General features: G+C 45.7%; 53 protein-coding genes. 30 read left to right on the top strand and 23 right to left on the bottom strand.

The window, feature by feature from the left end; translation table 11 throughout:
- The 8 genes from Q7V21_RS03670 to Q7V21_RS03635 all read left to right on the top strand — a co-directional run.
- Positions 1–564: septal ring lytic transglycosylase RlpA family protein (locus Q7V21_RS03670; RefSeq protein ID WP_304915978.1), on the top strand; the 564-nt coding region annotated here is incomplete at its 5' end.
- 26 nt (positions 565–590) lie between these two features.
- The gene (locus Q7V21_RS03665; RefSeq protein WP_304915977.1) at positions 591–1,739 is read left to right on the top strand and encodes a D-alanyl-D-alanine carboxypeptidase family protein; all 1,149 of its coding nucleotides are present in this window, start codon (positions 591–593) and stop codon (positions 1,737–1,739) included.
- Between the two features lie 7 nt (positions 1,740–1,746).
- On the top strand, positions 1,747–2,592 hold the full coding sequence (gene dat / locus Q7V21_RS03660; RefSeq protein WP_304915976.1) for a D-amino-acid transaminase: 846 nt from the start codon (positions 1,747–1,749) through the stop codon (positions 2,590–2,592).
- Positions 2,592–2,867 (top strand): YbeD family protein, encoded by a 276-nt coding sequence (locus Q7V21_RS03655; protein ID WP_304915975.1) that lies wholly within the window; start codon positions 2,592–2,594, stop codon positions 2,865–2,867. Before dat ends, Q7V21_RS03655 begins: the two co-directional genes overlap by 1 nt.
- Positions 2,868–2,878: 11 nt before the next feature.
- The gene (lipB, locus tag Q7V21_RS03650) at positions 2,879–3,493 is read left to right on the top strand and encodes a lipoyl(octanoyl) transferase LipB (RefSeq protein ID WP_304915974.1); all 615 of its coding nucleotides are present in this window, start codon (positions 2,879–2,881) and stop codon (positions 3,491–3,493) included.
- Positions 3,490–4,449 carry a lipoyl synthase gene (gene lipA, locus Q7V21_RS03645; RefSeq protein WP_304915973.1) on the top strand — a complete coding sequence of 320 codons (960 nt, stop codon included), beginning with the start codon at positions 3,490–3,492 and terminating at the stop codon, positions 4,447–4,449. Before lipB ends, lipA begins: the two co-directional genes overlap by 4 nt.
- A gap of 29 nt (positions 4,450–4,478) precedes the next feature.
- Positions 4,479–5,750, top strand: coding sequence for an NAD(P)/FAD-dependent oxidoreductase (locus tag Q7V21_RS03640; RefSeq protein ID WP_304915972.1), 1,272 nt, complete (start codon positions 4,479–4,481; stop codon positions 5,748–5,750).
- Between the two features lie 113 nt (positions 5,751–5,863).
- Positions 5,864–7,039: a citrate synthase gene (locus tag Q7V21_RS03635; RefSeq protein WP_069295554.1), complete on the top strand. Its 1,176-nt coding sequence runs from the start codon at positions 5,864–5,866 to the stop codon at positions 7,037–7,039.
- Here the strand turns inward: Q7V21_RS03635 and epmB are convergent.
- Positions 7,029–8,036 carry an EF-P beta-lysylation protein EpmB gene (gene epmB, locus Q7V21_RS03630; protein WP_304915971.1) on the bottom strand — a complete coding sequence of 336 codons (1,008 nt, stop codon included), beginning with the start codon at positions 8,034–8,036 and terminating at the stop codon, positions 7,029–7,031. The two genes, Q7V21_RS03635 and epmB, sit on opposite strands and share 11 nt — an antisense overlap.
- 53 nt (positions 8,037–8,089) lie before the next feature.
- On the opposite strand from epmB, the gene efp reads away from it, so the two are divergent.
- Both efp and epmA read left to right on the top strand, forming a co-directional pair.
- On the top strand, positions 8,090–8,662 hold the full coding sequence (gene efp / locus Q7V21_RS03625) for an elongation factor P (RefSeq protein ID WP_304915970.1): 573 nt from the start codon (positions 8,090–8,092) through the stop codon (positions 8,660–8,662).
- A gap of 70 nt (positions 8,663–8,732) precedes the next feature.
- Positions 8,733–9,701, top strand: a complete 969-nt coding sequence (gene epmA / locus Q7V21_RS03620) for an EF-P lysine aminoacylase EpmA (RefSeq protein WP_304915969.1) — start codon at positions 8,733–8,735, stop codon at positions 9,699–9,701.
- Between the two features lie 73 nt (positions 9,702–9,774).
- Here epmA and Q7V21_RS03615 read toward each other — a convergent pair whose 3' ends face one another.
- The 3 genes from Q7V21_RS03615 to Q7V21_RS03605 all read right to left on the bottom strand — a co-directional run bounded on the left by Q7V21_RS03615 (position 9,775) and on the right by Q7V21_RS03605 (position 12,832).
- Entirely contained in the window at positions 9,775–10,878 is a 1,104-nt protein-coding gene (locus tag Q7V21_RS03615) for a choice-of-anchor A family protein (protein WP_304915968.1), read from the bottom strand.
- A 122-nt stretch (positions 10,879–11,000) separates the two neighbouring features.
- A complete protein-coding gene (locus tag Q7V21_RS03610; RefSeq protein ID WP_304915967.1) occupies positions 11,001–12,305 on the bottom strand; it encodes a TRAP transporter large permease subunit in 1,305 nt (434 codons plus the stop codon).
- The gene (locus Q7V21_RS03605; protein ID WP_304915966.1) at positions 12,305–12,832 is read right to left on the bottom strand and encodes a TRAP transporter small permease subunit; all 528 of its coding nucleotides are present in this window, start codon (positions 12,830–12,832) and stop codon (positions 12,305–12,307) included. Before Q7V21_RS03605 ends, Q7V21_RS03610 begins: the two co-directional genes overlap by 1 nt.
- A gap of 159 nt (positions 12,833–12,991) precedes the next feature.
- On the opposite strand from Q7V21_RS03605, the gene Q7V21_RS03600 reads away from it, so the two are divergent.
- From Q7V21_RS03600 to ccoG, 7 genes are all read left to right on the top strand, one after another.
- Positions 12,992–13,357: a DUF4389 domain-containing protein gene (locus tag Q7V21_RS03600; RefSeq protein WP_304915965.1), complete on the top strand. Its 366-nt coding sequence runs from the start codon at positions 12,992–12,994 to the stop codon at positions 13,355–13,357.
- Between the two features lie 28 nt (positions 13,358–13,385).
- Complete coding sequence (gene yaaA / locus Q7V21_RS03595; RefSeq protein ID WP_304915964.1) at positions 13,386–14,156, top strand: peroxide stress protein YaaA; 771 nt, start codon at positions 13,386–13,388, stop codon at positions 14,154–14,156.
- 22 nt (positions 14,157–14,178) lie between these two features.
- Positions 14,179–15,600: a diguanylate cyclase gene (locus Q7V21_RS03590; protein ID WP_304915963.1), complete on the top strand. Its 1,422-nt coding sequence runs from the start codon at positions 14,179–14,181 to the stop codon at positions 15,598–15,600.
- A gap of 1 nt (position 15,601) precedes the next feature.
- Complete coding sequence (gene thpR, locus Q7V21_RS03585) at positions 15,602–16,150, top strand: RNA 2',3'-cyclic phosphodiesterase (RefSeq protein WP_304915962.1); 549 nt, start codon at positions 15,602–15,604, stop codon at positions 16,148–16,150.
- Between the two features lie 74 nt (positions 16,151–16,224).
- Positions 16,225–18,819: an EAL domain-containing protein gene (locus Q7V21_RS03580; RefSeq protein WP_304915961.1), complete on the top strand. Its 2,595-nt coding sequence runs from the start codon at positions 16,225–16,227 to the stop codon at positions 18,817–18,819.
- A gap of 247 nt (positions 18,820–19,066) precedes the next feature.
- Complete coding sequence (locus Q7V21_RS03575; RefSeq protein WP_304915960.1) at positions 19,067–20,458, top strand: PLP-dependent aminotransferase family protein; 1,392 nt, start codon at positions 19,067–19,069, stop codon at positions 20,456–20,458.
- A gap of 19 nt (positions 20,459–20,477) precedes the next feature.
- Positions 20,478–21,902 carry a cytochrome c oxidase accessory protein CcoG gene (ccoG, locus tag Q7V21_RS03570; protein WP_304915959.1) on the top strand — a complete coding sequence of 475 codons (1,425 nt, stop codon included), beginning with the start codon at positions 20,478–20,480 and terminating at the stop codon, positions 21,900–21,902.
- Between the two features lie 23 nt (positions 21,903–21,925).
- Here the strand turns inward: ccoG and Q7V21_RS03565 are convergent, their stop codons facing one another.
- Positions 21,926–23,455 carry a bifunctional GNAT family N-acetyltransferase/carbon-nitrogen hydrolase family protein gene (locus Q7V21_RS03565; protein WP_304915958.1) on the bottom strand — a complete coding sequence of 510 codons (1,530 nt, stop codon included), beginning with the start codon at positions 23,453–23,455 and terminating at the stop codon, positions 21,926–21,928.
- A gap of 153 nt (positions 23,456–23,608) precedes the next feature.
- On the opposite strand from Q7V21_RS03565, the gene Q7V21_RS03560 reads away from it, so the two are divergent.
- The 5 genes from Q7V21_RS03560 to Q7V21_RS03540 all read left to right on the top strand — a co-directional run bounded on the left by Q7V21_RS03560 (position 23,609) and on the right by Q7V21_RS03540 (position 30,493).
- The gene (locus tag Q7V21_RS03560; RefSeq protein ID WP_304915957.1) at positions 23,609–25,414 is read left to right on the top strand and encodes an SLC13 family permease; all 1,806 of its coding nucleotides are present in this window, start codon (positions 23,609–23,611) and stop codon (positions 25,412–25,414) included.
- A 72-nt stretch (positions 25,415–25,486) separates the two neighbouring features.
- The gene (locus tag Q7V21_RS03555) at positions 25,487–27,703 is read left to right on the top strand and encodes a cation-translocating P-type ATPase (protein WP_304915956.1); all 2,217 of its coding nucleotides are present in this window, start codon (positions 25,487–25,489) and stop codon (positions 27,701–27,703) included.
- A 209-nt stretch (positions 27,704–27,912) separates the two neighbouring features.
- The gene (locus tag Q7V21_RS03550; RefSeq protein ID WP_304915955.1) at positions 27,913–29,472 is read left to right on the top strand and encodes a GGDEF domain-containing protein; all 1,560 of its coding nucleotides are present in this window, start codon (positions 27,913–27,915) and stop codon (positions 29,470–29,472) included.
- Between the two features lie 85 nt (positions 29,473–29,557).
- Positions 29,558–29,965 (top strand): lysozyme inhibitor LprI family protein, encoded by a 408-nt coding sequence (locus Q7V21_RS03545; protein ID WP_304915954.1) that lies wholly within the window; start codon positions 29,558–29,560, stop codon positions 29,963–29,965.
- A gap of 24 nt (positions 29,966–29,989) precedes the next feature.
- The gene (locus Q7V21_RS03540; protein WP_304915953.1) at positions 29,990–30,493 is read left to right on the top strand and encodes a hypothetical protein; all 504 of its coding nucleotides are present in this window, start codon (positions 29,990–29,992) and stop codon (positions 30,491–30,493) included.
- 8 nt (positions 30,494–30,501) lie between these two features.
- On the opposite strand, the gene mnhG is transcribed toward Q7V21_RS03540, so the two are convergent.
- From mnhG to gluQRS, 8 genes are all read right to left on the bottom strand, one after another.
- The gene (gene mnhG / locus Q7V21_RS03535) at positions 30,502–30,918 is read right to left on the bottom strand and encodes a monovalent cation/H(+) antiporter subunit G (protein ID WP_304915952.1); all 417 of its coding nucleotides are present in this window, start codon (positions 30,916–30,918) and stop codon (positions 30,502–30,504) included.
- Positions 30,911–31,183 carry a monovalent cation/H+ antiporter complex subunit F gene (locus Q7V21_RS03530; RefSeq protein ID WP_304915951.1) on the bottom strand — a complete coding sequence of 91 codons (273 nt, stop codon included), beginning with the start codon at positions 31,181–31,183 and terminating at the stop codon, positions 30,911–30,913. The genes mnhG and Q7V21_RS03530 overlap by 8 nt, the downstream gene beginning before the upstream one ends.
- A 10-nt stretch (positions 31,184–31,193) precedes the next feature.
- A complete protein-coding gene (locus Q7V21_RS03525) occupies positions 31,194–31,667 on the bottom strand; it encodes a Na+/H+ antiporter subunit E (protein WP_304915950.1) in 474 nt (157 codons plus the stop codon).
- Positions 31,664–33,172, bottom strand: a complete 1,509-nt coding sequence (locus Q7V21_RS03520; protein WP_304915949.1) for a Na+/H+ antiporter subunit D — start codon at positions 33,170–33,172, stop codon at positions 31,664–31,666. Before Q7V21_RS03520 ends, Q7V21_RS03525 begins: the two co-directional genes overlap by 4 nt.
- Positions 33,169–33,516: a Na+/H+ antiporter subunit C gene (locus Q7V21_RS03515; RefSeq protein WP_304915948.1), complete on the bottom strand. Its 348-nt coding sequence runs from the start codon at positions 33,514–33,516 to the stop codon at positions 33,169–33,171. Before Q7V21_RS03515 ends, Q7V21_RS03520 begins: the two co-directional genes overlap by 4 nt.
- A gap of 34 nt (positions 33,517–33,550) precedes the next feature.
- Positions 33,551–33,997, bottom strand: a complete 447-nt coding sequence (locus Q7V21_RS03510; protein WP_304915947.1) for a Na+/H+ antiporter subunit B — start codon at positions 33,995–33,997, stop codon at positions 33,551–33,553.
- On the bottom strand, positions 33,997–36,294 hold the full coding sequence (locus Q7V21_RS03505) for a putative monovalent cation/H+ antiporter subunit A (protein ID WP_304915980.1): 2,298 nt from the start codon (positions 36,292–36,294) through the stop codon (positions 33,997–33,999). The genes Q7V21_RS03510 and Q7V21_RS03505 overlap by 1 nt, the downstream gene beginning before the upstream one ends.
- A 340-nt stretch (positions 36,295–36,634) precedes the next feature.
- On the bottom strand, positions 36,635–37,615 hold the full coding sequence (gene gluQRS / locus Q7V21_RS03500) for a tRNA glutamyl-Q(34) synthetase GluQRS (protein ID WP_304915946.1): 981 nt from the start codon (positions 37,613–37,615) through the stop codon (positions 36,635–36,637).
- Positions 37,616–37,627: 12 nt separating this feature from the next.
- Between gluQRS and Q7V21_RS03495 the strand changes: the two genes are divergently transcribed.
- The 4 genes from Q7V21_RS03495 to Q7V21_RS17890 all read left to right on the top strand — a co-directional run bounded on the left by Q7V21_RS03495 (position 37,628) and on the right by Q7V21_RS17890 (position 39,271).
- Positions 37,628–38,020, top strand: coding sequence for a gamma-glutamylcyclotransferase (locus tag Q7V21_RS03495; protein ID WP_304915945.1), 393 nt, complete (start codon positions 37,628–37,630; stop codon positions 38,018–38,020).
- A 94-nt stretch (positions 38,021–38,114) separates the two neighbouring features.
- Positions 38,115–38,438, top strand: a complete 324-nt coding sequence (locus Q7V21_RS03490) for a hypothetical protein (protein ID WP_304915944.1) — start codon at positions 38,115–38,117, stop codon at positions 38,436–38,438.
- Between the two features lie 65 nt (positions 38,439–38,503).
- On the top strand, positions 38,504–39,034 hold the full coding sequence (locus tag Q7V21_RS03485; protein ID WP_304915943.1) for a hypothetical protein: 531 nt from the start codon (positions 38,504–38,506) through the stop codon (positions 39,032–39,034).
- Positions 39,035–39,139: 105 nt separating this feature from the next.
- Positions 39,140–39,271, top strand: coding sequence for a YHYH domain-containing protein (locus Q7V21_RS17890; RefSeq protein ID WP_370654041.1), 132 nt, complete (start codon positions 39,140–39,142; stop codon positions 39,269–39,271).
- Positions 39,272–39,375: 104 nt separating this feature from the next.
- Here the strand turns inward: Q7V21_RS17890 and Q7V21_RS03480 are convergent, their stop codons facing one another.
- Positions 39,376–39,525, bottom strand: coding sequence for a DUF3096 domain-containing protein (locus tag Q7V21_RS03480; RefSeq protein ID WP_084002930.1), 150 nt, complete (start codon positions 39,523–39,525; stop codon positions 39,376–39,378).
- Positions 39,526–39,625: 100 nt separating this feature from the next.
- Positions 39,626–40,162, bottom strand: a complete 537-nt coding sequence (locus Q7V21_RS03475) for an SgcJ/EcaC family oxidoreductase (protein WP_304915942.1) — start codon at positions 40,160–40,162, stop codon at positions 39,626–39,628.
- Between the two features lie 226 nt (positions 40,163–40,388).
- On the opposite strand from Q7V21_RS03475, the gene Q7V21_RS03470 reads away from it, so the two are divergent.
- From Q7V21_RS03470 to fucP, 3 genes are all read left to right on the top strand, one after another.
- Positions 40,389–41,102, top strand: a complete 714-nt coding sequence (locus Q7V21_RS03470; protein WP_304915941.1) for a gamma-glutamyl-gamma-aminobutyrate hydrolase family protein — start codon at positions 40,389–40,391, stop codon at positions 41,100–41,102.
- A complete protein-coding gene (locus tag Q7V21_RS03465; RefSeq protein WP_304915940.1) occupies positions 41,071–41,565 on the top strand; it encodes a thioesterase domain-containing protein in 495 nt (164 codons plus the stop codon). Before Q7V21_RS03470 ends, Q7V21_RS03465 begins: the two co-directional genes overlap by 32 nt.
- Before the next feature lie 82 nt (positions 41,566–41,647).
- Positions 41,648–42,925: an L-fucose:H+ symporter permease gene (gene fucP, locus Q7V21_RS03460; RefSeq protein ID WP_304915939.1), complete on the top strand. Its 1,278-nt coding sequence runs from the start codon at positions 41,648–41,650 to the stop codon at positions 42,923–42,925.
- Here the strand turns inward: fucP and Q7V21_RS03455 are convergent.
- The 8 genes from Q7V21_RS03455 to Q7V21_RS03420 form a co-directional block, all read right to left on the bottom strand.
- Positions 42,922–43,257 (bottom strand): cold shock domain-containing protein, encoded by a 336-nt coding sequence (locus Q7V21_RS03455; protein ID WP_304915938.1) that lies wholly within the window; start codon positions 43,255–43,257, stop codon positions 42,922–42,924. The genes fucP and Q7V21_RS03455 overlap by 4 nt on opposite strands.
- A 90-nt stretch (positions 43,258–43,347) precedes the next feature.
- The gene (locus Q7V21_RS03450) at positions 43,348–44,262 is read right to left on the bottom strand and encodes a cation diffusion facilitator family transporter (protein WP_304915937.1); all 915 of its coding nucleotides are present in this window, start codon (positions 44,260–44,262) and stop codon (positions 43,348–43,350) included.
- 128 nt (positions 44,263–44,390) lie between these two features.
- Positions 44,391–45,701: an MFS transporter gene (locus Q7V21_RS03445; RefSeq protein WP_304915936.1), complete on the bottom strand. Its 1,311-nt coding sequence runs from the start codon at positions 45,699–45,701 to the stop codon at positions 44,391–44,393.
- A 258-nt stretch (positions 45,702–45,959) separates the two neighbouring features.
- On the bottom strand, positions 45,960–47,300 hold the full coding sequence (locus Q7V21_RS03440; RefSeq protein ID WP_304915935.1) for an amidohydrolase family protein: 1,341 nt from the start codon (positions 47,298–47,300) through the stop codon (positions 45,960–45,962).
- Positions 47,301–47,452: 152 nt separating this feature from the next.
- Entirely contained in the window at positions 47,453–48,388 is a 936-nt protein-coding gene (locus tag Q7V21_RS03435) for a sodium-dependent bicarbonate transport family permease (protein ID WP_304915934.1), read from the bottom strand.
- A gap of 55 nt (positions 48,389–48,443) precedes the next feature.
- Entirely contained in the window at positions 48,444–48,923 is a 480-nt protein-coding gene (locus tag Q7V21_RS03430; protein ID WP_304915933.1) for a lipocalin-like domain-containing protein, read from the bottom strand.
- 69 nt (positions 48,924–48,992) lie between these two features.
- Entirely contained in the window at positions 48,993–49,742 is a 750-nt protein-coding gene (locus tag Q7V21_RS03425) for an endonuclease/exonuclease/phosphatase family protein (protein ID WP_304915932.1), read from the bottom strand.
- Positions 49,743–49,899: 157 nt separating this feature from the next.
- Positions 49,900–50,442 (bottom strand): RimK/LysX family protein, encoded by a 543-nt coding sequence (locus Q7V21_RS03420; protein WP_304915931.1) that lies wholly within the window; start codon positions 50,440–50,442, stop codon positions 49,900–49,902.
- A 210-nt stretch (positions 50,443–50,652) separates the two neighbouring features.
- On the opposite strand from Q7V21_RS03420, the gene Q7V21_RS03415 reads away from it, so the two are divergent.
- Positions 50,653–51,279 (top strand): ATP-binding protein (locus Q7V21_RS03415; RefSeq protein WP_304915979.1); only part of this gene is annotated, 627 nt, incomplete at its 3' end.

Genomic DNA, 51,279 nt, shown 5'->3' with positions numbered 1-51,279 from the left:
GGCGAGCCTTATGATATGTATGCGATGACTGCTGCGCACAAAACGCTGCCGTTACCCAGTTATGCTGAAGTCACCAATTTGGATAACGGACGTAAGGTGGTGGTTAAGATTAATGACCGTGGTCCCTTTCATGATGACCGCCTGATCGATTTGTCATATAGTGCGGCCACCAAACTAGGGATTGTTGCGAAGGGAACCGGCAATGTCGAAGTTCGTGCCATTACCCAACGGAATGTAACAGCGTCTGCCAATACCACATCGACGCAATCCGTGGCCAAACCAACACCAGTTGCCAATACTGTTGCAGCACCTACCAGCACGCTGGGGAAAGTTGCATTGTTTCTTCAGGTTGGTGCATTCAGCACTATGAGCCGGGCGGAGCAAATCAAGCAACAAGTCCAGCAACAGGTCGAAGAACGTGTACATATTTCCACGCTGGAACGTTCACAGTCGCCACTGTATAGAGTTCGGGTGGGACCACTGGAAAGCGCTGAGTATGGTGAACGTATTGCCAGCCGATTAATGGATTTAGGGTTTTCCGAAACCCGAATTGTCACTGAATAAAACGCTTTTACACTTGAGAGTAACTAATGATTAAATTGCTAAAAATGAGTCTGGCTGGTCTGTTGTTTAGTGTTTCCACTTTGACAGTAGCCGGCATGATCACGCCAAATCCAACTGCACCATCAATTGCTGGTACGGCCTATATCCTGCAGGATTATGACAGTGGACAGATCTTAATGTCGCAAAATGCTGACGAGCGTCTGCCACCTGCCAGTATTACAAAATTGATGACTTCTTATGTTGTTTCCCAAGAAGTTTATGACGGTAATATCCGTCTGGATGATGAAGTGTTAATCAGCGAAAAAGCCTGGCGCATGATTGGCTCACGTAGCTTTATCGAAGTGAATACCAAAGTGACGGTCGAGGCTTTATTTCGCGGCATGATTGTACAGTCTGGCAATGATGCTGCGGTCGCTCTGGCAGAACATGTGGCCGGGAGTGAAGAAGTGTTTGCGCAGATGATGAATCAGTACGCGCAGAAACTTGGCATGTATAACACCAATTATCAAAATGCTACCGGGTTACCTGGAGCGGAGCATTACACCACGGCGCATGATATTGCGATTCTCTCTGCGGCGATGATTCGTGATTTTCCAGAGCATTACAAATGGTATTCCGAGAAGGAATATACCTATAACGGTATTACCCAGCATAACCGCAACAAACTGTTATGGCGTGATAATACGGTTGATGGTCTGAAAACCGGTCATACCGAAGAAGCAGGGTATTGTTTATCGGCGTCTGCCAAACGTGATGGTATGCGTTTGATCGCTGTGGTTATGGGTACTGCCAGTGAAAACGCCCGTGCCCAGGAAATCCAGAAGATGTTTAACTTCGGTTTCCGTTTCTTTGAAACGCACCAACTGTATGCAGCAGATGAAGCCATTACCCAGACTAAAGTCTGGAAGGGGCAAACTAATCAATTGAATCTGGGCTTGGCTAAACCATTATCTATTACCGTACCACGTGGACGTTACAAGGATTTACAGGCTTCTACCAACATTCAGCAACCTGTAGTTGCCCCCATTGCTAAAGGAACAGAGTTGGGCGAAGTTGAAATTCGTTTAGGCGATGAAGTAGTTGCTCAACAAAAGCTGGTCGCAGTAAATGATGTCGAAAAAGGCAGCTGGTGGAGACGGATCATCGACAGCTTATTAATGCTTATCTGGGGTTAAAACAACCGTGCCAACAGTCTATCTCAATGGTGAATTCCTGCCTGCCGATAAAGCACAGGTATCTGTTTATGATCGCGGATATTTATTAGGCGATGGTGTTTACGAGGTGATTCCGGTGTACGCTGGAAAAGCCTTTTTACTGGAGCGTCATTTACAGCGTTTGCAAAACAGTCTTGATGGCGTTCGTATTGAAAATCCTCATTCAGAGGAACAGTGGACTCAAACCATCAATGATTTAATCGCCAAAAATAATGGCGGCGATCAATCCTTGTATTTACAGGTCACACGAGGCGTGGCACCACGTGACCATATATTCCCTGTTGGTGTTGCTCCCAGCGTATTTATGATGAGTAATCCTTTGCACCCGGTTGCCGAGAGTTGGAAAATCGAAGGTATTAAAGCGATCACTACAGCAGATATTCGCTGGATGCGTTGTGATATTAAAGCAATAACTCTGTTGGCAAACAGTTTGATGAAACAACAGGCCCAGGATGCAGGTGCTCAGGAAGCGTTGTTGATTCGTGATAATTATTTGACCGAAGGTTCAGCCAGCAATGCCTATGCGGTGATCGACGGTGTTATTTTCACAGCACCGAAAGATGAAAAAGTATTGCCTGGCATTACCCGTGATCTGATTATCGAACTGGCGGCTCAAGCCGATATGCCTATGCATGAAAGAGCGGTCAGTGAATCTGCTTTACGTAATGCTGATGAAATATGGATCAGCAGTTCGACCAAAGAAGTGGTGCCAGTCACCTTATTGGATGGTGAAATTGTTGGCAGTGGCAAGCCAGGTCCGATTTGGCAGCAAATGCATGCTTTGTTTCAGCAATATAAACAAGAGGTAGCTTGATGAGTGAAGCAAGCGGAGAAGAAACCCTACTGGAATTCCCCTGCGAATATCCTGTGATTGCCATGGGCGAGAGCCATCCTGAGCTTGATAATATCGTAGTGGAAATTATCCGCCGTCATGCTGGCGATATTGCTGAAGGGGCGGTCACCAGCAAACAAAGTTCAGGCGGCAAGTTCACTTCCATCACTGTCGTTATTGAAGCAACCAGTAAAAAACAACTGGATGCTATCTATCAAGATCTCAGTAGTCATCAAGCCGTTAAATACGTGCTCTAACGCATTTTTCTATGAAGATTCAGGATCTCGGTTTGCGGGATTACCTACCAACTTTACAAGCCATGCAGCAGTTCACCCTGCAACGCGATGAGCTTACGGAAGACGAACTTTGGTTGCTGGAACATTATCCGGTCTACACACAGGGATTTAATGGTCAGGACGCACATCTGCTGAATAAAAATACTATTCCCGTGGTGCAAACTGACCGCGGCGGGCAGATTACCTACCATGGCCCCGGACAATTGATTGTCTATCCATTAATTGATTTACGTCGCCGAAATATGGGAGTGCGTCATATGATCACTCACCTGGAAAATTCCGCTATCACCTTATTGGCACAGCATGATATTGACGCATATTCACGTAAAGATGCGCCGGGCGTATATTGCAATGACGCTAAAATTGCCTCGCTGGGATTACGGGTCAAACGTGGCGCCTGTTATCATGGCCTGAGTTTGAACATTGATATGGATCTGCAACCATTTGCCGATATCAATCCCTGCGGTTATCCGGGGATGCAAATGACCGATATGAACACATTAGGTGCCAAAGTAGATATGGCGTTAATTAAACAACAATTTGTGTCTGTTTTTCTGTCACACATAGAACAAGGCAATACGCCATGAGCGACACCGTTGAAACAGTAAAACGTGATGTTAAAGCCCTGAAAGGTGCTTCTAAAGTTTCGCGTATTCCGATAAAAATCGTGCCCAGTGATCCGAAGCGCAAACCGGAATGGATCCGTGCTAAATCGCAAGGTGCGCCTGAAGTGCAGCGTATCAAACAAATGCTGCGTGATCATGATTTGCATACTGTATGTGAAGAAGCTTCCTGCCCGAATCTGGGGGAATGTTTTGCCCACGGCACGGCGACGTTTCTTATCATGGGCAATATCTGTACCCGGCGTTGTCCTTTTTGTGATGTAGCCCATGGCCGGCCTGATGCGCTGGATGAAAATGAACCGAATCATCTGGCAAAAACCATTGCTGCCATGCAACTCAAACATGTAGTAGTGACTTCAGTGGATCGTGATGATTTACGTGATGGTGGTGCTGCACATTTCAGCCGCTGTATCAGTGAAATTCGCCAGCAATCGCCGCAAACCCGTATTGAAGTGCTGGTCCCCGATTTTCGTGGACGTATGGATATAGCGTTAGAAATTTTGGCGGACAATCCACCGGATATTTTTAATCACAATCTGGAAAGCATTCCGCGACTTTATAAGGCCGTTCGTCCAGGTTCTGATTACCAATGGTCATTAGATTTGATTCGGCGCTTTCAGCAAATGCATCCTCAAGTACCGACCAAATCCGGCTTAATGCTGGGCTTGGGGGAAACCATTGATGAAGTTAAACAGGTGATGCAGGATTTGCGTGATCATGGTTGCCGTATGCTGACACTGGGTCAATATCTGCAACCGAGCCGCCATCATTTGGCCGTTGAACGTTTTGTCAGTCCGGCAGAGTTTGATGAACTGGCGGTGGCAGGTAAGGCAATGGGCTTTGATCATGTCGCCAGCGGACCAATGGTACGTTCGTCGTATCATGCGGATCTGCAGGCTCAGGGTGAAAAAGTTTCTTGAGTCGATGAATTAACAGCTGAGAGCTTTATATGGCTATCAAGCGACGCCAATTGTTAAAAAATGCGGTCTATGCCTCCGCTCTGGCAAGCTTGCCATTGGGTTTATCTACTGCGTGTTATCGCAGTCAACGACAACGAGTAGTGGTCGTCGGTGGCGGTTTTGCTGGTGCCACTGCAGCGCGATACCTGGCCATGTGGGCGCCGGACTTTGATATCACGTTGATTGAAAAAAATGCTCAGTTTATTTCCTGTCCGCAAAGCAATCTGATCCTCAGCGGTAATCGCAGTCTGCAACAATTGACTCATGAATATGATCATTTGCAAGCTGACAGATCCATTCGTTTTATTCAGGCGGAAGTTACTGCAGTTGATCCCGATAAGCGTCAATTGTGGCTGGAGGATGACAACCGTGTGGATTATGACCGGTTGATCATTGCGCCTGGTGTGGAGTTTATATACGACCAGTTGCCTATTCTGGCCTCACCGCAGGCTCAGCTGCATGTTCCCCATGCCTGGAAGGCGGGCGCGCAGACAGTAATATTAGCCAATCAACTTAAAGCCATGCGTGCAGGGGGAGTCGTCATTATGACGGTGCCTGCAGCGCCATTTCGTTGTCCTCCGGGACCTTATGAACGGGCCTGCCAGATAGCGTTATATCTTAAACAGCATAATCCAACCGGCAAGCTGCTGATTCTAGATGCCAATCCGGATATTGTTTCCAAAAAAGCTTTATTTATCGATGCATGGCAACAGCAATATAACGGGCTGATTGAGTATCAACCAATGAATCCGCTTGAATCTGTAAATGTGGCAAGCCTGGCAGTTGAAAGCTTTTTTGATAGTTATAAAGCCGATGTGTTAAATGTGATCCCGCCGCAGAAAGCCGGTAGAGTGGCTGCGATGGCCGGTGTTATCAATGTCGATAACCACTGGTGTGACGTTGATTATTTAACCTATGAATCTTCCGCGGTTGAACGTATACATGTGATAGGGGATGCGGTTTCCGCTAAAGTACCTAAATCAGCCCATATTGCCAATCAGCAAGCCAAGGTTTGCGCCGCAGCAGTGATTGCCCTGTTGCGTGATGAATTGCCCGAGCAACAACCGGTTTTCAGTAATACCTGTTACAGTTTTGTTGATGGTGAGCAAGCCGGACATGTTGCGGCTGTTTATCGATATGATAAAGACAGTCGGGATATGCTTCCACATCCCAGCGGCGGGGTTTCTGAATCTGCCAGTGAACTGGAAGGCCGTTACGCCCAAGGCTGGGCGGAAAATATCTGGGCTGATACATTAGGCTGAAATTCACCTGTTCACCTGCTGATTTGAGGCAGGGTTTCGGTCTTTGCCCATTGCAGTATAATGACTCGCAATTTCAATAACTCCACCAGCTGGATTTAAACACGAGGTAGTAGATGAGCGATTTTTTACCCGGCCTGGAAGGTGTGCCTGCCACAAAGTCAGCCATTTCATTTATTGATGGCGAAAAAGGCATCCTTAGTTACCGTGGTTATCCACTGGAAACACTGGCAACCAACAGTACTTTTGAAGAAACTACGCTATTGTTACTCGATGGCGAATTACCTACCAAAGCTGCCCTGAATCGCTTTTCCAAACAGCTACGCAGCAGCTATCGAATCAAATATCACATCCGCGAAATGATGCGGCATTTCCCGCATACCGGTCATCCGATGGATATGTTGCAAACCGCAGTTTGCAGTTTGGGTATGTTCTATCCGGGTACTGAATGTCTGACCGATGCGGATAGCTGTAAAGATATCGACTATGTCCGCAATATGACGGTTAATATCATCGCGCAGATGGCGCCGTTAGTCGCCATGTGGGAGCACATGCGTCAGGGCTATGACCCAATCAATCCACGTGATGATTTATCGGTCGCCGAAAACCTGCTGTATATGTTTACCGGTAAAGAGCCGGATAGTCTGATGGCCCGTATTATGGACGTCTGTTTAATCTTGCATGCTGAACACACTTTGAACGCTTCAACGTTTGCAGCACTGGTTGCCGGCTCGACCCTGGCATCACCTTACAGTGTTATTTCTGCGGCCATTGGCACGCTTTCCGGTCCGTTACACGGTGGAGCGAATCAGCGTGTTGTAGGCATGCTGCAGGAAATTGGTTCCCCAGATAATGTTGAAGCTTGGGTTGATAAAAAACTGGCCAACAAAGAAGTTATCTGGGGCATGGGGCATCGGGAATATAAAGTTAAGGATCCTCGTGCCACAATCCTGCATAAACTGGTGACCAAGCTGGTGGAAGAACGCGGTGGTTCACTGGATAAGATGTTCGCCACGGCAATGAAATTGGAAGAAGTCTGTGTGGATCGACTTGGACACAAAGGTGTTTACCCAAATGTAGATTTCTATTCCGGTATTCTCTACTCAGAAATGGGCATTCCAGAAGATCAGTTTACTGCTTTGTTTGCGGTAGCACGTTCAGCCGGTTGGCTGGCACATTGGCGCGAGCAGATTTCCAATAACCGTATTTATCGGCCAACACAGATTTATGTTGGTCATGAACAACGTGAATATATTCCAATGTCTGAGCGTAAAAAAGCGCCTAAGCAATAATGGTTTTACTGGCTTCACCTTGTTGCTCGCGCACCAGGCGCGGCACAAGGTAGCCTGGTAATTCGCGGCGCATTGCCGCTATTAAGGCAATGCCTTTTTGTTCGACAACATCAAAATGACTGGCTCCTTGTACTTTATCCAGTAAATGCAAATAGTAGGGCAGTACCTGAACTTCACTTAATCTTTCGCTAAGCGCGATTAAACTCTCTGCATCATCATTAATTCCACGCAATAAAACAGCCTGATTCAGCAACTCACAACCGGCATTGCGTAACTGTAATAAGGCTTCAGCGGTTTCAGCATCAATTTCATTAGCATGATTGGCATGGATCACCATGACTACTCGTAAATGACTGTTGCTGATCCAGTTCAGTAAACTTTGGGTTACCCGTTTGGGCAGTACCAATGGCAGTCTGGTATGAATTCGCAGACGTTTGATATGGGGAATTTTTTGTAAGTCTTGCACCATTGTCGCTAATTTTGTGTCAGTTAAAGCCAGCGGATCGCCACCACTGAAAATTACTTCACGAATACTGCTATCACTTTGTAATGCGGCTATTGATTGTTGCCACTGACTGGCTAACGGATTACTTTCACTGTAGGGAAAATGCCGGCGGAAACAGTAACGGCAATGAATCGCACAGGCACCCGTTGTGAGTAATAATGCCCGGCCCTGATATTTATGCAGAATTCCGGGTGAGCTGATTGCCAGATGATCACCGACTGGATCGGTTGAGAAACCTTCAACTTCACTATTTTCATCAATCAGCGGGAAAACCTGGCGCAACAGCGGGTCATTGGCATCGCCGTAATGCATTTTATTGATATAACTTTGCGTCACTCTTAGCGGAAAGTTTTTTAAGCTCTCAGCATCAATCGCCTGCAGACGATTCTCCAGCCCCAGCATTTGCAGCAAGATGGCAGGATTTTTAACGGCATGACTTAATTCATCCTGCCAATCAGCAAAGATTACGTCAGCTTGCGATTGCGGTATCATAGTGGGCTTTGATTTTGTGAACAGGCGACGATCGTCCCCCAAAAGAGGTAAGCATGGCAAGTTATAGTACAAATGAGTTTAAAGCCGGACTGAAATTCATGATGGATGGCGATCCCTGCAGCATCATCGAAAATGAATTTGTGAAACCGGGTAAAGGCCAGGCATTTAACCGCGTTAAATTCCGTAACCTGAAAACTGGTCGCGTTAACGAGCGTACTTTCAAAACCAACGAGTCCGTTGAAAGCGCTGACGTAGTCGAAATGGATCTGGAATTTTCTTATACCGACGGTGAGTTCTGGCACTTTATGGATCCGAGCAGCTTTGAACAATATGCTGCTGATGCCAATGCCATTAGCGAAAGTAAAGACTGGCTCAAAGAGCAATACACTTACACAGTAACATTATGGAATGGCACACCACTTCTGGTGACACCACCAAACTTTGTTAATCTGACAGTTGTAGAAACCGATCCAGGTGTGCGCGGCGATACGTCAGGTGGTGGCGGTAAACCGGCAACCTTGGAAACTGGCGCTGTGGTTCGCGTACCATTATTTATCGAAATCGGTGAAGTATTGCGGGTTGATACACGTTCTGCATCTTACGTTGAACGTGCCAAGAAAGATTAAAGTTATCTTTTTATTTTTTGCCTTCTTATCTGGCATGTTGAACGATGACATGCATAAAGTTAAAGCATAAATGATGCTTCAAGGCGAACCATTGCAAAGCATGTTAAAACGGCGGGCAAAGCTTTTAGCCAATGTCCGCCGTTTTTTTTCAACTCGGAATGTGCTGGAAGTCAGTACCCCTATTTTGTCTTCGGCCGCGCCAACTGCGCCGTATCTTGACAGTTTTTCCACCCGGTTTTCAGTCGGAAATGACTCGAAAACCCTGTATCTGCATACCTCACCTGAATTTGCGATGAAACGCTTGCTGGCAGCGGGCAGTGGACCGATTTATCAGATTGCTACGGTATTTCGTAATGGTGAATTGGGACGGCAACATACCCCCGAGTTTTCGATGCTGGAGTGGTATCGCCCTGGTTTTTCACTGACGGATTTAATGACGGAAGTGGATGCGTTGATGCAACAGGTGATTGGTTTACCTGCAGCGGCCATCTTTCGCTATCGTGATTTATTCTTGAAATATATGCAGGTGGATATTTATCAGGCCGATGATGAAACACTTAAACAATTCGCTTTAGATCGAATTGCCGGGCTAACTAAAGACTGGCAAACCGATCGTGATGGTTGGCTGGAAATGCTGATGAGCGAAGTGATTGAACCTCAGCTTAACATGTTAGACATGCCAGTGATGGTGACCGAATTTCCTGCTTCCCAGGCGCAGTTAGCAAAAACAGAAATCAATACCGAAGGTCATTCGGTTGCCAGGCGTTTTGAGCTTTACGCTGGAGGCATGGAGCTGGCCAATGGCTATGACGAATTATGTGATGCTGCAGAGTTACGGCAACGCTTTGAGCGGGATAACCAACTACGTCAGCAACACGGCAAGCCACCGATGCCGATAGATGAAAATCTGCTGATTGCCATGCAAACCGGTTTGCCGCAATGCAGTGGTGTGGCCTTGGGGCTGGATCGATTAATGATGCTGCATATGAACGTAGAGCATATCAGCCAAGTGCAAAGTATTGCTTTTACTGAGAGCTGAGACGGTGTTTTGACCTAGGCAAATAAAAAGCCACCAACGATGTCGTTGGTGGCTTTTTGGTTTTATGACTAAATTAAAGTGTTTTTTTGCGGTTGCGGCGCATCGCGAAAAAGCCGATCAAACCACTCAAAAACAAAGGCAGAGCTCCAGGAACAGGAACTTGTGTCGGTGGCACAAAGTTAAGTGGTTGAGAGTGGATTTCACCGTATTGTGTCAGGTTCTTAGCGACCAGCGTACCTTCGATATTATTGTAATTTGTTACATCTGCATTCAAAGCCAGAATAGTACCGCCAAATTGGCTGACTAGATTCAGCACGGTGGCATCGACAAAATTCCATAAAAAGATTGAGCCGTAGATGGTCGCAGCACTGGCCAGAAAGTTAGCCTTGATATCCAATACCGTATTGTCGCCACCAAACACATTAAACAGGATGCTTTGCGTATTGGTCATGCTGAAATCAAACTCAAAGGCACCGTCAAAAAAGCTTTTTGCATCGGTGATATTGAAGATGGCAAGACCAGAGTCGTTACCAACTGCATTAAATGTGACCTTACCGCCGTTAATGCTATAGCCACTGTTTGCGTCGAGACCGGATAATTGGTTAGAAAAATCACTTAATACAGTCATGGCATTTGACGCTTCAGTACTTGGATTGAAGGGTGCCGTAACAGGTTGGTTGGATAGGGTTCCACCACCGTTTGCATTTGCTGTGCCGGTCAGGTTGCCGCCATATGTAGTATTGCCACCATTGGTGTTTACAGAACCCGAGATATCACCGATAACTGAAGATGAGCCGTTACCGTTGGCATTGTTTTGTAATGAACCTGATACCGAGCCTACAAAAGCATCACCACCATCGTTCATGGTGACATTACCGGCAATGTTGCCACCAACATTCAGACCTTTGCCTTTGGTTATAACGTTGCCATTTATATTACCGGCCACCGTCAGAGCCGGAACCTCAGCATTCGAAGTTTGATGCATGTTGTACATGCCACCATCTACATTGCCACCAATAAGTGCATTGCCTTCAACTTCTGAGGTGCTTTTTACATTGCCAGAGGTGATGAGATTATATTGGTTGAGTAATGAGGTAGCGTCGACTGGGCCAGCATGAGCAAACTGATTGATGCCGATAAAAAAGAGACCGACTAGCGTTAATCTAGATACATGCACTTGACTCATTCCTTTATTTAATACATGAATTTTGGCTGAATAGTATTTATATGCAAAATAAATAACAACTGTACGTTGGTACAGTATCAGCAATTAATTTCCATACAGGCGGAAATGCTCAATTAAGCCATCAGGTTAGGCAGCCACATTGTCAATATCGGGAAGCTTATGATCAATGCCAGTACCACCAGCTGAATCGCGACAAATGGTGTGATGCCTTTATAGATATCCATAAGCTTTAATGTTGGTGGTGCACTGGCTTTCAGATAAAACAACGAAAAGCCAAATGGTGGTGTGAGAAATGACGTTTGCAGGTTAATCGCAATCAATAAGGCAAACCATAACGGGTCAATGCCTAAATGAATTGCCACTGGCGCAATGATTGGCACGACGATAAAACAAATCTCGATAAAGTCGAGGAAAAAACCCAATACAAAAATCAGTAGCATGCTGATAATCAGAAACGTCCATTTGCCGCCAGGTAAGCCGGAAAAAATATCCAGAATAAGCCCATCACCGCCCATGCCGACAAATACCAGACCAAACGCTGTGGCACCGATAAAGATCAAAAACACCATACTGGTCAGTCGTGCAGTTTTTTGCATGGCATCACGCAGATTTGGCATGGTCAAACGTCGATGCAAAGCAGCCAGAATCAATGCGCCCAATGCACCTACAGCAGCCGACTCAGTGGGAGAGGCGATACCATGAAAAATTGAGCCCAATACCGCGATAATGAGCAGCAATGGTGGCAGCAGACTTTTTAAAACGCTAAGCCATAATGCGGAAAGTTCAGTGTTATCATCCTGCACTGCGGGTGCTAGATGTGGGTGACGCCAAGCCACATAACCTATATATAGGGTGTAAGCCACAATCAGCATGATGCCCGGCACCACAGCACCAATAAATAATTCACCCACCGGTACACCGATAACATCACCTAATAAAATCAGAATAATGCTTGGAGGAATGATTTGTCCTAGGGTGCCGGATGCGGCAATAGTGCCACTGGCTAATGATGGTGCATAGCCGCGCTTTAACATGGAAGGTAAAGCAATAACAGTCATGGTCACCACTGAGGCACCAACCACACCGGTGGTTGCGGCTAATAAAGCACCCACCATGACCACAGATATTGCCAGCCCACCACGAATGCGGCCAAATACTCGTCCCATGGTATCGAGTAGCTCTTCTGCTACTCCGGACTTTTCCAGCACCACGCCCATAAATACAAACAGGGGAACAGCCAACAAGGTGAAGTTGGTCATGATGCCCCAGATGCGAAACGGTAATAACTGGAAGAAATCAAAACCCAGATAAATACTGCCAAATAGCAGTGAGATGGCACCTAATACAAAGGCCACCGGGTAACCTGAGAGCAACAACAGGATCAACAAGCCAAACATCAGCAGAGCCATGTATTCCATTATTGTTGTTCCTGCTGTTGGCGAATGAGTCGGATATTGCGAATTAACTCAGCGATTGCCTGGATTATCAACAACAGGAATCCCAGCAATAAAGCAGACTTGAGAATAAATCGATAGGGCAGGCCACCGGGGTCGGGGGAGCCTTCCTGATATAAATACGCGTTATAGGCAAATGGCCAACTGCTGATTAGAATCAGCACACAAAAAGGCATGAGAAATAACACAATGCCGATGACATCAATCCAGGCGCGATGTTTATCACTGAGCCGCTGACTGCGATAAAGGATATCCACCCGCACGTGACCATCGTGTTTCAGGGTATAAGCGCTGCCGAGTAAAAAGATTAATGCAAACAGGTGCCATTCCAACTCCTGCAAGCCAACAGAGCCTTGTTGGAACAAATAACGCATCATCACGTCATAACAAGTCAGTAGCACTAACAGTAAGACCAACCAGCTACTGAGCTTTCCAGTGAATTCGGTAAAACGGTTTATCGAAAATTCCAACGAGGTAAAAAATCGGCCCATGGTTGATTGTCACCAGCAAAATAAACGTTGAAGTTTCCCACAAAGCGGTCAATTGCTCCAGCAATTCACCATTAAATGAAATTTACTGTTCAGTTATCCGCAACCTTTAATGGAAGTGGTAAAGTGATACGACTGACCCAATAAACGAGGAGAGATGACATGGATAATACAAGTCTGAAATACAGCAGTGAAAAAGCGCAACTAATCCGGCTTCTGTATATGCTGCTTTACGGTTTTGTGCTGTATCTGACCATGTCGGTACTGGCGATAGTGGTTATTGTGCAATTTGTCTTTGCGTTATTCAGTGGTAGTCCCAACCCCTCTATTCTTAATTTTTCCAAAGATCTTTCCCGCTTTATCCAGCAAATGGTGTTATTTCTGACCTATAACGACGAGAGAAAGCCTTTTCCGTTCAATCCTTTGTATGATGAGGTAGAGGTTGAAGCGGTATACGATAACGACGATTATATTGCGGATTATGAAGACATCACTGATAAAGATGATCCGACAAAACCTAAACAATAATTCGAACTAAAGGAAATTTAACTTTCTTATGCTCACTGTAATCTCTCCCGCGAAGACACTCGATTTTGATACCCCTTCGCATACCGATAAACACACCGAACCTCGGTTCCTTTCTCAATCCCAGCAATTGATCGATCAATTGAAAAAGTTATCTTCTCAGGAAATTGCCAATCTGATGAAGGTTAGTGACAAACTTGCTGGATTGAATATGGCGCGGTTCCAACAATGGCAAACACCATTTACTGCGGAAAATGCCAAGCAAGCCATTCTGGCATTTAAAGGCGATGTTTATACTGGACTGGAAGCAGAAACCCTTGATGAGAAAGGCTTGGAATTTGCTCAGCAACATTTACGCATCTTGTCTGGTTTATATGGTGTTTTACGCCCATTGGATTTGATGCAACCTTATCGTTTAGAAATGGGTACACCCTTTCAGAATAAAGCTGGGAGAGATCTCTATACTTTCTGGGGGGAGCAATTACAGAAGTCATTGGAAGCCGAACCGGCTTTACAAGATGGAGTGTTGATCAATCTGGCATCCAATGAATACTTTAAAGCGGTGAACGCCAAAAAACTCAAAGCAACTATCATCACGCCAGTCTTTAAAGACTGGAAAAATGGTCAATATAAAATGATCAGTTTTTACGCCAAAAAAGCACGGGGACTGATGAGCCGTTACATTATTGATCAGCAAATTAATTCACCGGAAAAACTCAAGCAATTTGATTCAGAAGGCTATCGTTACAGCGAAGAAATGAGTCAAAAAAATGATTGGGTGTTTATCCGGGATCATGATTAATTAAAGTGAGATAGGTGCGGCAATGCAGCCAGGGACGGTAACGAAACTTATCACCTCTACGTTAATGTTTATGAGCTTTCTGGCAAGCCAGTCTGTGAGTGCTACGGTGCTATTGAGCGCGGTAGAGCAAGATTATCTCAGTCAAAAACAATCGATAAAGCTGTGTACTGATCCTGATTGGCTGCCCTATGAGGGTATTGATGAAAAGAGTGAATTTACCGGCATCATGTCGGATTTTTATGCTTTATGGTCTGACAAAATCAATACGCCAATCGAACTGGTCCAAAGCTCTAGCTGGGAACAGTCATTGCAGTTAATACAAAATGGCAAATGCGATATTCTTTCCAGTGCCATGGATGTACCCAGTCGCCGTGACTGGTTAAATGTCACCACGCCTTATATTTTTTATCCATTGGCAGTCGCTACCCAGCCAAGTCATGAATTTGTGGTGAAATTTGAACAAGTTCTGGATCGTGATTTTGTGATGGTGGAAGGTTATGCCGGCATTGAAATGCTGCGTAATCGTTACCCCGATATCAATATAGACGTCGTTAAGTCATCCCGAGAAGGCCTGAAGATGGTCGAAACTGGCCTTGTATACGGATACATAGATACCGTACCGACTATTAATTTTCAGATGTTACGTTGGGGAGTATCACATCTGAAAATCAGTGGGGTATTGGATCTACAATATGCAATGTCTGTGGGGGTGAGTACCCGGGAACCGCAATTGCTTGATATATTTAACAAGGTTATAGCCGATACCACTGAACTGGAACGTCAGCGAGTATTGAATAACTGGTTATCTTTAGATTACCTTCAACCTGAAGATAAGACTTTATTCTGGATATTATTTAGCGGCGTAATACTGGTGCTGATAATCCTGATGTTTCGCTACAGACAGGTGCATCACCATAATCGAAATTTACGCCATCTCAATAATAAACTTGAGCAAATTTCCCAATATGACCATCTCACAGGGCTGGCAAACCGGTATGCCCTGCATCAGCGTTTTAATGTCGAAATCGAAACTGCCAAACAAACACAACAGCTGTTTTCGCTGATCATGCTGGATTTAGATTTTTTTAAAACCATTAATGACGAGCATGGTCATGAAGTGGGGGATAACGTTATCAAAGAGTTTGCTTCACTGTTGAAGTCAATGGTGCGTGAAAACGATCTGGTCGGCCGCTGGGGAGGTGAGGAGTTTTTAATCCTCTGTTCACAGACCTCACAAAATGGTGCTTTTCACTTGGCCGAGCAGATTCGACTGCAAGTGCAAACCATGGATTTCTCAGTGGATCGCCAAATTACAGCCAGTTTTGGACTCAGCGAGTATAGGCTTGGAGAAACCATCAGTGATACGATTAAGCGTGCTGACGACGCATTGTATCTTGCAAAGAACAATGGTCGTAATCAGGTTGTAATGTCGGACTCTGATTAAGATGAATTTACCACCAAACACTGAGTTAACCCCGGGGCGGTATTTTTTTGCCTTGTCGCCAGATCTGAATTCGCGCATGCAAATTCAGCACATCATGAAACGTCTGCCTGAAGATAAAGCTTTAAAGTTACAAACCACTGCCAACTTACATCAAACGCTATTGTTTCTTGGTCAACTGGATCAGCAGCAAATCAACGCTTTATTAGCAGGCACCGAATCATTGCGTTTTCCTGAGATACATATGCAGTTTGATCATCTTTCTTATTGGGATACTCCCAAGATCTTTTGTCTGACCAGTCGTGCACCAAGTGCCGAATTATTTGATCTGGTAAACAAGCTGCAACAGATTGCCAGCGATGCTGATATAGCCATAGATATAAAACCGTATCAGCCTCACATCACCCTTGCTCGCAAGGCTAAGCAAGCGGTCCCGGTAGCTATTGCTCCGGTCCGTTTCAGAGCTCAAGAGCTGGTATTAATGAAATCGGTTTCAACCGATCATGGCCCCCAATATTATCCGGTGATGCATTGGCCAATCACCGATAACTGATGCTAGATATATGCAAATAACAACGAGATAAATCTGTTATAACTGTATTTCTCTGATGACCACTGTCGCAATCAATGATTCCCAAAGCCAATTTTTTCAGTTTAAGCTCGTTAATGGTGTTGCTATTGACATCATTAACCAGCGGAAAACTACTGGCTGAGCAAACCACTCTGCGAGTGGGGATCTATGAAAATCCACCTAAGTTGTTGATGAACTCTGACGGGCAAGTGAGTGGGATTTTAGGCGATATTTTGCGGATAGTTGCCGAGCGGGAAAACTGGCAGTTAATTGCCGTACCTTGTTATTGGAATGACTGTCTGCAAATGCTAGCTAAGGGCGAAATTGATTTGTTACCAGATGTCGCGATGGCGGTAACTCGTACAGATTTATATGATTTTCATTCCACACCGGCGCTGCTCAGTTGGTCACAGATCTACGTCAGTCGAGGTAATAACCTAAGTAGCTTGCTGGAGCTGGATGGTAAGCGTCTGGCGTTACTGAAAGGCTCGATTCAGTACGATTATCTTAATCAACTGGCGGAAAGCTTTAATATTGATGTGACCTTTGTTTTGGTCGATACACAGCAAGCAGCTTTTGCAGCCCTGGTAAATGGTGTTGCCGATGCGGTGACTGCCAATAACTTTATCAGTGAGCTGAAAGCCGCTGAACTGAACTTAAAACCCACCTCCATTATTTTTCAGCCGAGTCGTTTATATTTCGCTACCTCAAAAGGTAAACATGGCGACGTATTGGAGACACTGGATAATTATTTGCAAAAATGGCAAAACGAAGCCAATTCGCCATATTTCTCCGTATTACAAACATGGAACAACCCTGCGGTCAAAACCATTATTCCAAAAGAATTATGGTGGTTATTGATAGCGTTAATTGTAGGGTTTGTAAGTGCCGTCGGTTTTTCATTGTTATTGCGGCGGCGCGTCCATGAAAAAACGATTTCCTTACGGCAATCTGAACAAAACCTGAGCGTTATTCTCGATAGTGTCGATGCGCATATTTATATCAAAGATCTGCAATTGAATTACCAGTATGTCAATCAGAACGTATGCAAGCTGATTGGTCTGGATGAAAAAGATATCCTGGGTAAAACCGACACCATATTATTTGATCAGGAAACCTGTAAAACGCTGCGTGAAAATGATCTCAGAGTCATCGAAAAAGGGGAGCGGATCGTTGAAGAAGAAATCAATACCGTGCTTGGGTCGGAAACACCACAAACCTTTCTTTCGGTGAAGCTGCCGCTGCGACAGGAAGATGGCACTGTTTACGCGTTATGCGGTATTTCTACCGATATTACGGATTATCTGTTGATACAAAAGCAGCTGCGCAAACTGGCTTTATATGATTCCCTCACCGGTCTGGCCAATCGTCGCTTATTGATGGAGTTTCTGGAGGATGCACTGGCTGAAAATGGTCAGTTTCACCAGGAAGGGGCTTTGCTGATCGTTGATTTGGATGCCTTTAAAACATTAAACGATACCCTGGGACATCACGCAGGGGATTTATTACTGCAAGCGGTTTCCAAAAGGCTTCAGAGTCGGCTGGCTTCACAGGACTTGGCCGCCAGATTGGGTTCTGATGAGTTTGTCATCGTCAAGCCTAATATGGGAGTACTTCGCGACGAGGTACAAACCAGTGCTCAAAAATTTGCTGAAGAAATCCTGCAAGATTTTATTCTGCCTTTTAGCCTGGATCAGACTCAGTACATTGCCTCAGCCAGTGTTGGTATCGCCTTGTTTTCGGATGCAGAGGGCGATGTTGAACGCTTACTGCAAGATGCCGATATGGCGTTATATCGAGCCAAAGCATCCGGGCGTAACAGCCTGAAATTCTTTGATCCGACCATGCAGAAAGAAGTGAACCGGCGCAGCGAATTGGAACGTAAATTACGCGATGCCATTGCTCTGCAGCAGCTCGAGTTGTATGTACAGCCACAAATCAGTAGTGACAAGCAGTATGTCGGCATGGAAGCATTATTACGCTGGAATGACCCGGTGGAAGGGTTTATTTCACCAGCCGACTTTATCCCTATAGCCGAATCAAGTGGTCTGATCATCCCTCTGGGGGCCTGGGTATTAAGAAAAGCCTGCCAGATCCTCGCCGAGTGGTCGACAATACCGGGTATGGAAAACCTGACCTTATCAGTCAATATCAGTCCAAGGCAATTCCGTCATTTGCAATTTATTGACTATATCGACAGTTGCTTGATCGAGCTAAAGGTTAATCCCAATCACTTGGAACTTGAAATCACCGAAAGCCTGTTAATTGAGGATATTGATCACACTATCGAGCGCATGAATGCTTTACGTCAGCGTGGTTTACGTTTTGCCCTGGACGATTTTGGCACCGGTTACGCTTCGCTAAGTTATTTAAAATTACTGCCTCTGAATAAATTGAAAATCGACCAGTCGTTTGTTCATGATGTACTGACCGACGTCAATGATGAAGCCATCGTCAGCACCATTATTGCTCTGGGACAGAGTCTGGATTTAGCGGTGATTGCTGAAGGTGTGGAAACAGCAGAACAGGCGGCTTTGCTGGAAAAATTCGGCTGCCATGTTTATCAAGGCTATTTTTTTGGTAAACCGGCTCCGGTCACTGAATGGCAAGAGATTATCTCTGCAGCCAGCAAACGACAGAAAAACCTATAAATCTCTGGCGCAGAGCATTTCGGCTTTTTTGCGCAATGCAGTATGAATCTCTCATTTTGCAATCTGTTTTGTTGTAAAAAATTGTATGGCTTGGATGCAAATCAATACATTAAAACGGCATGCAGGCCATACAATTAAAATAAAACAGTAGTTATATCCATACATTATTTATTTTTGTATGCAAATAAGTTTGTTTTTGTCTGGGAAAGTGCCTAACGTGACTTCTAAACAGTAATTAGGAGCACCTATGCGCTCGTGGAAAGCTCGAATCGAATCCGATGCCAAAACCAAATACCTCGGCATTGTGGAAGCCTTGGAAGCCGATATCTATTCCGGATATGTCAAAGCGGGGGATCGTTTACCGCCACAACGTGCCGTGGCAGAAGCATTGAATGTGGACTTAACCACCGTCACTCGTGCTTTTAATGAAGCCAGACGTCGTGGATTAATTGATGCCACAACGGGCCGTGGCAGTTTTGTCCGTCAGCATGTTGAAAGCAAGCTTATTTCACATATTTCAACGGCTCGGCCTTTACTTGACCTGAGCATGAATAATCCTCCACAACCCGAATCAGCAGGGTTGCAACAACATATTCCGCAAGGCATCGCTCAGCTTATTTCAGGTGCTGATCGCATATTGCAATTGCATTATCAGGATAGTGCCGGTAATCCCCATGATCGAAGTGCAGCCGCTGGCTGGTTGGCACAGACAATCGACAAGGTAACGACGGAACGTACCTTAATAACCGGTGGAGCCCAGGCGGCGTTATATGCCATTTTGCAATCTATGGCTCAACCCGGAGATATCATTGCCTGTGGTGAATTTGTCTATCCGGGGTTGAAGTCTGCGGCAGAACAACTTCAATTGGCATTACAGCCATTGAGTATGGACGAACAAGGCGTGTTGCCGGATGCGTTTGAACAAGCGTGCAGACAATACCCAATCAAAGCCATTTATCTGGTGCCGACCATGGATAACCCGACAACGGCGACCATGTCATTAACCAGACGGCAGCAAATCGTGGCCATTGCTGAAGAATATGACATCAGCATTATTGAAGATGATCCCTATTCACCTTTGCTGGAAGATCCTGAAACAACTTTATTTGATTTAGCGGCAGATCGTAGCTGGTACATACGCACACTATCCAAATGCATTACGCCTGCATTACGTCTCGCCTATGTGATTGCCCCCAGTAATTCTCATGCATTGGGACTGGCCAATGTTTTACGTGCCATCAGCGTCATGGCGTCACCATTGATGGCTGCTCTGGTATCACGCTGGATCCATGATGGGCGGATCAATCGTTTTTCCGAAGCTATTCGTGAAGAAAACCAGCAACGTCAGCAGATCGCCAAACAGCTATTGGCCGGAATGGATTTTTCCAGTAACGCAGCAGGCCATCATATCTGGCTGCAATTACCCAGTTGCTGGCAGGCGAATGCGTTTGCTGAACAGGCGACGGTATTGGGCGTATCCGTCGTGGCATGTAACAGTTTTGGTTTTAGTGATCGGCAGCGTCAGGCGGTTCGGTTGTCACTCGGGCTGACACCGGATCATGCAACGCTTTCACAGGCGTTAAGCATTTTACGTGGCTTGTTGATTCAGCCTGCCACCGTCTCCCATCACATCATCTAACCCGAAAGTGAGCAAAAATATGATTGAACAACCGATTCACTTTATGGAAAAAAATGGCGATATCTATGAAGAAATGGCCGACTGGGATGTGAATGCCGGAGGCGAGAAAATCGTCGCCAAACGTATGTCGGGTCGCTTCCGTAATCTGAAATGGTTTGGCATGTCAGTGTGGCTGATCTATTTCCTGGTGCCATACATTCGCTGGAATGGTGAGCAAGCGGTATTGCTGGATATCCCCAATCGTCAGTTTCATTTTTTTGAACTGACTATTTTCCCGCAGGATATCTGGATGCTGTCGCTGACATTGTTGTTCTTTGCCATTTTGCTGGCGGCGGTGACCAGTGTGGCTGGACGGGTGTTTTGTGGTTATTTCTGTTTCCAGACCGTGTGGACCGATATTTATACCTGGATTGAAACCAAATTTGAGGGTGATACACCCCAAAAACAATTACGCTTCAAACAAGCCCCGTGGTCGGTTGGCAAAATTTTGAAAAAATTCACTAAACACAGCCTGTGGATGGCTATTGCTTTGCTGACCGGGCTGACCTTTTCCGCCTGGTTTACCGATGCATTTGAATTGTGGGGTGATGTCTTCAGTCTGCAGGCGCATATTGCCGTGTGGATAGCGATGGTCATTTTCACCACCTTCACCTATGTGTTTGCCGGCTTTATGCGTGAGCAGGTGTGTTTCTGGTTATGCCCTTATGCACGTTTGCAAGGGGTGATGTATGACCAGAATACGATTTTGCCGGCTTATGATGCTGAGCGCGGTGAACCTCGCGGCAAACTGAAAAAAGGCCAGACCGATCCGAGTAAAGGCAGCTGTATTGATTGCAAACTTTGCGTCAATGTCTGCCCGACCGGTATTGATATCCGTAAAGGTCAACAGGAAGGTTGTATCACTTGTGGTATGTGCATTGATGCCTGTGATTCGGTAATGGATAAAATCAATGAGCCGCGCGGCTTGATTCGTTATGCTTCATACGCTGAATTGCAAGGGCATAGCAAACCACAAGCGCTGTACAAACGTCCTCGGGTGATTATCTACACGTTTATTCTGCTGGCTTCTCTGTTGGGTATTGTGTATGGCTTTTTATCGTTGTCATCGACAGATTTCAGCGTCAGCCCGGATCGTCAGCCGTTATTTGTGCGTTTAAGTGATGGCTCGATTCAGAATCGTTATACGCTGAAGCTGCTTAACAAAGAAAATGTGCCGATTGAAGTGCAATATCGGGTTGCAGGACTGGATGGGGCTAACCTGCATGGCATTCATGAATCGTATGTGATTGAACCCGCCAAGGTTTTAACCATTACTGCATTGGTTAAAGTGCCAGAGGATAAGCTGCAACCAGGCATCAGCCCACTTATTTTCAATGTCGAAGTGATTGATGGACCTGAGTCAGAAATTACCTATCAAACCATCTTTATCGCACCCAAGAAATAACTTGGGTGCGGGTTGAAAAAGCCCTAGTCAGTATTTTTGATAAACAGCTCATAAAGATCAGCCCGCCGATCTTTCAGATTGGTCACAGCACCCTCACTCCGTACCAGTTTGAGTTTGTCTAAGTCCAGATCTGAAAACATGATCATTTCACTGTTAGGTGTTGTTTCGGCCATGATGGCATCGTGCGGGAAGGCAAAATCTGAGGGCGAGAATACCGAAGATTGTGCGTACTGCACATCGAGGTTTTCCACTTTGGGCAGGTTGCCGACACTGCCGGTGATAGCCACATAACATTCATTTTCAATGGCGCGAGCCTGAGCACAATGACGTACTCGCAGATAACTGTTTTTGGTATCAGTCCAGAAGGGCACAAAAATAATATCCACTTCCTGATCGGCGGCAATCCGTCCCAATTCAGGAAACTCAATGTCATAACAAATCATGATAGCCACCCGGCCGGCATCGGTTTCAAACACCTGAAACTTGTTGCCACCTTCAATGACCCAGTCACGTCGTTCATGCGGAGTAATATGGATTTTGCGTTGTTCTTCCACCCGACCATCGCGGTGGCAGAGATAGGACACGTTATAAACCCGGTCATTTTCCAATAACGGCATAGAACCGGTGATGATATTGATGTTGTAACTGACCGCCATATCCGACATGGCATCGCGGAACTGTTGGGTATAGCTGGCTAAAAACCGAATAGCCCGGGTCTGGTCGACCTGATCGGTCAATCCCATTAACGGCGCATTAAAGAATTCCGGAAATAACGCAAAATCACTTTTGTAATCAGACAAGGCATCGACAAAATACTCGACTTGTTTAAGCACTTCTTCAACCGAGGCAAATTCACGCATCTGCCATTGCACAGCCCCAAGCCGAACCTGGGTTTTACGAACGTTCAATACCGATGATGGCGGTGTGTAAAGAATATTGTTCCAATCCAGCAATGTGGCGTGTCCCAAAGACTTCTCGTCTTCGGGAAGATACTTGTGCATCAGCCGCATAACCTGAAAATCATTGGAAAGCTGAAAGGTCAGAATGGGATCATAAATCTCTTTTCGTGAGACCTGATCAATGTATTCAGCTGGTGAAAACTTGTCTGCGTATTTATGGTAGTTGGGGATACGACCACCGGCCAGAATGGCTCGCAGATTCATTGATCGACACAATTCCTTGCGGGCTTCATACAAACGACGACCTAAACGGTAACCGCGATATTCCGGATGAATGAATACATCCAGACCGTATAATGAGTCGCCATGCGGGTTGTGCCAGATTTTATCGTTACTCAGAATCAAATCATCGTAGGTATGCGGGTTGCTGAAGCGTTCATAACTGACCATGACCGTTAATGCCACCGCAATCAGTTCTCCCGAATCCTCGATGCAGATCTGCCCATCCTGAAACTGATTAATCAAGGCTTCAATGGTCGGTTTGGGCCAGGCACCACCAATATCCTCATAGACTGTATCCATCAGAGTTTTGAGCTGGTCGTAATCCTCCATAGTGAGATTACGTAAATTCAGATGCAGCTCTTCGTGGGCCATACTTGCTCCGTTGTTTAATCAGTGAATATCCCGTTGAGTCTAGCAGAAGCCGGCCGGCATGATCTGCGCATAAGACGTTAATTTTGCAGATTAACCCTGACTAAAGCTTCACCACGGACAAACTGCTATATTGCCAGCCAAAAAAGGGATGTTATGACCACTGATCAAATGATTATTTTTGCTGTGCTGGCAGCAACACTGGGTTTGTTTATCTGGGATAAATTGCGCTATGACATTGTTGCTGTCCTGGCTTTATTGACCGTTGCTTTAACCGGTTTAATTCCCGCTGATGACGTGTTTTCGGGACTTGGTCATCCAGCAGTGATAACGGTGGCGGCAGTGTTGATTATTGGGCAAGCACTGGTCAATGCCGGGGTGGTAGATGCTATCGCGCGACAACTGACCAAAGCCGGAGATAGTCCTACTTTGCAAATGGCTGCACTGACGGTGACCGTGGCAATTTGTTCAGGCTTTATGAATAACGTCGGCGCGTTAGCTTTATTAATGCCAGTGGCGATTTGGATGTCTCGGCAAAGCGGTCATTCACCCTCGATGTTTTTGATGCCTTTAGCCTTCGGTTCGTTACTTGGCGGTTGTCTGACGCTAATCGGCACCCCACCTAATATCATTATTGCCAGCTATCGCACTCAAACGGATTCGCCAGCGTTTGGCATGTTTGATTTTTTACCGGTGGGTATCGCAATTACCGTGGTAGGTGTGCTTTTTCTGGTATTTCTGGGACGCTTTCTCACGCCGCAGCGTGAAGCCAGTAACAGTGACGACGAATTATTCGAAATCAGCAGCTATCTCACCGAATTAAGTGTGCCGGAAGAATCTGAATATAAGGGTCGAAGCCTGATGGATCTGGTGGCTGCGGTTGAAGACGAAGCGGATATATCAGTGGTGGCATTGGTGCGTGGAGAAGAACGCTTCAACACGCCTTCGATGTATAGGGTGTTACAGCAAGATGATGTGCTGTTGATTGAAGCGGATTCTGATAGTTTGAAAGCGCTGACCGATGTAACAAAGTTAAAGCTGGCTGGAGATAAAACCGATCAACAAACCGAACAGGATGAAGCCGCATCTGAATCGAAAAAACCTCAGGATTTGGATGTTGTTGAAGCCATTCTGGCTCATGACTCGATTTTGGTTGGCAACACGCTAAGTAGTCTGTCGATTCGTCAGCGTTATGGCATCAACATTCTTGCAGTGGCGCGCCGCGGCCATCAGCTTAAACAACGTTTGCATAAAATCCGTTTTGTGGCGGGTGATATCTTGTTGATGCAAGGCAGCGACGATGTGCTCAAATCAGTGATGGGAGAGTTGGGCTGCCTGCCACTGGCTTCTAGAGGTTTACAGTTGGGGCAACCGCGTAAGGTTGCTATCGCTTCAGTGATCTTTATCGGCGTGATAGCCCTCATCATGTTTGATGTGGTTTCCACGGCAACTGCAATGGTTACCGGTGTGGTGGCGATGTTTTTTGCAGGTTTGTTACCCGTGGCGAAACTGTATAAAAGTCTCGACTTGCCGGTGGTTGTGTTACTGGCCGCGATGCTGCCAGTCGGCCAGGCATTGGAGGCGACAGGCGGTTCAGAATTAATCGCTAATTTACTGCTCAATATGGCGGAGTCTGCGCCTCCTGCGATGACAGTGGTGATTTTGATGGTGGCGACAATGTTACTGTCCAACATCATTAACAATGCCGCTGCTGCCATATTGGCGGCACCGATTGCGATTAGTGTTGCCAGCGGCATGAATGTTTCTGCTGATCCATTACTGATGGCTGTGGCTATTGGCGCTTCCTGTGCCTTTTTGACGCCGATTGCTCACCAATCCAATACCTTGGTGATGGAGCCGGGTGGTTATAGTTTTACCGATTACTGGAAACTGGGTTTGCCATTATCGATTTTAGTTATCCTGACCGCTTTACCCGTCATATTGTGGGTATGGCCGTTGTAAACTTGTATTCAGGCTTTATGACCCAACCTTAAAAAGTATTGCTTCACGATTTATCTGCCAACAGGACATAAAATGGCTCAGCAAATTGTTCAATTGCAACTCAGCGGTATGCGCTGTGCAGCCTGTGCCAATAGTATTGAAAAGGCCTTGAAAAAAAACTCTGCGGTTAAGTCGGTTCAGGTTAATTACGCGAATGAAAAAGCGACTATTCGCGGTGAAAACCTCAATGCAGACAGTCTGATAAATGTTGTCGAACAGGCTGGCTATGCAGCTCAGTTGATTGATATTGAACACCCGCAGACAGATTCAAACCAGCAACTGCAACAACGGCAGTTTTATAAATTTGTTGCTGCGGCCATCTTGTCGTTCCCTTTGCTGTACAGCATGGTCGGCCATTTCAGCTGGACCAGCGGTATCCCTGTTCCATCGTTGTTAATGAATGCCTGGTTTCAGATGGCTTTAGCCACGCCGGTGCAGTTTATTATTGGCTGGCAGTTTTATCGAGGCAGTTATTTCGCCTTAAAAAATCGTAGTGCCAATATGGATGTGCTGGTGGCATTAGGCACGTCAGCAGCCTATTTTTATAGTGTGTGGCTGACCTTTAGCTATGGTGCGATGGCGGCCCATGATGGCTTGTATTTTGAAACCAGCGCGGTGTTGATTACTTTAATTCTGCTGGGCAAGTGGTTTGAAGCCCGTGCTAAAGGTCATACTTCCGAAGCCATACGCAAACTGTTAAAACTCCAGCCGCAGCAGGCATTACGTGAATCTGCTGACGGTCATACTGAATTGGTTTCGGTTAAAGATTTGCAGCAGGGTGATGTTGTGCAGATTAAACCTGGTCAGCAAATTCCGGTGGACGGCGTAATCGTTGAAGGTCAATCGGCGGTGGATGAATCGATGCTGACTGGTGAAAGCATGCCTGTGGAAAAAACTGTCAACGACAAAGTGGTGGGTGCCACGTTTAACCAGAATGGATTTTTGCGGGTTCGCGCCACTCATTTGGGTGAAGAGGCTGCTTTGGCTCGTATTGTCCGGGTAGTTGAGCAGGCCCAGGGATCTAAAGCACCTATTCAACGTCTGGCAGATAAAGTCTCGGGGATTTTTGTGCCCGTTGTGGTGGTGATTGCATTAATAACCTTTTTATTATGGTGGTTCTGGTTTAGTCCCGGTGATACAGGAAAAGCTTTGCAAACCATGGTTGCTGTTCTGGTCATCGCCTGTCCCTGTGCGCTTGGACTCGCGACACCTACCTCTATCATGGCCGGCTCCGGTCGGGCGGCAGAGGCGGGCATATTATTTAAACAGGCGGATACGCTTGAACTGACTCAGTCACTGACCACGGTGGTGTTTGATAAAACCGGTACGTTGACCCAGGGAAAACCAGCCTTAACCGATTTTGTGGTGGCAGATAATTTTGATCAATCTGTTATTGCCAGCGTGGTCAGTGCTATTGAGGCCAAATCAGAACATCCTCTGGCACAAGCCATTGTCACTGGATTGCAGAAATCCGACAGCCAAACAACCGAAATTCAGAATTTTCAGTCTCTGAGTGGTCATGGCGTGGCGGCGAATACGGTATTAGCTGGTAAAAATTCACAGATCCTCATTGGCACCAAAAAGCTGATGCAGGATTATCAGATTGAAACGGGCCATTGGCTACAGCAGCAACAAAGCTTGGAGCAGCAGGGAAAAACGGCCATGTTAATTGCGGTGGATCAGCAGGTTATTGGATTACTGGCGGTGGCAGATACCATCCGAGAGTCGGCAAAATCGGCGATTAGCGCATTAAAAAATCGTGGTCTGCAAGTCATTATGTTGACCGGAGATAACCAGATCACGGCTCAGGCTATTGCCGATGAGCTTGGAATTGATAAAGTCATTGCCGAAGTCTTGCCCGAACATAAAGCCGATAAGATTCGTGAATTACGCCAGCAAGGCCAGGTGGTGGCTATGGTAGGCGACGGTATTAATGATGCCCCGGCTTTAGCGGAAGCCGATATCGGTATTGCCATGGGCAGTGGCACCGATGTAGCCATAGAAACAGCTGATATTGCGTTGATGAGAGCTGACCTAAATGCTGTAGATAATGCTATCCAGTTAAGTTATTTAACGGTCAGGAATATTCGACAGAATCTGTTTTGGGCTTTTGCTTACAATTCTCTGGGCATTCCAATTGCGGCTGCAGGCTTGTTGGCTCCTTGGGTTGCTGGCGCAGCCATGGCATTTAGCTCTATTTCGGTTGTGTTAAATTCCCTAAGATTGCAGCGTATTAAGCATATTCTTTAAGTACTCGCTGAAGATTTAAAAGATATTGTTTTTAAAAATACTTTTAGTTTTTTCAGTGAAGGCATCTTTAAGTAAAACGTTTAAATTTTAATCTAACGATAGAATTTGAATCGTATATCAGTAAATTTTCAGTGCAGATGCCTTCATAGCTGTTGTAGTATCCATAACAGGAATGAGTCTACTTTGCCTCAAAAGAAGGTTGAACCATAATGGCGGCAGATGAATTGGAAAACAAACTCGAGCAATGGAAGCAAAAATACCTTGAGCTGCTTGCACGTGACGAGAAACAAACTGTTTACACTCAACTTCTTGAGCGTAGTCTTGGACGGCTTGCCCTGGTTTCGGAAGGCATTGATACAGCTTTAGACAAACAATTACAATTGCTCAGGCAGGAGCTACGCAGTAGAAAAGATGCTGAGCAGATCAGCGAAATTCTGGGGAAAATCCAGCAGTGCATTAGCAAAATAGATGAAAGACCCCACGCTTCAGACGGCTCAGAGCTACTTCGCCATCTTCTGTTATCACTCAGTATCCCGACTGATTCACAATCTAGTGTAGACAACCTGTTAATTCAGCTTAAAGATGCTTCCAATCAACAAGCCCGTGAGTTATTGCCTGATTTGGTAAATTTACTGGAAAAGATGTTTTCCAATAAATTTGTGCCTCTGGTGACTACTGATAAACCTCGTTCAGGTATTTTGCAGAAACTGGGGCTAAGTAAGCTAAATACTGAAATAGCACAGTTGTTATGTGGTCTGATCGATAATCTGCAACTACCAGAGCTATTCAATGAGCAGCTTCGGGCGATAAGAGAGCAACTACAGTCTCCAAATAAAAAAAACTTACCTCAAATCGTTGATGCACTGGCCAATTTGATTAACTCGCTGGGTGCTCAGGCACAGCTGCAACAACTGGAATATCGAGCTTTTCTCTCTACCTTAAGTGAGCGCATTAACGAGCTGGATGATCTGTTGCGTATTACGGTAAAAGACGATGAGGAAGCTTTTAACCAGCGTCAGCTGATTGGCGAACGGGTTGATGCTGGCCTGGACGATATCCGCAAGCAGATTGATGTCACCAGCGAGCCTAGAGAACTTAAATCCATTATTCGTGAAAGATTGTCTGCTTTGTCGGGTGCTGTAGATGAATATCGAAATGTCGATCAGAATCGCTATCTGCAATCGCAGTTAGAGATCAAAAAGCTGACTGATCGACTGCAGGAACTGGAAAGTGAAACCAAATCTTTGCAGGATGGTATTCGCAAAGCACATGAAATGGTGCGTAAGGATCCGTTAACCGGTATCAATAATCGTCAGGCGTTGATGGATACTTTGGAAACGGAATATATTCGCTGGCAGCGTTATAAACATCCACTCAGTATCGTGGTTTGGGATATCGATAATTTCAAACAAATCAATGACAGTTTAGGGCATCTGGCCGGGGATAAAATTCTTACCAAAATTGCTGAAATCCTGGTGAATTCTACTCGTGGAATTGATTTTGTTGCCCGTTATGGTGGTGAGGAATTTGTCGGTATTTTCCCGGCTACGGCAGTGCCAGAAACGATGATTCTGGCAAATAAGATACGCGAAGAAATCAGCAATGCGCGTTTTGTATATGACGGTAATCCGGTGCCGATTACAGTGTCAGCAGGAATCGCCACTTTTCATGCCGGCGATAATACCGAAATGGTATTTAATCGAGCAGATCAGGCGTTGCTTAAAGCCAAACAACAAGGCCGAAACCTTTGTGTGGCAGATGATCAATAAATAGACTTTTAACCTCGATACCGATGATTCGATGGGGTCATGGCTTTGACACGGCCCCACACATACGAGGTTATCCGGAGTGGTTATGAGAAAATTGGTTTTTTTTCTGTTATTCGTTTCAACCCCAGTGCTGGCTGCTGATAATTGTCCTGAGGCAAATAATACCTATGAATTAGGGGTGTGCCTGGCAGAGCAACTTGAGCAGCGAGAGGTGGAATTACAGCATTATCTAGCAGAAGCCAGAGCGCGTTACAAAGCTAATGAGCAGATTGTTGAATCAATTGAAAAAGCTCAGCAAAGCTGGCTGGTCTATCGGTTGGACCAATGTAGCTCAATTTACGATATCTGGAGTGATGGCACCATACGCAGCATCATGGGTCTGAATTGTTCTATTCGCATGACACAATTACGCACCCACCAGATATGGCACAGTTATCTGACCTATATGGATAACTCGCCGCCACTGTTACCTGAGCCACAAATTGATGGCTGAGTGAACAATTCTGACGCTAGCCTGATGCCTAACAGCATCCAGGAAAAAATTCATTTAGAACACGAAGCAGCAAAACTGTTTATGCGGCTTTATGAAAAACAATTTGGCACGCCGATGCGACATATATGGCATAACCTGCCACGCAAACCAGATGTTTCCTGTTATCTGAATGGCAAAAAACTGGATTTGGAAATCGCCCATATATACGGCAGTGAAGCTGAGGCCAAGCTTATTTTGGGGCGAGGAGCCGATGAAAAAATGCTGGCCGCCTTGCATCAACTCACCTTATTACCAGTGACGGAACGGTTGCTGGCTGCACTGAATGCGATACTTGCCAGCAAGGCCCAGAAAAACTATCACAGTCACCAGGTTTGGCTGGTATTACGTAATATGAACACCTTGTGGCAGCAGACGGACTTTGAAAAATATCGTCAGCAGATAAAGCTTCCTGAGACCCATCCTTTTGAACAGATCTGGTTAATTGGCGATGCCAAAGGTCGCAATGGCGCTATGCAGTTATATCCCTGAAATCACCATTATTTTTGACGTTTATTTGGCTTGATAGGTTTGTTCGTTTTTTTGGTGGATATTGGCTTGTCCAAACCACTGCTCAATGAATGGGTTTCCGGATCATAGTTTTTCCGCAGATCATCTTTTACTGTGCCTTCCCACAATGGCACACCGACAAAATATCCCGCTCGTCCAATTACATGTGCCGCTACCGGTGCGGTGAGAATAATAAACGCGATAATGGCAATCACCCGGGTTACCACGGTGACATCAGCAAAATAGACAGCCACCCCAATCATGATCAGGCTTGTGCCTAAAGCGCCTGATTTTGTGGTGGCGTGCATTCGTGTTGGTAAGTCCGGCAAACGAATAATGCCGATAGCTGCCAGCAGCATTAAGGCCGCTCCAAATATCAGAAAAAATCCGACCAATAATTCAGTCATCACGCGGACCTCCACGTTCCAGAAAGCGGGCAAAGCCGATGGCTGCCAAAAATGCGGTTAGTGCCAACACAATAGCCACATCCAGAAAACTGCTGACACCAGTATCAATAGCATGAACACCGACAATACCCGCAACGATCGAAGCAATAAGCTCCAGTGCGACAACCCGATCCGGTAAAGACGGGCCTTTGGCCATTCTGACAAAAGACAGTAATAGCGCGACAGACAGCATCAGATAAACCAGATTAATAACAAACGTATTCACATAAGGCTCCTCAGCGCAGTATTTCCAGCAAACGCCGTTCGACTTCATGAAGCTCTGTTAACAACGCTTTTTCATCTTGCAAAAACATCGCATGAATAAACAGCACACGACGATCGTCTGAAATATCCAGCGTTAATGTCCCCGGAGTTAATGAAATAAAATTCGCCACCATAGTGATTTCAAAATCTGATTTGGCCTCCAATGGAAAGGCAATCACACCGGGCTGCATATGCCAGGGCGGAGTCAGAATATCAAAGCCAACCTTGTAGTTGGCCTTCACCAGTTCCTTAATAAAGAAGCCGGAAAAACGCAGCAGCAATGGCAGCCGTTGAGCATAACCACTCATCTGGGGTAACTGATTTTGTAATATCGCCAGGGCGGTATAACCCAATGCAAAGCCGAAGATAAAATTCAGTCCGCCAAAATTGCCTGTCAAAGCTACCCAGCAGAGGGCTAATACAATATTTAAGAAAAACCCAATCATGGTCTCTCTCCCAACACTGCTTCAATGTAACCGGCAGGATTCAGTAATTGATCGGCAGCCTCACTGGCTAATTGGTAAATAGGCTCGCCATTAAGGCCAATGTATAAAGTGCAGACAGTTAAGCCGACAACCGGTATTAACATTACCCAAAGCTGTTTATCGGTTTTTTTACCGGTTAAACGTGAGTCATCAATCCCTTCCGGTAATTTTTTCCAGAACACCTCGGCCCAGATTTTGATCATGGAATATAAAGTCAGCAGACCGACCAGCAAGGCAATACCGGTCGCCACCCAGGCTTCCACTTCAAGACCGGCACGGATCACCAGAAACTTGGCGAAGAATCCCGATAATGGCGGTAAACCGGCAAGTGACAGGGCAGGGACCAGAAATAAAATCGCCAGTCCCGGACGATGTTTATACACCCCGCCCAGCTTTTTTAAGTCATAGCTGCCCAGCAGTCGATACACCACACCACTGATCAAAAACAGATTAGTCTTCACAATAATGTGATGCATGATGTAAAACACCCCGCCGATAATGGCTAACGGAGTGAATAACGCCAGTCCCAGCAACATATAACCAATCTGGCTGACAATATGAAATGACAGAATACGACGGAATTCGAATTGGGCAGCTGCGCCTAACACCCCGGTCAACATGGTGAGCACCGCAATCCATAACAAAATGGTATGGGTAAATTCAGTATCGCCAATAAAGATCAGGGTAAAGATTCGGTACAAAGCATAGACACCGACCTTGGTCAGCAAACCGGCGAATAAGGCTGATACACCGACCAATGGCGTGTGATATGAAGCGGGCAACCAGAAAAACAACGGAAAAGCAGCCGCTTTAATACCAAACGAAATCAAAAACATCATCGCCAGTACATTGACCATGCCGGTATGTTCAACCTGACTCAGTTTGTCGCCAATATCGGCCATATTGAGCGTGCCGACCATGCCGTATAACAAGCCGATGGCAGAGAGGAATATCGCAGATGAAAACAGATTCAAAGTGACGTATTTTATTGCCCCTTCCATCTGGGCGCGTTCGCCGCCCAAGGTCAACAGCGCGAAGGAGGCTAGTAACATCACCTCAAACCAGACAAACAGATTGAAAATATCACCGGCCAGAAATGAACCAGCAACACCTGCCAGCAGCAGGTGCATTAACGGGAAATAGCCGAATTTTTGATGTTTGTCCGGTGTGGCGACCATCGAATAGATAGCGATCGCCACGCAGATAATGCCGGTTAACACGATCATAATCGCGCTAAGTAAATCAGCCACGATGGTGATACCAAACGGTGCTGCCCAGCCGCCCATTTGCATCACCACAAAACCAGCTTCACGGGTACTTTCTAACAGCCAGATCCCTGCACCCAGTAAAGCAAAAGTTGCCAATAAACTTATCCAGCGTTGATAAAACGTAGACCGCCAGAAGGCTAGCGTCAGTGCACCAGCGAATAACGGGATGATAATGGGTAATACAACTTCCGGGCTCAAGTGTCCGTATCCTTCATTTGGTCCAGATCATCATTACCTACCACTTCATAGGCACGGTGAATCAGCACAACGGCAAATGCCAACACCCCAAAGGCAATGACAATCGCGGTTAATATCAGAGCCTGTGGCAACGGATCTGCAATCACCCCTAAGGGTGCCGTCGCACCTTCGGGAATTAATGGCGGTGCACCTCGGGTCATACCGGAGACTGCAAAAATCAATAAATTGGCTGCATTGCTGAGAATGATTAAGCCGATCACCAACTTCACGATTGAGCGACGTAACATCATATAAATCGCCGCGGCAAACAGAATGCCGATCACATATGCCATCAACGATTCCATACTGAAATCTCCTGTTGAATCGTCAGTTTATCGATCACTCTTCGGACTCCGTCAGTGACATCACGATGGTCAAAATCGTACCCAACACCGCAAAATAAACACCGATATCGAAAATCAACACTGTTGATAATTTGACTTGGGTATCACCCAGAGAAAACTCCCACCATTGCGCGGTAAGAAAGGCTTCGCCATTGAGCATGCCCGGAAACAAGGCCGATAAACCCAGTAACAGACCTAATGCCAGCAAATCGCGAGGTTCTACCCGCATAATCTCCCGGGTCGACGCCACGCCATGAGCAAACAGATACAGCACAAAGGCTCCAGAAGCGACCAGCCCGGCAATAAATCCACCGCCCGGTTCATCATGGCCGCGTAATAATAGAAACACTGAAAAAATCAACTGCAATGGCAATAAAAACAACGCGGCCGTATGCAGGATCAGCGTATTGAAGGTCATTATTTTGAGTTTGTTATCGTCCATTATTTTTCCTCAGCACGTAATTTGAGCATTGAGAAAACCCCCAGCGCTGCAATAGCTAGCACAAATATTTCGCCCAGCGTATCCAATGCCCGGAAATCGACCAGAATCACATTGACGATATTGCGACCTTTAGCCAGTGGATAACTGGATTCAACAAAATATCCTGAGATGGATTCAAAAAACTGCACATCAATTGCAGCCAGCACAAGTAATGTCATTAACACACCCATTAACACTGCTACGCTGGCATCTCGAATCACTTCATAACGGCTTGAATAGCGGGAGAAGCCGGGCAATTTGAACAATACCAGTACCAGCAATATTACGGTGAGCGTTTCCACCAGCACTTGGGTAATACCTAAATCCGGGGCACTGAAATGAATAAACACCAGCGCCACGGTAAAGCCCAAAACGCCCATACTGGCCACCGCCCCTAGGCGTGAACGGGTATGAATGGCGTAAAGTGTCGCCATCAACATCAGTAAAACAATGGAAAACTCGTAAAAAGCCACACCTTCAACATTCAGGTACACGTTCAACCCATATTGACTCAGCAAGGTATAACCAACCAGGATCACCGTGGTCAGGATCATCACAATCATGTAATTACCCAGCTTGCCGTTTTGCAGCAGTTTGGTCTGCCAACTGGCGATTCCGGTGATACCGTTCATCATGCTGAAATAGCCTGCTTCTGGTCCGAAGCGACTTAGTTGTGTTGTTAATTGACCGATGGCTGGCCGTGTTTTTTGCCAGACCATAAACAGCAGGATACCGCCAAACAGGGCGATCACCGATAACAGCAATGGCAGATTAAAACCATGCCATAAGGCCAATGATAAATTGGCTGGAGCCATGGAAACGGCGTTGACGGTGGCAGCTAAAATGGCGTTTTGAGGAATCCACGGCAGCAAACCAAACATAAGTGACAATACCGCCAGAATCGCCGGGCCTATCAACATTGCCAAGGGGGCTTCATGAGGTTTTTTCGGTGTGGGACGCAATTCCCCATAAAAAGGTTTAACAGCAACTACCGCGGCAATAGCCATCACCAGCATTGCGGCGGCCAAGGCTAATATGAGGATCAATAGCTGATAACTTTCGTTGCCAAGTACTGCTTCAAACATGGCTTCTTTGGCAATAAATCCAAATAATGGTGGCATCCCGGCAAGCGATAAGGCGGCAACAGCAGTAATCAGGGCGGTACGTGGCATTTTGCTACGCAAACCACCCATCAATGTTAAATCTTTAGTACCAATTTCATGATCAATTGCGCCTGCCAGCATAAACAGCGCTGCCTTGTATAACGAGTGGGCCAGCAGGAAACAGGTAAAGGCAATTAACGCATACTCGGTGCCTATACCTAGCAGCATGGTTAATGTGCCAAGTGCCATTACAGTGGAATAGGCCAGTACTTTCTTGATATCGGTTGCGCTATAGGCCAGATAGGCTCCAACAAACATGGTGATGGCGCCAAACAGGCTGAGGGAGAATGTCCACAATGCATGTTCAGTAAAAGCCGGATTAAGCCTGGCCATCAAATAAACCCCGGCTTTCACCATGGTCGCAGAATGCAGATAAGCCGATACTGGCGTTGGCGCCGCCATCGCATTAGGTAACCAAAAATGGAAGGGGAATTGGGCTGATTTGGTAAATGTACCCAACAAAATACAGATGATCATGCCAATAGCCAGTGGGCTTTCCAGCACGCTGTCTGACGCACCTAACAATTCAGAGATCTGATAGCTGCCACCTGCAGTAGCTAACATAATCAGACCCGCCATCAGAGCCAGCCCCCCCCCGACAGTGACAAACAAACCTTGTAATGCTGAACGTCGGGCTGATTCGTCTTCATGATCAAAGCCAATCAGCAGATATGAAGTAATGCTGGTTAATTCCCAGAACACAAACAGGCTGATCAGATTATCGGAAAGTACCAACCCCAGCATTGATGCCATAAAGGCAAGCATAATGACAAAAAAGCGGGCTAACGATTTATGCCCCTGCAGATAGCTGCCGGCGTAGATGAAAATAAAGATGCCGATAAAACTGATCAGCAAGGCAAACAGTAAAGACAGGCCATCCAGCATAAAGCTCAGATTAATGTCCATCCCTGGCAGCCATTGCCACTCTTGATAGATGACATCGCCTTGGCTTACCGCCGGGATAAAGCTGGCAAAATACATCGTCAGCGATACTGGCAAAATCGCCAGGAGCCAGCCAGTTTTATTCTGGGCACTATGCTGCAGCAGTGGCGTGAACATTGCCAAAATAAAGCCTGATAAAACGGCAAATAACATCGTATCCAATATCTCCTGAATTCAGCTCACCACCAAGCTGACAATTCCATTATAAAAAACGTGAATTTGTCATTATTTAGCTGTGACTTCAGTCAACTAAGAGTGGGAAAAGTTGCCTCTGAGCATAGTCGAGAGCGTTTAACTGTGCAAGAAAAGCCAACGCCATCAATTAAAAATCCAGCGAAAAACATGATTTGTGGTGGACTTCCTATCTTATTTAATACACTGCAACAGAATCTGTGGATCCGCGATAATCTTTCACATTTCCCAAAGTCAGCGAATTGCGCAAATGTTTGGGACTTTGACCAGTATCACAGACCTTCGATATTTCGAGGCCAGTTTAAGTTGGAATCAACGACACTTGCCGGCGTAATTTAGGCACGTGTTGTATCTGCCAGCGTTGTATCGCCCAGCTCCATAAATCATCAAGCGCGGTCTCAGCCAAATCTATCGGTGGTTGCATTCCCAGAAAGCGCAATACCCGGCACAAAACTACACTGCTATCCCGGAGTTTGACTGGCTGTGCACGGGTTTGTTTACTGAGCTTTTCACCCTGTAGATTAGTGGCTATCGGCATGTGTGCATACATTGGTGTGACCAAGCTGAGTTGTTGTTGTAAAAAGATTTGCCGTGGGGTGGAATCGAGCAAGTCGGCACCTCGCACAATATGCGTCACCTCTTGTAATGCATCATCGACAACCACAGCCAACTGATAGGCAAATAAACCATCTGCCCGCCGGATCACAAAATCACCAACCTGTTGTGATAAGACCTGTGATTGCTCACCCTGGATCAGATCCTGAAAAGAGATAGGTTGATCATTTACCCTAAGTCGCCAGGTACGGGCATGTTTGCCAGCCGCTAATCCCCGACGACAGAAACCCGGATACACCGGACCATCAATACCTGAAACCGCACTGGTATTAATTTCTTTTCTGCTACATCCGCAAGGATAAGCCAGTTTTAATGATTGCAATTGTTGTAGCGTGTTTTGGTAAAGAACAGTTCGTTGACTTTGAAACAACACTTCGTCGTCCCAATAAAAACCAAAGCTCTCTAGCGTATCGAGAATATCTTTGGCGGCACCGGCGACTTCTCGTGGTTTATCCAGATCTTCCATCCGCACCAGCCATTTTCCACCATGTGAACGCGCATCCAGAAAGCTGGCCGTAGCTGTTACCAGAGAACCAAAATGCAAAGGCCCGGTGGGAGAAGGGGCAAAGCGACCGATGTAATTAAGGGATGTTAAGTCTGAATTCATATTTAGTTGAGATAATTCACCACGTAGAATGTAATTAGCCTCTAATTGTATTGATTTCACAGCCCTGAATTTATGACTGAAGACTATCTTTTTGTTTACGGCACCTTACGTAAAGACACTGTTCGTCACGATTTGCTGCATCAATATTGTGAATATATAGCACTTGGCAGATTGCAAGCCAGCTTGTATCAAGTCAGTTATTATCCAGGTGTTATTTTAAGTGATGACCCTCACCAGCAAGTTATCGGTGAGGTGTATCGGATCAACAATAATGAATTGCTGTTTGCCGAGCTTGATGATTATGAAGAATGTTCAGCAAGTTTTTGTGAACCGCATGAATACGTTCGCAGCCAGCAAAACATCACTCTTGCCGATGGTGGTGAGATTACGGCATGGGTATATCTTTACAATCGACCGGCAACTGGATTGAAACTTATCACGTCTGGGGACTATCTCAATCCATAAGTAAACAGAACGTCAGGATCAGCTTCCTTTCTAGTTTAATTTTCTTTTTATCAGGTATATCAACGCAGCACGCTAAGTGCTTGAAAGAGGTTTTATGTTTCGATCAGATGCTTTTCGCCAGCAAACTCAAGCCTGGCAACAACAATTCAGGCAGCTGCAATCAGCTGGTCTGCTGCAGCGGGTTTTTGCCTGGATTATGCTGGGGCTGGTAATGATGCTCAGTCTGACACTGCTGGTGTTTGTAGTGCTATTAAGCTGGATCCTTATCCCATTAATGCTGTATCGGGCACGCAGGCAAATGCGAAAAGCCAGTGAAGCAGGCCAGCAATATCAGCAATTTTATCGCCAGCAAAAACAGCAATCACCACATGAGGCAAATATCATTGAAGGTGAAATTGTCAGTCGTAAAGAGGATTGAGTCATTTGCTTACCAGATCATGTTAGAGTTTTGTTACTGAAAAAATTCGACCAAGGAGACCGGGTTTGTCAGAGAGCATCAGCCCGATAGGCTTTAGCACCAGCGAGGATTGGACGGTAGAGGACTTTTACCGCTTTTTTCATCAGCTCAATATTCTTTACAACCGCTTGTATGTGCTGGAAAAAATAAAACTCAAAGGCCAGAACCCGAATCTTAAGAATGCCTTTCATGGGTCTTTGTCATCGGTGAGGGAGCCACATAGACTGATTATTCAGTCCATTGAAATTCACTCGCCAGGGGACTTCAATTTGTTGGGGCTTGATAAAATCATCGAGCAATTACGCGAACTCTGGAAAGATATTTCCTACCAGAATCGTTTAACTAAACAACAACTCAGCGAACAAAACCGCCATGCCGAACATATGCATCAGCTTAAAGAAATCGCGGCGATGCAGAAGTTACTGCAAAATCAAATTAACCTGATGCAACAGCTTGGTTATAAGCCGGATGAAATTGCAGAAGGCATCAAAGCACTGGCCGATCCGCTCGAACAATTAGTTGAACTCGCTGATAGCCGCAAAATTTCGTTGAAATAATCTGACCGGAAAATAACGGGCAAGCTCAAGATAAAGAGAGTAAAAGGGAGTAATAAAAAGATTGGAGACACTCTCCATTTACTACTCTCAAAAAGCGATATCACTATGAAAAAACTGACCGTGCTTTTTATCGTTTTAATGACGTTCGGAGCAAGTCTGAGCTATGCCCACTCAGGTCGAACGGATAAAAATGGTTGTCACAAAGACACTAAGGCTGGAACCTACCACTGCCATTAAATAGATGACTACGAAGTCGGCAGTGCTTGAGAGTCGATGGATTATGCAGAAAAAGCGGCGGGAATCTGATGCCATCCCACCGCGATACAAAAATACCAGCTTGTTTATGGCGTGAAATTCAGATTACCGCCAAAGATACCAACCAGACCGATAATGATCAGATAAATCGCCACGATATAGTTCAATAACCGTGGTACCAGCAATATCAGAATACCGGCAATTAATGAAATCAGGGGAGTAAGTGCAATCGTCATTTTCTTTCCTCGCTGTTAATGTTGTTTTTATTGTTACCCGCAAAGTATGCCTGAATGTCATTTTGTAAGACACTTGGCAACGCATCACTCCAGCGACCCATTATCCCTCAATCAGTATATCTTCCATCAATTCAGCTTCGTCGACCATGACTTCTGGCATTGCCGATGAGTGATGGTTGACGATTAACCATTCACCGTTATTCTGACGTTCGTAAACAAAGTTATAACGCGCCTGAACCTGCTTTAGTTCACCATTTTTAGTGACATCAAAAGTATAGATCCCGGCATCTATCGCAATGTCATTATTTATCGTGATATGTCTTTCGTCGATGCGACCATAAGGATTCAGTTCCAGAAAATGCACAAAATAGTCTTCGATTTCAGTGTGGTTGGTGCGCACTTTATTAGACACCGTTGGCAATAACACAGCATTTGAAGCGTAATTAGCGGTCACCGCAGCAGGATCACCCGTTTGCAGGGACTGATTCCAGCGTTCAAACAAATTTTGAATTTCGGCTTCACTGACTTGAGCGGCATGTACCTCAGGTTCAGGTGCACAAGCCGTAAGGCTTAGGCCAAATACCAGTGGTAAAATCAATTTTAGTTTTACGTTTGACGAAAATGCATTTTGCTTCATGGTCTTTCCTCCATTGAAATATAAGCCCATATTGCCAGCCAGCAGCATCACGATTGCTTAAGAGTAATCTTTAGGCTGGATGGGCTTTTACCGTATCACTTTTCACCTGACCTAGGAAATGCTCCCGATTATGTTGGGTAAAAATCACCTGTTAGAATGTTGAAATTCACAAAGTTTAAATATTAGATAGATATCATTACGCGATAAGCAAAATAAGTCAGGATAGATGATGCAAGCACACTATTTTCAGCATGTTGCCTTTGAAGGGCTTGGCAGTATTGAAGACTGGCTAAAAAAACGCGGTTATCAAATAAGCTCAACACAGTTTTATCAGTCTTTTGAATTACCCGAAGTGAGCGATGTGGATTTTCTGCTGGTCATGGGCGGGCCTATGAGTGTCAATGAAGAGTCACAATATCCTTGGCTGGCAGCAGAAAAGCAGTTTATTCGTCAATTTATTGAAACAGGTAAACCTTTGCTGGGGATATGTTTGGGGGCTCAGTTGATCGCCAGTGCAATGGGGGCAAGAGTGTATCCCAATAAAGAAAAAGAAATTGGCTGGTGGCCGATTCAAGCGGTAGCAAACAATAATGCCTCAGCATTCCAGTTTCCTGAAACAACCAGCGTATTTCACTGGCATGGTGAAACCTTTGATTTACCCGAAGGGGCAGAGCGGATCGCTGAAAGTTATGGTTGCCTAAATCAGGCTTTTCAGTTGGGAAACTTGGTGATTGGTCTGCAGTTTCATCTGGAAACCACGCAGGATTCTGCTCAAGCTCTGGTTGACCACTGTGCTGATGAGCTGCAACCCGCACCTTATGTGCAATCTGCGGCTGAGATTTTGTCGGTCGATATGAAAAACTATCAAAATATCAATCAGTTGATGAGTGGCCTACTAGAGTATTTACATGGCTCACAACATCAGCTTGAAACAAAATGACGTATTAATCATGACCAAAACCCAACAACTGGAACGATATCTGCACCAGCATATCCCTTTGTCTGCCGCCATGCGGGTCTCGGTGCTGGAGATAGATAAGCATGAGCTGACTTTGGCCGCGCCATTAGCGCCCAATATCAATCATCAGGAAACTGTATTTGGTGGCAGTGCCTCGACATTGGCAATACTTTCGGCCTGGTCGCTATTACATACCCGTTTAGCTGAAGAGGGTATCGCTTCACGCTTAGTGATTCAGCGTAATGAAATGGCATATCTCAAACCCATGACCGAAGAGTTTACGGCCACTGCTGTATTGGTAGACGAAGAGGGGTGGCAGAGATTTCTCACGACGTTGCGGCGTAAAGGTAAAGCACGGATAAGCGTGGTAGCCAGTTTATATTGCAATCAGATAATGGCCGGCGAATTCTCCGGTGATTTTGTGGCGTTATTTGGGGATAAGTAAATAAGCCAAGCTATCTCGGGTTCCATTTAAATTACTGTTACACTCAGGGAAAAGCCTGAAAACAGTACGGAGCCAGAACCTTATGTCGGTCAAAAAGCCCTTTGTCTACCCAGAAATGCGGCTGGTGTTTGTTTTATTGATCAGCTGTTTTGCAGCCTGGGGCGTGGCAGCTAATATGACCGATCCGTTGGTCAAGGTGTTCAGTCAAATATTTGCTATGAGCACCTTGCAATCTGCCTTGGTGCAGTTCGCCTATTACGGAGCATATTTTTGTCTGGCAATACCCGCTGCGTTTATCAATCGCAGGTATTCCTATAAAACCGGTGTTTTGTGTGGTTTAGGGTTGGCCGTAATAGGTGCTTTAGCGTTTTATCCTGCCAGTCTGGCGATGAATTATCATTATTTTCTGGCGGCGTTATTTATTCTCGCGGCGGGTTTATCGGTTCTGGAAACTTCAGCTAATCCGTTTGTGATGGCAATGGGGCCAATAGAAAATGCCACTCGCAGACTGAATCTGGCTCAGGCTTTTAATCCGGTTGGTACCAATCTTGGCGTGTTCCTGGCCGCTACGCTGATCCTGCCGAATTTACATATTGCTGAAGCTGCTGATCGGGCGCTAATGACGGTGGAAGAGCTAAAGCTGGTTCAGTCAGCCGAACTCAAAGCCGTGATGTTGCCTTATGTCAGTATGGCATTGGCCTTATTTCTTATTTGGCTGATGATTTTATTTTCCAAGGTACCAAAACCGCGTGAAGCGGTGGTGTCGAGCCTCAGTGAATTACATTTTGCTCAGATCTTCAAACGATTGATGGCCAACAGCCATTACCGGTTTGGCGTTATTGCACAGTTTTTTAATGTCGCGGCACAAGTCTGTGTCTGGACTTTTACTATTCAATATGTACAACAGGCGATGGGCGGCACGGCGGCCGATGCCAGTATTTATCTGCAATACAGCTTGTTGGTGTTTTTAGTGTCCCGTTTTGCGATGACCTGGTTGATGGGCTATATCCGACCCACCTTATTGATGACGATACTGGCATTAACGGGAACGGCGTTATGTTTGTTTGCGATGCTTAGCCCGACGATTTCTGGGATATGGGCAATCGTGTCGATATCTGCCTGTTTGTCGCTGATGTTTCCCACTATCTATGGTGTGGCTTTAAAAGGCTTGGGCGAAGATACTAAATTCGGTGCTGCTGGTCTGGTGATGGCGATTCTTGGCGGCGCGATTATGCCTTTGTTTCAGGGGGCTTTGATCGATGTGTTTAACACAGCGATTTCCTATATTGTTCCTGCCGCCTGTTTTCTGGTGGTCGCTGCCTATGGTTATTTTGATGTGCGTTCGCGTAGAGAGTGTTAGAAGGTAAATTTTTGAGAAACACTTACGGCAATCAAACCGATCACTACCAATGCAATAATGACATTGATTATTTTGGTGTTTTTCCCCGGAGTTTTACTGAGCTTAATGGGCGAATTTTTGGTTTTTAAGGATGCTTCACGGCTGATATTGATAGCCCGGGTTTTACCGTCTGCCGTGGTTTCTATTTCAAAACCGAGCATTTCACCGACTTTGGGTCGTGGGCTGCTGCCCGGAAATGCGGAAATATGGACAAATACTTCCTGTTGATTGTGCTCGCAGAGGATAAAGCCAAAACCCCTGTCATCTTTCCATTTAATTAACTTGCCATGCATTTTGATATCAGCTTCAGTAAATAATTAAGTCAGGCACCATACCAGAGTTATTGTTCTGGAGGAATGCTGGACTTTAACAGCTAAAGCGAATTAACGATGACACTCCTGGTTGCTACCGAGCGGACACAAACTGGCAGCATCAATTGACTCCAGCTGAATCGTTGCATGTTCAATATCAAAATGATCATGCAGGTCATGTTGCAGTTGAGACAAAAACGCATTATCCAGCGGATTTTTGTTGACCACTAAATGTACGGTTAAAGCTGTTTCACTGGTGCTCAATGGCCACACATGTAAATCGTGTAATGAATCAACCTGTTCTAAGCCCAGCAAATACTGTTGGATTTTTTGCAGATCAACATTTTCCGGTACAGCGTCCATTGCATAATTAAACGACTCACGGAATAAGCGCCAGGTACCTACTAAAATAATTGCCACGATCAGCAAGCTGACCACCGGATCAATCCATAACCAGCCTTTGAACAGAATAAACAGACCGGCAATTACAACACCAAGTGACACAGCCGCATCGGCAGCCATATGCAGAAAGGCGCCACGGATATTCAAATCATGTTTTTGACCTTTAAAAAACAGTAGTGCGGTAATGGTATTAATCACTACACCAATGCTGGCCACGACGATTACCGTCATGCCTTCTACTGGTCGGGGATTTAACATTCTGTTAATCGATTCCCAGCCGATGGCACCCAAGGCAATTAACAACATAATGGAACTGATTAATGCCGCCATTACTGTGGCTTTTCGAAAACCATAAGTACGTCTTTCAGTGGCTGCCTTTTTTGCCAGAATACCGGCTCCCCAGGCCAGCAATAAACTCAGTACATCACTTAAGTTATGACCGGCATCTGCCAGTAATGCCATCGAGCCGGCTAAAATGCCATAGCTGGCTTCGATAATGACAAACACCACATTCAGCGAGATGCCAATGGCAAAAGCGCGATTATAGTTAGCGGCTTTGTGATGATGAGGGTGGTGATGTTCCATTCAAGTTCCGTGATCAAAAAAATCAAAAGCTTATGGTCAGCTTACCTATTGAGTTGCTGTTGGCAGAGCTTTTCAGACTGGCAAGGATCACGGTTATTTAAGCGGATGTCTATAAAAAAACTGACAGTTTAAGATCCACTTTGCCGTAAGGCATTGATGATGCGGTTCTGTTCTTCTTCCCCATAAAAACTGGGATCATCAAACAAGTCGCGTTGTTGCTGATCAAACATCATATTTAAGGCCTGAGCACTGGTCTGCACCATCGGTTCGAAATGTGCATTACTGCCGGTGACCAGATCAGTAACCCTGCGACGCCGATAAATGGCATAGGCAGCAAGTCCAATCAGTACGATTCCAATATAGATGGGTAAACCATGGGCACCAACTACCGTCATTAGCCAACCGGCAATAACCGGTGCAAATGCACAACCTGCACCGTGCAATACCAACATATCGGATGAGCCCGAAACGATTTCATCAGGATGAAGCTGATCAATTAACTGGGCAACTGCCAGCGGATAAATGGAAAACGATAAACCGCCCCACAGAAAAAACATACCGAACAGGATGCGTTGTGATGGAGCAATCGTCATTAATAACGCCATGATTGCAGCGAGAATCACCACCCAGGTCATCACTTTGGGGCGATCATGTTTATCAGAATATCGGCCAATTGGTATTTGCAACACCGCGCCGCCGATAATGGTCAAGCTCATGACCGTTGCAATACCGCTGATGCCATAACCCAGTTGGGTGGCATAAATCGGTGTCATTGACCAGAAAGCGCCCATGGCCAATCCCGACAAAAATGCTCCGGCAACGGCCAGAGGAGCAATTTTCAATAAGGTTTTAAGACTGCTTTTAGGTCTTTCCGTGGCAATATTCGGTTGATTACGTCGGGTTAATGTTAATGGCAGAATGGCCCAGCTGACTAAAATGGATACCAAGGCAAATAACAAAAAGCCTTCAGGAGAATCAATGTGCAGCATCTGTTGTGCAACAGCAAGCGCACCAAGGTTAACCACCATATAAAAGGCAAAGATACGGCCACGTTCATGGCTGGCGGCCTGACTGTTAAGCCAGCTTTCAATTACTGTCATCAACGTGATGTAAGCCAGACCATAAAAGAAACGAAAGCCCATCCAGGCCCATTGATCGATAACGATGACGTGCAACAGTGTGGTTGTAGCACAGACCGAGGCACAGAAAGCAAAAGTGCGGATATGGCCCATCCGGCGGATTAAACGACCACTGACCCAGGTACCACAGATAAAGCCGACAAAATAGGCCGACATGATCATGCCCATTACTGCACTGGAAAACCCCTCACTGGTGCCACGCAAGGTGAGCAGAGTACTGATCAATCCATTGCCCAGCAGTAATAGCGCCACGCTAAACAGAATGGATTGAATGGGTTTTAGCAGTGCTAACGAATGCATTCCTTGCTCCTTCAATGATCAGACGGCTTGTTTTATCTGTTTAATCACTCCGAAATGAGTCTATATAACGATCTGAAATGGTTTAACCGCACCACAATAAAGCACGCTGAAATCAGGCGACTGGTTATTACCTAACACACCAACTGTAAGTAAATGGCGCTGTGCCGTGATTTCAGTCGTTAAACAACTATTAATACCAGCGGTGCAATAACAAGCTTCAGCATCAACTATGCAATAGTTGAACCGAACTTGCCGGCTTTAGAATTTTTCTTGCTGAATTCCATACCGCCAGACCTCGACAATCTGTCTGCTGGCAAGAATATTAAAAGTGGGATCGGCGGACAGAACCAGAAAGTCAGCCTGATAACCGGTAGCCAATCGACCTCGATTGGACAGTTGCATCATTGCTGCCGCATTGGCGGTCGCAGCTTGTAATACGGCTTTTGGCGTCATGCCAGCCTGTACCATCAATTCCAGTTCACGATGTTCAGCAAATCCGGGAATTCTTAATGCTGTTGCTCCCGAATCGGTACCCAAGGCAATTTTAACTCCCGCATCGTGCAGTTTTTTGAGGTTTTTAATGTTGTAGTTGACTGACTGACGGTTTTTATCACTTTTCGCCAAGGTTTCTTCACGCCAGGAATCATCACTCAACTGCTGCTTCAGTTCCTCACTCAGGCTGTCGGCAAAGAATGGATCATGTAGCCACTCTGGGTGTTGGGCATAAATATATTCTGCTTCGTTAATATTGATGGTGGGCACATACCAGACATCTCCAGCCAGCATCAAATCAATAAATTCCTGATCCACATCGGTATCACGTACGCCGTGAGCAACAACATCTACACCGGCCGCAACCACACCTTTGGCATCTTCCAGATAATGGATATGGGCGGCGGATGGCAGACCCAGTGACTGTGCTTCTTCAAAAGCTGCCTGATAGATTTCGGCTGGCATGGTGGGAACATCACCGCCCATTCCATCGACCCAGACTTTCACCATATCAATGCCTGCATCATGCATCTGCCTGACAGCTAAACGGGCCTGTTCAGCAGTGGCTGGTCGTTCTGCCTGATCTTCGGTTAAACCCATTCGACCTTTAGGTGGTGCGCCATCAACAGCACCAACCCCGGCGCCTGCACCATATAAATCAGCCCCATTATGTTGTTTGCCGCGCATTTCATTACGTAATTGATGGAATAGAGGGCGATTAAGACCTAATGCATTAACGGCAACAACCCCGTAACGTTGAAATTGTGCCAGATCACGCATCACGGTTTTGCGGCTGTAATACTCGCCGCCATGGTTTAAACCCGATACGGTTCCAACATGAGAATGTGCTGCAATAAGGCCGGGCATGATGAAACGGTTTGGATATTTGAGCTGATGTGCATCTGACGGAATGGCAATTTCGTGTTGTGAACCAATGGCGACTATCGTGTCATCTTTAATGACCATCCTGGCCTGGTCAATCACATGCTCGCCATCAAATAACCTTGCAGCGTCAATGACCAAGGTGTTGTTTGAATCAGCTCGTACGGAAGAAATGAGCAATAAACTTAGCAAACCAAAAAACGATAATCGACGAAATACAGACATTAATAACTCCTTAGGGTCTGTTTATCTTTACATAGCCACAACAGTGGCGACTATGAAAGATAAACAGACCCTTATTTCAGGCCGGGACAATTAGTGCGACTGAGTTCGTCTGTCAGGGTTCCATTCAATTGGTCTGGTTTAAAGACCGCTGATTAACCAATCAGGCTGTGATACAGCGGTATGCCGACAATGACATTAAATGGAAATGTCAGTCCCAATGCTGCCAACATAGCTAAACCGATATCGGCTTGCGGAATGGCCGAGCGGACAGCAACCGGTGCTGCGATATAAGAAGCACTGGCCGTTAAACTTGCCAGAATCAATACCGAACCATCCGGCAGCCCCAGCAATTTACCAGTGAATAAACCGGCTAGCGCCAGCACAGTGGGTGCAACTATCGCGAATATCACCACCGGGATTTTGTCGCGGGATAATTTACTTAGCGCTTCGGCAGCCACTATGCCCATTTCTAAGAGAAACAAGGCCAGCACGCCCATAAAGGCGCCGGTGTATAAGTCAGTAACACCAGCGCCTTGTCTTGGGCCATACATCCAACCAATCAACACGCCGCCAACCAGCAGAATGACGCCTCTGTTAGTTAATGATTCGTGCAAGATGCTCATCATGCCACCGGCGGCAGCATTTTTTACCCCGCTAAAATGCCGGTATAACATCAGGCCGATAACAATAGCGGGTAATTCCAACAGCACCAGATAGAGGGTTACCTGACCACCAATAATCATCTGATTCGATTCTGCATAGGCCAGAGCCACAGCAAAAGTACCGGCACTCACCGAACCATAGTGGGCAGCAAAACTTGCACTGTCTGCCAGATTTAACCGTACTACTTTCCATAACAGCGGGAACAGAATCAGCGGGATTAAAAATCCCAATGCAGCGACAGACAGCAACTCAGGCAGCAGACTCCAGCCCATATTGCCATGTAATGCCATACCGCCTTTCAGCCCGATAGTCAGCATTAACAGCAGACTTAATACGTCGTAAGCTGCTTTGGGAATGGCCAGGTCGGATTTCACTAAACCACCGACCAGACCCAGCAGGAAAAACATGACAACGATATCAGGCATATCAATTCCTCAGGTTTGTTATGCCGCGCACTTTAATGCAATTTGCGTTTAATGCCTACTCGGAGCGTTCAAAAGTCACGATACTGCGAGTCATGTCCTTTTCCGGCCAGTTTGGCATCACGCGCCATGGCGTGAAAACTTGCAGTCGATCACCGTCGATTTTGAATTCCCGGGCTTGTTCTGTATCCACCCATTGCGGGTTCCAGGCGACTTCCACGCTGGTAGTCCACATATTATCTTCAATCCGATATTTGCCGGTGTACGAAATAATGGTGTCCAACAAAGTTGCTTTTTCTTCAATGGTTTTTGCTGGTTTGCGGCCTTCACCTGTTAATACAAACCAAACCCGCTGTTCGGGAGTAAACACCACATAACCAGTGGGTTTCTTACCCATCGGATGAAACATTTCGCCAGTTTCCTGCACTTCAACTTCATATGAAACCAGTTTCCATGCGCCATGCATTTGGCTTTCGTCGTTGGCAAAACTGCTCGACATGAACATCACAAGCATTGCGGTAGAGAGCGTTCTCAACATTTTCATTTCCTTTAGTGAATTTATCGGAGCGCTGAAGTAATTTCAGCAGGTTTTGTTAAAAAACTGGTTTTAAAACTCGAAGGCGGCAATTAATGGCGCGTGATCTGAGAGTGTTTTCCATGAAGAATGAGGCGGACATTCACAGGATGTGGGCTCAAGCCCGCGATAGTAAATACGGTCCATCTTGAAAATCGGCATCCAGGACGGCCAGGTTCGTGCGTGGGTTTTGTGTAAGGTTCGAAAGGCTTCTTTCAATTCTAATCGTTGGGTGAAATGTTTTTCCGCCTGACCGTTCCAGTCATTAAAATCACCGGCAACAATCAGTGGTGCATTGTGAGGTACATGTTCATCAATACGTTCACACAAAGTTTGCAACTGACGTTTACGTTCGGTTCCGGTCAGACCAAGATGCAGACAGACGATATGCAGTTCATTTTGGGTGTCGGGGATATGGATGACGCCGTGTAATAAACTACGGCTGGCCCAGGTATAGGGTGAAACATTAATATTTTCCCAGCTTTGCAGGGCATATTTACTTAGGATGGCATTGCCGTGATGACCGACGCTGTAGACCGCATTTTTGGCATAGGCGAAATGTGGCCACATATCTTCTGCAATAAAATCGCAGTGAGGGCCTGGCCAATGCTGATGTTTTTGCTCATGACCGGTATGTTCACCTTGAATTTCCTGCAACAACATAATATCGGCATCGGCTTCTCGTAGCGCTTCGCGCATTTCATGCAGAATGAATTGCCGATTGCCGGTATTAAAGCCTTTATGCAGATTGTAGGTCAGAATTCTAAGTGATTGTTTTGACATTCCATCTCTGAAAATTAGCTAAAGTCATACCTTAACATCTCTTAGGTTATGGGAATATTATCGAGGTTAAAACTATCAAGTTAAACCCAAAAAAAGCGCCTGCTCAAAAATGAACAGGCGCTTTCTAATGTGGCATTTTTACTGGTATTGCAGTTGATCAGGGTTGTACAACGGGAAGTTCTTCCGGATCTTTTTTCGCCAGTTTTACTTCACATTCAGGTGAAGCAATCATTTTTTCAGCTGAACTGACTAATAATGAATTTTCCAGAAAGTTACGACCCACTAAAATCGGAAAGGTCATATTGCTGCGATCTGCCAGGGTAAAACGCGTTTCTTCGTAATAATCACCAACACATAAACCCATTTTTACTACATAGCGGGTTTGAGCACCACTGGCTTGGGTTACGGTTACTGTGTCAACCAACGGGCGGGTGATTTCATGTTCATTTTCTTCATGATCGACAAATTTGAAACGAATCAGTTTTTCGCCGTTTTCTTCGAATACTTTGGTATCAATAGCGAACATGGAATTTGTTGCGGCACCAGTATCAATGCGTGCATTGGTTTTGATTTCACCGGGAAACAAAGTAACGATTTCCTGATGGCCGAGCACGGATTGCTCTTCAAGATCTATTTTGTTTTCTTCGGCATGAGCGGTCAGGCTGAACGCCATCAAAAGGCTCAAAGTTAATTTACGCATGCTGTCTATCCTTTTCGTTTTTTTTTGAATTGGGTGGGCATCATGGCCGAAAACAGGCTAACACAATAATGATGAATTCAAACTGAAACCATCCTAATCACATGATTTTGAATGACAATTATTTTTTTGTGGCTACACACTATTGATATTTATCAGCATGGCCCCATCTGTGAGCTATCGTTAAAACAGCCAGATGGAGGCAATACAGAAATGGGCGTTGATGCACATAAAGAAACCATGGGTTTCCAGACAGAAGTTAAACAACTTCTCAATTTGATGATTCATTCGCTGTACAGCAACAAAGAGATTTTTCTGCGTGAGCTGATATCTAACGCGGCCGATGCAGCCGACAAATTGCGTTTTGAAGCGCTTTCCGATGACGCTTTATATGAAGAAGACGGCGAGCTGAAAATCCGTGTCACCTTTGATAAAGAAGCCCGTACGATTACCATTAACGATAACGGCATTGGCATGACCCGTCAGGAAGTTATCGATAATATTGGTACTATCGCCCGCAGCGGCACCAAAGCATTTTTTGGTCAGTTAACCGGCGATCAAGCCAAAGATTCACAACTTATTGGCCAGTTCGGTGTAGGTTTTTATTCAGCATTTATTGTGGCCGACAAAGTCACACTGAAAACCCGCCGTGCCGGAACCACTCAAGAACATGGTGTTTTATGGGAATCGGCCGGTGAAGGCGAGTTCAATATTGAAACCATTGAAAAAGCTACTCGCGGTACTGAAGTCACCCTGCATCTGCGTGAAGGTGAAGATGAATTTTTAAATAGCTGGCGTCTGCGTAATGTCATCCGTAAATACTCGGATCACATCAATATG

Source organism: Methylophaga sp., from assembly GCF_030651745.1.
Note: the sequence above shows the minus strand (reverse complement) of the source record. Positions and strands in the feature narration are given on the sequence as shown.

Excerpts from the sequence above, each read along its gene's own strand:
- Q7V21_RS03540 (WP_304915953.1), top strand. The coding sequence starts at position 29,990 with ATGCCTAACAGCATCCAGGAAAAAATTCATTTAGAACACGAAGCAGCA.
- mnhG (WP_304915952.1), bottom strand. The coding sequence starts at position 30,918 with ATGACTGAATTATTGGTCGGATTTTTTCTGATATTTGGAGCGGCCTTA.
- Q7V21_RS03465 (WP_304915940.1), top strand. The coding sequence starts at position 41,071 with ATGGCTCACAACATCAGCTTGAAACAAAATGACGTATTAATCATGACC.
- Q7V21_RS03600 (WP_304915965.1), top strand. The coding sequence starts at position 12,992 with ATGGATAATACAAGTCTGAAATACAGCAGTGAAAAAGCGCAACTAATC.
- Q7V21_RS03475 (WP_304915942.1), bottom strand. The coding sequence starts at position 40,162 with ATGAAGCAAAATGCATTTTCGTCAAACGTAAAACTAAAATTGATTTTA.
- epmB (WP_304915971.1), bottom strand. The coding sequence starts at position 8,036 with ATGATACCGCAATCGCAAGCTGACGTAATCTTTGCTGATTGGCAGGAT.
- thpR (WP_304915962.1), top strand. The coding sequence starts at position 15,602 with ATGAATTTACCACCAAACACTGAGTTAACCCCGGGGCGGTATTTTTTT.
- Q7V21_RS03550 (WP_304915955.1), top strand. The coding sequence starts at position 27,913 with ATGGCGGCAGATGAATTGGAAAACAAACTCGAGCAATGGAAGCAAAAA.
- Q7V21_RS03435 (WP_304915934.1), bottom strand. The coding sequence starts at position 48,388 with ATGCCTGATATCGTTGTCATGTTTTTCCTGCTGGGTCTGGTCGGTGGT.
- Q7V21_RS03580 (WP_304915961.1), top strand. The coding sequence starts at position 16,225 with ATGATTCCCAAAGCCAATTTTTTCAGTTTAAGCTCGTTAATGGTGTTG.
- Q7V21_RS03525 (WP_304915950.1), bottom strand. The coding sequence starts at position 31,667 with ATGATTGGGTTTTTCTTAAATATTGTATTAGCCCTCTGCTGGGTAGCT.
- Q7V21_RS03430 (WP_304915933.1), bottom strand. The coding sequence starts at position 48,923 with ATGTTGAGAACGCTCTCTACCGCAATGCTTGTGATGTTCATGTCGAGC.
- Q7V21_RS03555 (WP_304915956.1), top strand. The coding sequence starts at position 25,487 with ATGGCTCAGCAAATTGTTCAATTGCAACTCAGCGGTATGCGCTGTGCA.
- Q7V21_RS03510 (WP_304915947.1), bottom strand. The coding sequence starts at position 33,997 with ATGGACGATAACAAACTCAAAATAATGACCTTCAATACGCTGATCCTG.
- Q7V21_RS03575 (WP_304915960.1), top strand. The coding sequence starts at position 19,067 with ATGCGCTCGTGGAAAGCTCGAATCGAATCCGATGCCAAAACCAAATAC.
- yaaA (WP_304915964.1), top strand. The coding sequence starts at position 13,386 with ATGCTCACTGTAATCTCTCCCGCGAAGACACTCGATTTTGATACCCCT.
- Q7V21_RS03565 (WP_304915958.1), bottom strand. The coding sequence starts at position 23,455 with ATGGCCCACGAAGAGCTGCATCTGAATTTACGTAATCTCACTATGGAG.
- Q7V21_RS03635 (WP_069295554.1), top strand. The coding sequence starts at position 5,864 with ATGAGCGATTTTTTACCCGGCCTGGAAGGTGTGCCTGCCACAAAGTCA.
- Q7V21_RS03490 (WP_304915944.1), top strand. The coding sequence starts at position 38,115 with ATGTTTCGATCAGATGCTTTTCGCCAGCAAACTCAAGCCTGGCAACAA.
- Q7V21_RS03470 (WP_304915941.1), top strand. The coding sequence starts at position 40,389 with ATGATGCAAGCACACTATTTTCAGCATGTTGCCTTTGAAGGGCTTGGC.
- Q7V21_RS03505 (WP_304915980.1), bottom strand. The coding sequence starts at position 36,294 with ATGTTATTTGCCGTTTTATCAGGCTTTATTTTGGCAATGTTCACGCCA.
- Q7V21_RS03450 (WP_304915937.1), bottom strand. The coding sequence starts at position 44,262 with ATGGAACATCACCACCCTCATCATCACAAAGCCGCTAACTATAATCGC.
- lipB (WP_304915974.1), top strand. The coding sequence starts at position 2,879 with ATGAAGATTCAGGATCTCGGTTTGCGGGATTACCTACCAACTTTACAA.
- ccoG (WP_304915959.1), top strand. The coding sequence starts at position 20,478 with ATGATTGAACAACCGATTCACTTTATGGAAAAAAATGGCGATATCTAT.
- efp (WP_304915970.1), top strand. The coding sequence starts at position 8,090 with ATGGCAAGTTATAGTACAAATGAGTTTAAAGCCGGACTGAAATTCATG.
- epmA (WP_304915969.1), top strand. The coding sequence starts at position 8,733 with ATGATGCTTCAAGGCGAACCATTGCAAAGCATGTTAAAACGGCGGGCA.
- Q7V21_RS03560 (WP_304915957.1), top strand. The coding sequence starts at position 23,609 with ATGACCACTGATCAAATGATTATTTTTGCTGTGCTGGCAGCAACACTG.
- Q7V21_RS03605 (WP_304915966.1), bottom strand. The coding sequence starts at position 12,832 with ATGGGCCGATTTTTTACCTCGTTGGAATTTTCGATAAACCGTTTTACC.
- Q7V21_RS03445 (WP_304915936.1), bottom strand. The coding sequence starts at position 45,701 with ATGCATTCGTTAGCACTGCTAAAACCCATTCAATCCATTCTGTTTAGC.
- lipA (WP_304915973.1), top strand. The coding sequence starts at position 3,490 with ATGAGCGACACCGTTGAAACAGTAAAACGTGATGTTAAAGCCCTGAAA.
- Q7V21_RS03425 (WP_304915932.1), bottom strand. The coding sequence starts at position 49,742 with ATGTCAAAACAATCACTTAGAATTCTGACCTACAATCTGCATAAAGGC.
- Q7V21_RS03455 (WP_304915938.1), bottom strand. The coding sequence starts at position 43,257 with ATGCATGGCAAGTTAATTAAATGGAAAGATGACAGGGGTTTTGGCTTT.
- Q7V21_RS03515 (WP_304915948.1), bottom strand. The coding sequence starts at position 33,516 with ATGGAATCGTTGATGGCATATGTGATCGGCATTCTGTTTGCCGCGGCG.
- Q7V21_RS03440 (WP_304915935.1), bottom strand. The coding sequence starts at position 47,300 with ATGTCTGTATTTCGTCGATTATCGTTTTTTGGTTTGCTAAGTTTATTG.
- Q7V21_RS03495 (WP_304915945.1), top strand. The coding sequence starts at position 37,628 with ATGACTGAAGACTATCTTTTTGTTTACGGCACCTTACGTAAAGACACT.
- Q7V21_RS03545 (WP_304915954.1), top strand. The coding sequence starts at position 29,558 with ATGAGAAAATTGGTTTTTTTTCTGTTATTCGTTTCAACCCCAGTGCTG.
- Q7V21_RS03420 (WP_304915931.1), bottom strand. The coding sequence starts at position 50,442 with ATGCGTAAATTAACTTTGAGCCTTTTGATGGCGTTCAGCCTGACCGCT.
- Q7V21_RS03665 (WP_304915977.1), top strand. The coding sequence starts at position 591 with ATGATTAAATTGCTAAAAATGAGTCTGGCTGGTCTGTTGTTTAGTGTT.
- Q7V21_RS03610 (WP_304915967.1), bottom strand. The coding sequence starts at position 12,305 with ATGGAATACATGGCTCTGCTGATGTTTGGCTTGTTGATCCTGTTGTTG.
- Q7V21_RS03640 (WP_304915972.1), top strand. The coding sequence starts at position 4,479 with ATGGCTATCAAGCGACGCCAATTGTTAAAAAATGCGGTCTATGCCTCC.
- Q7V21_RS03655 (WP_304915975.1), top strand. The coding sequence starts at position 2,592 with ATGAGTGAAGCAAGCGGAGAAGAAACCCTACTGGAATTCCCCTGCGAA.
- fucP (WP_304915939.1), top strand. The coding sequence starts at position 41,648 with ATGTCGGTCAAAAAGCCCTTTGTCTACCCAGAAATGCGGCTGGTGTTT.
- Q7V21_RS17890 (WP_370654041.1), top strand. The coding sequence starts at position 39,140 with ATGAAAAAACTGACCGTGCTTTTTATCGTTTTAATGACGTTCGGAGCA.
- Q7V21_RS03480 (WP_084002930.1), bottom strand. The coding sequence starts at position 39,525 with ATGACGATTGCACTTACTCCCCTGATTTCATTAATTGCCGGTATTCTG.
- Q7V21_RS03590 (WP_304915963.1), top strand. The coding sequence starts at position 14,179 with ATGCAGCCAGGGACGGTAACGAAACTTATCACCTCTACGTTAATGTTT.